Source organism: Streptomyces sp. DSM 42067 (genome assembly GCF_055792885.1).
In genome coordinates, this window is the sequence record NZ_CM147706.1 from 388,635 (window position 1) to 445,511 (window position 56,877).

General features: G+C 71.0%; 55 protein-coding genes (2 of these 55 running past the window's edge). 30 read left to right on the plus strand and 25 right to left on the minus strand.

Features of this window, described 5'->3' with window-relative positions; genetic code table 11:
* Positions 1-1,103 carry the 5' portion of a CoA transferase gene (locus tag ACSMXV_RS02090; protein ID WP_473175977.1) on the minus strand. Its footprint begins 145 nt before the window's first position, so the window shows 1,103 of its 1,248 coding nt (coding positions 1-1,103); its start codon is at positions 1,101-1,103; its stop codon lies off the left edge, out of view.
* A gap of 115 nt (positions 1,104-1,218) precedes the next feature.
* Between ACSMXV_RS02090 and ACSMXV_RS02095 the strand changes: the two genes are divergently transcribed.
* Entirely contained in the window at positions 1,219-2,283 is a 1,065-nt protein-coding gene (locus ACSMXV_RS02095; RefSeq protein ID WP_473175978.1) for an enoyl-CoA hydratase/isomerase family protein, read from the plus strand.
* A gap of 27 nt (positions 2,284-2,310) precedes the next feature.
* On the opposite strand, the gene mftG is transcribed toward ACSMXV_RS02095, so the two are convergent.
* Positions 2,311-3,867, minus strand: a complete 1,557-nt coding sequence (gene mftG / locus ACSMXV_RS02100; protein ID WP_473175979.1) for a mycofactocin dehydrogenase MftG — start codon at positions 3,865-3,867, stop codon at positions 2,311-2,313.
* 462 nt (positions 3,868-4,329) lie between these two features.
* Between mftG and mftA the strand changes: the two genes are divergently transcribed.
* The 6 genes from mftA to mftF all read left to right on the plus strand — a co-directional run bounded on the left by mftA (position 4,330) and on the right by mftF (position 9,664).
* Positions 4,330-4,458, plus strand: coding sequence for a mycofactocin precursor MftA (mftA, locus tag ACSMXV_RS02105; protein WP_181658838.1), 129 nt, complete (start codon positions 4,330-4,332; stop codon positions 4,456-4,458).
* A 9-nt stretch (positions 4,459-4,467) separates the two neighbouring features.
* Positions 4,468-4,749 (plus strand): mycofactocin biosynthesis chaperone MftB, encoded by a 282-nt coding sequence (gene mftB / locus ACSMXV_RS02110; protein ID WP_473175980.1) that lies wholly within the window; start codon positions 4,468-4,470, stop codon positions 4,747-4,749.
* Between the two features lie 47 nt (positions 4,750-4,796).
* Positions 4,797-5,996 carry a mycofactocin radical SAM maturase gene (gene mftC / locus ACSMXV_RS02115; RefSeq protein WP_473175981.1) on the plus strand — a complete coding sequence of 400 codons (1,200 nt, stop codon included), beginning with the start codon at positions 4,797-4,799 and terminating at the stop codon, positions 5,994-5,996.
* Between the two features lie 76 nt (positions 5,997-6,072).
* Positions 6,073-7,284: a pre-mycofactocin synthase MftD gene (gene mftD / locus ACSMXV_RS02120; RefSeq protein WP_473175982.1), complete on the plus strand. Its 1,212-nt coding sequence runs from the start codon at positions 6,073-6,075 to the stop codon at positions 7,282-7,284.
* Between the two features lie 2 nt (positions 7,285-7,286).
* Positions 7,287-8,108 carry a mycofactocin biosynthesis peptidyl-dipeptidase MftE gene (mftE, locus tag ACSMXV_RS02125; protein ID WP_473175983.1) on the plus strand — a complete coding sequence of 274 codons (822 nt, stop codon included), beginning with the start codon at positions 7,287-7,289 and terminating at the stop codon, positions 8,106-8,108.
* Positions 8,105-9,664: a mycofactocin biosynthesis glycosyltransferase MftF gene (gene mftF / locus ACSMXV_RS02130; RefSeq protein WP_473175984.1), complete on the plus strand. Its 1,560-nt coding sequence runs from the start codon at positions 8,105-8,107 to the stop codon at positions 9,662-9,664. Before mftE ends, mftF begins: the two co-directional genes overlap by 4 nt.
* Here the strand turns inward: mftF and mftR are convergent.
* Positions 9,639-10,256 carry a mycofactocin system transcriptional regulator gene (gene mftR / locus ACSMXV_RS02135; RefSeq protein ID WP_473175985.1) on the minus strand — a complete coding sequence of 206 codons (618 nt, stop codon included), beginning with the start codon at positions 10,254-10,256 and terminating at the stop codon, positions 9,639-9,641. The two genes, mftF and mftR, sit on opposite strands and share 26 nt — an antisense overlap.
* A 222-nt stretch (positions 10,257-10,478) precedes the next feature.
* Here mftR and ACSMXV_RS02140 point away from each other — a divergent pair, with 222 nt between their 5' ends.
* The 11 genes from ACSMXV_RS02140 to ACSMXV_RS02190 all read left to right on the plus strand — a co-directional run bounded on the left by ACSMXV_RS02140 (position 10,479) and on the right by ACSMXV_RS02190 (position 22,865).
* Entirely contained in the window at positions 10,479-11,654 is a 1,176-nt protein-coding gene (locus ACSMXV_RS02140; RefSeq protein WP_473175986.1) for an acyl-CoA dehydrogenase family protein, read from the plus strand.
* A 379-nt stretch (positions 11,655-12,033) separates the two neighbouring features.
* Positions 12,034-12,774: a FadR/GntR family transcriptional regulator gene (locus ACSMXV_RS02145; RefSeq protein ID WP_473175987.1), complete on the plus strand. Its 741-nt coding sequence runs from the start codon at positions 12,034-12,036 to the stop codon at positions 12,772-12,774.
* A gap of 159 nt (positions 12,775-12,933) precedes the next feature.
* A complete protein-coding gene (locus ACSMXV_RS02150) occupies positions 12,934-13,734 on the plus strand; it encodes an enoyl-CoA hydratase/isomerase family protein (protein WP_473175988.1) in 801 nt (266 codons plus the stop codon).
* A 3-nt stretch (positions 13,735-13,737) separates the two neighbouring features.
* The gene (locus ACSMXV_RS02155) at positions 13,738-14,724 is read left to right on the plus strand and encodes an acyl-CoA dehydrogenase family protein (RefSeq protein WP_473175989.1); all 987 of its coding nucleotides are present in this window, start codon (positions 13,738-13,740) and stop codon (positions 14,722-14,724) included.
* 76 nt (positions 14,725-14,800) lie between these two features.
* Positions 14,801-15,940 carry an acyl-CoA dehydrogenase family protein gene (locus ACSMXV_RS02160; protein ID WP_473175990.1) on the plus strand — a complete coding sequence of 380 codons (1,140 nt, stop codon included), beginning with the start codon at positions 14,801-14,803 and terminating at the stop codon, positions 15,938-15,940.
* 58 nt (positions 15,941-15,998) lie between these two features.
* A complete protein-coding gene (locus ACSMXV_RS02165; RefSeq protein WP_473175991.1) occupies positions 15,999-17,579 on the plus strand; it encodes a FadD3 family acyl-CoA ligase in 1,581 nt (526 codons plus the stop codon).
* Between the two features lie 120 nt (positions 17,580-17,699).
* A complete protein-coding gene (locus ACSMXV_RS02170; RefSeq protein WP_473179211.1) occupies positions 17,700-18,926 on the plus strand; it encodes a CaiB/BaiF CoA transferase family protein in 1,227 nt (408 codons plus the stop codon).
* Positions 18,923-19,753: an enoyl-CoA hydratase/isomerase family protein gene (locus tag ACSMXV_RS02175; RefSeq protein WP_473175992.1), complete on the plus strand. Its 831-nt coding sequence runs from the start codon at positions 18,923-18,925 to the stop codon at positions 19,751-19,753. Before ACSMXV_RS02170 ends, ACSMXV_RS02175 begins: the two co-directional genes overlap by 4 nt.
* Positions 19,746-20,891, plus strand: a complete 1,146-nt coding sequence (locus ACSMXV_RS02180; RefSeq protein ID WP_473175993.1) for a thiolase family protein — start codon at positions 19,746-19,748, stop codon at positions 20,889-20,891. The genes ACSMXV_RS02175 and ACSMXV_RS02180 overlap by 8 nt, the downstream gene beginning before the upstream one ends.
* Positions 20,892-20,919: 28 nt before the next feature.
* Complete coding sequence (locus ACSMXV_RS02185) at positions 20,920-22,068, plus strand: acyl-CoA dehydrogenase family protein (protein WP_473175994.1); 1,149 nt, start codon at positions 20,920-20,922, stop codon at positions 22,066-22,068.
* 11 nt (positions 22,069-22,079) lie between these two features.
* A complete protein-coding gene (locus ACSMXV_RS02190; RefSeq protein WP_473175995.1) occupies positions 22,080-22,865 on the plus strand; it encodes an SDR family NAD(P)-dependent oxidoreductase in 786 nt (261 codons plus the stop codon).
* A 239-nt stretch (positions 22,866-23,104) separates the two neighbouring features.
* On the opposite strand, the gene ACSMXV_RS02195 is transcribed toward ACSMXV_RS02190, so the two are convergent.
* The 14 genes from ACSMXV_RS02195 to ACSMXV_RS02260 form a co-directional block, all read right to left on the minus strand.
* On the minus strand, positions 23,105-24,313 hold the full coding sequence (locus tag ACSMXV_RS02195; RefSeq protein WP_473175996.1) for a CaiB/BaiF CoA transferase family protein: 1,209 nt from the start codon (positions 24,311-24,313) through the stop codon (positions 23,105-23,107).
* On the minus strand, positions 24,310-25,269 hold the full coding sequence (locus tag ACSMXV_RS02200; protein WP_473175997.1) for a TIGR03564 family F420-dependent LLM class oxidoreductase: 960 nt from the start codon (positions 25,267-25,269) through the stop codon (positions 24,310-24,312). Before ACSMXV_RS02200 ends, ACSMXV_RS02195 begins: the two co-directional genes overlap by 4 nt.
* Before the next feature lie 8 nt (positions 25,270-25,277).
* A complete protein-coding gene (locus ACSMXV_RS02205; protein ID WP_473175998.1) occupies positions 25,278-25,703 on the minus strand; it encodes a cobalamin B12-binding domain-containing protein in 426 nt (141 codons plus the stop codon).
* Positions 25,703-27,304, minus strand: coding sequence for a methylmalonyl-CoA mutase family protein (locus tag ACSMXV_RS02210; protein WP_473175999.1), 1,602 nt, complete (start codon positions 27,302-27,304; stop codon positions 25,703-25,705). The genes ACSMXV_RS02205 and ACSMXV_RS02210 overlap by 1 nt, the downstream gene beginning before the upstream one ends.
* Positions 27,305-27,336: 32 nt before the next feature.
* Positions 27,337-28,770, minus strand: coding sequence for a FadD3 family acyl-CoA ligase (locus ACSMXV_RS02215; protein WP_473176000.1), 1,434 nt, complete (start codon positions 28,768-28,770; stop codon positions 27,337-27,339).
* A 38-nt stretch (positions 28,771-28,808) separates the two neighbouring features.
* On the minus strand, positions 28,809-30,371 hold the full coding sequence (locus ACSMXV_RS02220; RefSeq protein ID WP_473176001.1) for an AMP-binding protein: 1,563 nt from the start codon (positions 30,369-30,371) through the stop codon (positions 28,809-28,811).
* A 76-nt stretch (positions 30,372-30,447) separates the two neighbouring features.
* Positions 30,448-31,656, minus strand: coding sequence for a CaiB/BaiF CoA transferase family protein (locus tag ACSMXV_RS02225; protein ID WP_473176002.1), 1,209 nt, complete (start codon positions 31,654-31,656; stop codon positions 30,448-30,450).
* A complete protein-coding gene (locus ACSMXV_RS02230; RefSeq protein WP_473176003.1) occupies positions 31,653-33,119 on the minus strand; it encodes an aldehyde dehydrogenase family protein in 1,467 nt (488 codons plus the stop codon). The genes ACSMXV_RS02225 and ACSMXV_RS02230 overlap by 4 nt, the downstream gene beginning before the upstream one ends.
* A gap of 78 nt (positions 33,120-33,197) precedes the next feature.
* A complete protein-coding gene (locus ACSMXV_RS02235; protein WP_473176004.1) occupies positions 33,198-33,995 on the minus strand; it encodes an SDR family NAD(P)-dependent oxidoreductase in 798 nt (265 codons plus the stop codon).
* Positions 33,996-34,059: 64 nt separating this feature from the next.
* A complete protein-coding gene (locus ACSMXV_RS02240; protein ID WP_473176005.1) occupies positions 34,060-35,043 on the minus strand; it encodes an NADPH:quinone oxidoreductase family protein in 984 nt (327 codons plus the stop codon).
* A 4-nt stretch (positions 35,044-35,047) separates the two neighbouring features.
* Positions 35,048-35,827: an enoyl-CoA hydratase-related protein gene (locus ACSMXV_RS02245; protein WP_473176006.1), complete on the minus strand. Its 780-nt coding sequence runs from the start codon at positions 35,825-35,827 to the stop codon at positions 35,048-35,050.
* Positions 35,828-35,847: 20 nt separating this feature from the next.
* Entirely contained in the window at positions 35,848-36,873 is a 1,026-nt protein-coding gene (locus ACSMXV_RS02250; protein WP_473176007.1) for a phosphotransferase family protein, read from the minus strand.
* Complete coding sequence (locus tag ACSMXV_RS02255; protein WP_473176008.1) at positions 36,870-38,171, minus strand: acyl-CoA dehydrogenase family protein; 1,302 nt, start codon at positions 38,169-38,171, stop codon at positions 36,870-36,872. Before ACSMXV_RS02255 ends, ACSMXV_RS02250 begins: the two co-directional genes overlap by 4 nt.
* Before the next feature lie 307 nt (positions 38,172-38,478).
* The gene (locus ACSMXV_RS02260) at positions 38,479-38,796 is read right to left on the minus strand and encodes a hypothetical protein (protein WP_473176009.1); all 318 of its coding nucleotides are present in this window, start codon (positions 38,794-38,796) and stop codon (positions 38,479-38,481) included.
* A 123-nt stretch (positions 38,797-38,919) separates the two neighbouring features.
* Here ACSMXV_RS02260 and ACSMXV_RS02265 point away from each other — a divergent pair, with 123 nt between their 5' ends.
* Positions 38,920-39,681 (plus strand): SDR family NAD(P)-dependent oxidoreductase, encoded by a 762-nt coding sequence (locus ACSMXV_RS02265; protein ID WP_473176010.1) that lies wholly within the window; start codon positions 38,920-38,922, stop codon positions 39,679-39,681.
* A 52-nt stretch (positions 39,682-39,733) separates the two neighbouring features.
* Here ACSMXV_RS02265 and ACSMXV_RS02270 read toward each other — a convergent pair whose 3' ends face one another.
* Complete coding sequence (locus tag ACSMXV_RS02270) at positions 39,734-40,618, minus strand: alpha/beta hydrolase (protein WP_473176011.1); 885 nt, start codon at positions 40,616-40,618, stop codon at positions 39,734-39,736.
* A gap of 158 nt (positions 40,619-40,776) precedes the next feature.
* Between ACSMXV_RS02270 and ACSMXV_RS02275 the strand changes: the two genes are divergently transcribed.
* A complete protein-coding gene (locus ACSMXV_RS02275) occupies positions 40,777-41,844 on the plus strand; it encodes a 2Fe-2S iron-sulfur cluster-binding protein (protein WP_473176012.1) in 1,068 nt (355 codons plus the stop codon).
* A gap of 120 nt (positions 41,845-41,964) precedes the next feature.
* On the opposite strand, the gene ACSMXV_RS02280 is transcribed toward ACSMXV_RS02275, so the two are convergent.
* A complete protein-coding gene (locus ACSMXV_RS02280; RefSeq protein WP_181865339.1) occupies positions 41,965-42,225 on the minus strand; it encodes a hypothetical protein in 261 nt (86 codons plus the stop codon).
* A 178-nt stretch (positions 42,226-42,403) separates the two neighbouring features.
* Here ACSMXV_RS02280 and ACSMXV_RS02285 point away from each other — a divergent pair, with 178 nt between their 5' ends.
* The 6 genes from ACSMXV_RS02285 to ACSMXV_RS02310 all read left to right on the plus strand — a co-directional run bounded on the left by ACSMXV_RS02285 (position 42,404) and on the right by ACSMXV_RS02310 (position 48,846).
* The gene (locus ACSMXV_RS02285; protein WP_473176013.1) at positions 42,404-43,123 is read left to right on the plus strand and encodes an enoyl-CoA hydratase/isomerase family protein; all 720 of its coding nucleotides are present in this window, start codon (positions 42,404-42,406) and stop codon (positions 43,121-43,123) included.
* A 425-nt stretch (positions 43,124-43,548) separates the two neighbouring features.
* A complete protein-coding gene (locus ACSMXV_RS02290; protein WP_473179212.1) occupies positions 43,549-44,931 on the plus strand; it encodes an ABC transporter substrate-binding protein in 1,383 nt (460 codons plus the stop codon).
* Positions 44,931-47,045 (plus strand): branched-chain amino acid ABC transporter permease, encoded by a 2,115-nt coding sequence (locus ACSMXV_RS02295; protein WP_473176014.1) that lies wholly within the window; start codon positions 44,931-44,933, stop codon positions 47,043-47,045. Before ACSMXV_RS02290 ends, ACSMXV_RS02295 begins: the two co-directional genes overlap by 1 nt.
* The gene (locus ACSMXV_RS02300; protein ID WP_473176015.1) at positions 47,026-47,736 is read left to right on the plus strand and encodes an ABC transporter ATP-binding protein; all 711 of its coding nucleotides are present in this window, start codon (positions 47,026-47,028) and stop codon (positions 47,734-47,736) included. The genes ACSMXV_RS02295 and ACSMXV_RS02300 overlap by 20 nt, the downstream gene beginning before the upstream one ends.
* Before the next feature lie 49 nt (positions 47,737-47,785).
* Positions 47,786-48,493 (plus strand): ABC transporter ATP-binding protein, encoded by a 708-nt coding sequence (locus ACSMXV_RS02305; RefSeq protein WP_473176016.1) that lies wholly within the window; start codon positions 47,786-47,788, stop codon positions 48,491-48,493.
* On the plus strand, positions 48,490-48,846 hold the full coding sequence (locus ACSMXV_RS02310) for a hypothetical protein (RefSeq protein ID WP_181658804.1): 357 nt from the start codon (positions 48,490-48,492) through the stop codon (positions 48,844-48,846). The genes ACSMXV_RS02305 and ACSMXV_RS02310 overlap by 4 nt, the downstream gene beginning before the upstream one ends.
* A gap of 59 nt (positions 48,847-48,905) precedes the next feature.
* On the opposite strand, the gene ACSMXV_RS02315 is transcribed toward ACSMXV_RS02310, so the two are convergent.
* The 6 genes from ACSMXV_RS02315 to ACSMXV_RS02340 form a co-directional block, all read right to left on the minus strand.
* Positions 48,906-49,211 (minus strand): DUF1330 domain-containing protein, encoded by a 306-nt coding sequence (locus ACSMXV_RS02315; RefSeq protein WP_473176017.1) that lies wholly within the window; start codon positions 49,209-49,211, stop codon positions 48,906-48,908.
* Positions 49,212-49,282: 71 nt separating this feature from the next.
* Positions 49,283-50,017 (minus strand): TetR/AcrR family transcriptional regulator, encoded by a 735-nt coding sequence (locus tag ACSMXV_RS02320; protein WP_473176018.1) that lies wholly within the window; start codon positions 50,015-50,017, stop codon positions 49,283-49,285.
* Positions 50,018-50,110: 93 nt separating this feature from the next.
* Positions 50,111-50,734: a carboxymuconolactone decarboxylase family protein gene (locus ACSMXV_RS02325; RefSeq protein WP_473176019.1), complete on the minus strand. Its 624-nt coding sequence runs from the start codon at positions 50,732-50,734 to the stop codon at positions 50,111-50,113.
* A 20-nt stretch (positions 50,735-50,754) separates the two neighbouring features.
* The gene (locus ACSMXV_RS02330; protein ID WP_473176020.1) at positions 50,755-51,615 is read right to left on the minus strand and encodes an NAD(P)-dependent oxidoreductase; all 861 of its coding nucleotides are present in this window, start codon (positions 51,613-51,615) and stop codon (positions 50,755-50,757) included.
* Positions 51,612-52,010, minus strand: coding sequence for a carboxymuconolactone decarboxylase family protein (locus ACSMXV_RS02335; RefSeq protein ID WP_473176021.1), 399 nt, complete (start codon positions 52,008-52,010; stop codon positions 51,612-51,614). The genes ACSMXV_RS02330 and ACSMXV_RS02335 overlap by 4 nt, the downstream gene beginning before the upstream one ends.
* A gap of 37 nt (positions 52,011-52,047) precedes the next feature.
* Positions 52,048-53,472, minus strand: coding sequence for an aldehyde dehydrogenase family protein (locus ACSMXV_RS02340; RefSeq protein ID WP_473176022.1), 1,425 nt, complete (start codon positions 53,470-53,472; stop codon positions 52,048-52,050).
* Positions 53,473-53,841: 369 nt separating this feature from the next.
* Here ACSMXV_RS02340 and ACSMXV_RS02345 point away from each other — a divergent pair, with 369 nt between their 5' ends.
* The 4 genes from ACSMXV_RS02345 to ACSMXV_RS02360 form a co-directional block, all read left to right on the plus strand.
* Positions 53,842-54,666: an NAD(P)-dependent oxidoreductase gene (locus tag ACSMXV_RS02345; protein ID WP_473176023.1), complete on the plus strand. Its 825-nt coding sequence runs from the start codon at positions 53,842-53,844 to the stop codon at positions 54,664-54,666.
* 124 nt (positions 54,667-54,790) lie between these two features.
* On the plus strand, positions 54,791-55,651 hold the full coding sequence (locus tag ACSMXV_RS02350) for a mycofactocin-coupled SDR family oxidoreductase (protein WP_473176024.1): 861 nt from the start codon (positions 54,791-54,793) through the stop codon (positions 55,649-55,651).
* A 56-nt stretch (positions 55,652-55,707) separates the two neighbouring features.
* Positions 55,708-55,908, plus strand: coding sequence for a ferredoxin (locus ACSMXV_RS02355; protein ID WP_181865246.1), 201 nt, complete (start codon positions 55,708-55,710; stop codon positions 55,906-55,908).
* 107 nt (positions 55,909-56,015) lie between these two features.
* Positions 56,016-56,877, plus strand: partial view of a cytochrome P450 gene (locus ACSMXV_RS02360; RefSeq protein ID WP_473176025.1) — the 5' portion only. 509 nt of this gene lie beyond the right edge of the window; 862 of the gene's 1,371 nt are visible here — the first part of the coding sequence; the start codon lies at positions 56,016-56,018; the stop codon falls past the right edge of the window.

Genomic DNA, 56,877 nt, shown 5'->3' on the forward strand with positions numbered 1-56,877 from the left:
GGGCGGGCCGCGGTGGCGGGCCCGGGTGGTTCGTCGTCCAGCGTGGCGGCGACGACGTCGGTCATCGCGACATCGTGCAGGACGCCGGAGCCGTCGGCAGGGGCGGTCAACGCCAGGGCGGCGGCGGTCAGGCCGGTCAGTGGGTCGGCTATCGCGTCGCCGCAGAACAGCGGGGTGCCGTCGGGTTCGCGGGCGACCAGGCCGGCAGCGGCTGCCACGTCGTCGCCGAAACCGACCTGGTCGCTGCCGCGCCCCGCGGCGGTGATGGAGATCCAGGTGGTGCCGGCGGCCACCGCGGCGTGCGCGTCGAGGCCGAAGCGGGCCAGTGCGCGGGGGCGGGAGGCCTCGATCACGATGTCGGCGGCGGCGACGAGCGCGGCCAGCGCACGACGGCCGGACGCGGTGCCGGGGTCGAGGACGACGGACTCGTGCCCGGCGTGCAACAAGCGGTAGAAGCCGGGGTGGCCTCGGCGGGCGCCGTCCGGGCGGGTCGGTGTTTCGACCTTGACCACGGGGGCTCCGGCGAGACCGAGCAGGTGGGCGCAGAGCGGACCGGCCCACAGCGCGCTGAAATCGACGACGAGCAGGCCGTCTACGGGCCGGGGCTCCATCGGCATCTGTGGCGGCCGGAGGCGGGTGGGAACACCTGTGCTGACCGGACCGGCGGCGAGGCCGAGGAGCGTGGCCCGCTCTGCCAGTTCGGCGCCGCTGTGCGCCCTCAGCCAAGCTGCGACAGCGGGCCAGGGGTCACCGGTGAGCTCGGTGCCGATGAGGGCGCCGAGCAGCGCAGGGTCATCGGGGCGGGCACACGACACCGCCGCCCAGCCGTCAGCGGTCTGCAGCAGTCGGCAGGCGCCGCCTGCCGAGGTCCGGCCCCGCCGGGAGTGGCCCGTGAACGCGGCTCGTTCTGCGAGCAGTTCGGCGCCGTCCAGCCGGACCGGCGCGGCGGTGCCGGCGGTCAGCGCGGCGATCCGGGCGGAGAGTTCGCGGGCCTGGGACGCCGCGCGCCCGGGCGGTACGAGCGGGGGGCCGTCGGGGCGTCCGGTGAGCGCGACGACCCCACTGGACGCCCAGTCAGTCATCGGGTCCGTGGCGACGGTCATGCCGCTGACCAGTCTGAACCCGACATGACAGTGAGCACGAGGCCGACGATACACTCACGATCGCCCGCCGGGACCTTCAAGGAGCGTGGCCTTTCACCAAGGAGCGTGGCCTTCCATGTCGTCCGTGCCCGTGATCAGCCCGACGCAACTGGCAGACGGCGCGGCGCACACCCCACTGCTCGATACGGCAGCGCGGCCGGTCGATCCCGTCCTGGCCGTCGACCTCGACGAGCCCGCTGCGCCCGCCGTACTTGGTGCTGCGATCCGCCACGCCCAGGCCTGCGACCGATTGCTCGTCGGCATCACCGGTGCCCGGGGGGCGATGGTGCCGACCGAGGTCACCACACTGGCGGCGGCACTCGACATGACCCTGGTCGATCAGCGGGCGGAGTCCAGCGGCCGCCCGTACATCCCGGTGCCCGATCCGGCCGCCGCACTGGCCGGGCTCGCAACTGCGGCGGCTGCGAACCCCCAGGCCGTACTCGTACTGGCCGGGCTTCTGCGCATGACCGAGACGCTCCCGGTACGCGACGCCCTGGATGCGGAGTCGCTGGCGTACTCCACACTGCTCGGCGGAGCGGAGTTCCAGCGTTGGCTCACCGCACGCGGACCGCGCCCGCTCCCCCCGCCGGTGCCGGACCCCGTGCTGGTCGCCCGGCACGGGGACCTTCTGGAAGTGACCCTCAACCGCCCGGCGCGGCGCAACGCGTACGACCGGCAGATGAGGGACGCGCTGGTCGAGGCCCTGCACCTCGCCGCCCTCGACGACACCATCTCGCGCGTGGTGCTCACCGGCGCCGGACCGGCGTTCTGCTCGGGCGGAGACCTCGACGAGTTCGGCACCACCCCCGACGCGGCCACCGCCCATCTCGTGCGGACCCGCGCCGGTGCGGGTCGGCTCATCCATGAACTGCGCGACCGGATGCAGGTGCGGGTACACGGAACCTGTGTGGGTTCCGGCATCGAGCTGCCCGCCTTCGCCGGGACCGTCCTCGCCGCCCCGGGCACCACCTTCAGGCTGCCCGAAGTCGGCATGGGCCTGATCCCCGGCGCCGGCGGTACCGTCAGCATTCCCCGCCGCATCGGTCGCTGGCGCACCCTCTACCTCGCGATCAGCGGCACCGGTCTGGACGCTACGACCGCTCTCTCCTGGGGACTCGTCGACGAAGTCCGCACATGACGACCAGTCAGGTCAGGTCAGGTCAGGTCAGGTCAGGTCGAGCCTGATCGCGTTGGCGATGATCTCGCCGATGAGGACAGCGGTCGCCGCAGGTCCGCGGTGAGGCGTGTCCGGGAGGATCGAGGTGTCCGCGACGCGCAGCCCACGTACGCCGTGGACGCGCCCGAACTGGTCGACGGCAGCATGCTCCGGATCATCGGCGGGTCCCATCGGGACGGTGCCGCAGGTGTGCTGGGCAGTGCCGAGGTGGTCGCCGATCCAGCGGTCGAGGGCGCGATCGTCGTCGAGGACGTCGGGGCCCGGATCGAGCAGCCCGTCGGCGATGTCGGCGAAGGGCGGCGTGTCGAGAAGGGCTGCGGTGACGCGCACGGCTTCGCGTAGGACGCGGTAGTCGTCGGGCGTGCTCAGGTAGCCGTAGTCGATGGTCAGTGGTGTGGCGGGGTCCGCGGATTCGACGCGCAGTCGGCCGGTGGGCCTGGGTGCTTGGGCAGATACGAGGAACGACAGGGGGGCACCCGGGACACGCACGACGCCGCCCACGAGCCCGGCCATGGGGACCAGGGACTGGAGTATTTCCAGATCGCCGGGGCTCTGGGGCGTACTGCCCGGGTAGGGAAGGTGCAGACAGCCGCCGAGCCAGGAGTCGGCCGGCTCGCCCAGGTCCCCCCGTGGGGCCCAGTCCAGGACGACTTGTGGGTGGTCGCTGAAGCGAGTGCCGACGGCCGGGACGTCCCGGACGACGGGAATGCCGAGCCGTTCAAGGTCGCCGCGCGGTCCGATTCCGGAGAGTTGGAGCAAGTGGGGGGTACTGAAGGCCCCGGCGCTGAGCACGACGGCGCCGGCGTGAACGGCGGCGACTTCGCCGTCCCTTCGGACGACGACGCCGGTGGCGCGGCCGTGCTCGATGACGACCCGGCGAGCCTGGCAGCCGCCGAGGACGGTGAGGTTGGGCCGGTCGAGCACCTCGGGGAGATAGCTGAGGCCGGTGTTGCGGCGCACTCCATCAACGGAGTTGGAGGGTACGGGCCCGAAGCCCGGCGCCGCCTGATCGTTCTTGTCGTGATCGGATGGGAAGCCGAGAACGCGGGTCGCGTCGCGGAAGGCCGCAGCGGCCGGGTGCTCCAGGCGGCTCCGCCGGATCCGCATCGGGCCCTGGCCGCCATGAAGTTCGCTCGGGCCGAAGTCGAGGTCGTTCTCCAGCCCGCGCAGGAACGGCAGGACCTGGTCGTAGGCCCAGGCGGGATTGCCCGCGGCGGCCCAGCGGTCGAAGTCCTCGCGCCGCGCACGTACGAAGTATCCGCCGTTGACGGTGGTCGAACCGCCGAGGATGCGCCCGCGCGGGACCGTCCAAGGCCGCTCCGGTGTGAGACGCACGTGGTACGCGGTCGTGGCGGGATGGTTCGGCTGCGCGCCCGGAACCAGTCGCGCGTCCAGCAGCGCAGGGCCGAATCCGGCCGTGCCGTACGGCATCGGCCCGGCGTCCAGCAGCAGCACGCTCCGGTCGGGATCCTCGGTCAGCCGTGCCGCGAGCACCGCACCGGCTGCTCCGGCGCCGACCACGACGACATCAGGCCGGCGGCTCACCGGACACGCACCGTACGGCGGTGGAAGGAGCGTGGGATCTGTCCCATGATCAGGGCATCCAAGTCGGCTCAGGCTGCGGAACGCAAGCCCCATGCTCGTGCCGGACGCAAGCCCATGCTCGTCGCGCGACCATTTCAGCGGTTTCCAAGGTGCTGATGTGCAGTGAACTTTGCGCAGTTCAAAGCGGGTTGAGAGCCTTCCGCGCACGAGGCTCCGATCGGCTCGAGAGAAATTGGCGCCGACCGACGCCTTCCTTTTGGCACCCCATGCCAAATACTCTCCCGGTGTCTGCACGGCACGGTCAGCGATGCTCGCGTTCCCGAGTGCGTAGCGCTGTCCTGCCTGCACTTCGTTCCACGCACCCTGGGGGTGTGCGCACCAGCCGTGCCCACCCGCGCTCCTGTTCGCGTGCACCCCAGCCGGCACACACCCGTGTAGGCCCGCACTCATGAGGGAGACCGCATGAACGAGACGAGCTCCACCCAGGCCGAGCAGAACCACGCCGACGAGATCACGTCACCCGATGGGCTCATCGAGGCCGAGGATCTGATCGAGGAGGTCTCGATCGACGGCATGTGCGGCGTCTACTAGGCCGCGCACATGGCCACGCTGAACCTGGACCGTGCCTGGGACCTGCACCCGCAGGTCTCGGTACGGCCGGAACCCTTCGGTGCCCTGCTGTACCACTTCGGTACCCGCAAACTGTCCTTCCTCAAGGACCGCAGGCTGCTCGCGGTCGTCCAGGCGCTCGCGACGGCGCCCACCGCGCGGGCGGCCTGCTCGGCCGCCGGCGTCGACGACGGGAACCTGCCCAGGTACGAGCACGCCCTTGCCGTACTCGCGCAGTCGGCGATGGTCGTCGAAAGGACCCCGAGCTCATGACCACAACTCCGGAAATATCGAGGCCTACACCGGGCGCCTCGCGCCTGGTGGACCTCTTCGAGTACGGCCTCGACGCCCCGATCTGCCTCACGTGGGAACTCACCTACGCCTGCAATCTGTCCTGCACGCACTGCCTCTCCAGCTCCGGCCGGCGCGACCCGCGCGAGCTGACCACGGCGGAGGCCAAGGCCGTCATCGACGAGCTGGAGGCCATGCAGGTCTTCTACGTCAACATCGGCGGCGGCGAGCCCACGGTCCGCCCCGACTTCTGGGAGCTGATCGACTACGCCACGGCGCACCACGTGGGCGTCAAGTTCTCCACGAACGGTGTGCGGATCACCCCCGAGGTCGCTCAGCGGTTGGCCCGCAACGACTACGTCGATGTACAGATCTCGCTCGACGGGGCGACCGCCGAGGTCAACGACGCGGTACGCGGCCCGGGTTCGTACGACACGGCGCTGCGCGCGATGCGGAACCTGGCCGACGCGGGGATGAAGAACTTCAAGCTCTCCGTCGTGTGCACCCGTCACAACATCCCGCAGATGGACGACTTCAAGGCCATCGCCGACCGCTACGGCGCGCAGTTGCGGCTGACCCGGCTGCGTCCGTCCGGCCGTGGCGCGGATGTGTGGGACGAACTGCACCCGCTGCCGGAGCAGCAGCGGGAGCTGTACGACTGGCTGGTGGCCCACGGCGAGCAGGTGCTCACCGGCGACTCCTTCTTCCATCTGTCCGCGTACGGACAGGCGCTGCCGGGCCTGAATCTGTGCGGGGCCGGCCGTGTGGTGTGCCTGATCGACCCGGTCGGGGACGTGTACGCGTGCCCCTTCGCGATCCATGACGAGTTCCTGGCCGGGAACGTCCGCCGGCCGGGCGGCTTCGCCCACGTGTGGCGGGAGTCGGAGCTGTTCCGGAGTCTGCGCGAGCCGCAGTCCGGTGGCGCGTGCGCGTCCTGCACGTTCTACGACACCTGCAAGGGCGGCTGCATGGCTGCCAAGTTCTTCACCGGGCTGCCGCTGGACGGCCCCGACCCCGAATGCGTACAGGGATACGGCGAGCAGTTGCTGGCCGACCGCCCGAAGGGCCAGGGCCACATCCCGAAGCCTTCCGGCGACCATTCCCACCGCACGACTCCCGCGCGGCGGTCGGGACCCGTGGACGTGGTCCTCACACGCCGACCGGACATGGACAGGCCGCCGGTCAGCGACTGTGCCGAGGACCCGCTGGCCGGGATGCGCCTGACTTGACGTGGCGCCCGCTTCACGGGCTTACGGACGACTCGCAAGAACGTCGCAGTGCAAACCCTCACAGAGAGAGCCGCACATGGGCCGCAGTCCCTGGTCGAATCCCTGGTTCGAGACCGTCGCGGAGGCTCAGCGCCGCGCCAAGAAGTACCTGCCGAGCACCGTCTACGGTGCACTCGTGGCTGGCTCGGAACGCGGCCGCACGATCGACGACAACACCGGCGCCTTCGCCGAACTCGGCTTCGCTCCGCGCGTGGTGGGCCATCACGCGGAGCGGGACCTCTCCACGACCGTGCTGGGCGTGCCGTCCGCGATGCCGGTCGTGATCTCGCCTACGGGCGTTCAGGCCGTCCACCCCGACGGCGAGGTCGCGGTGGCCCGTGCGGCGGCGAACCGAGGCGTGATCATGGGCCTGAGTTCCTTCGCCAGCAAGCCCCTGGAAGAGGTCACCGAGGCGAATCCGAACACCTTCTACCAGATGTACTGGATGGGCACCCGGGACTCCATGGTGCAGCGCATGGAGCGTGCGCGGGCCGCGGGGGCCAAGGCGCTGATCGCCACGCTGGACTGGTCCTTCTCCAACGGCCGCGACTGGGGAAGCCCGCCCATCCCGGAGAAGATCGACTTCCGGACGATGGTCAGGTTCGCGCCCGATGTCCTGCCTCATCCGCGCTGGCTGTGGACGTTCGCCAGGTCCCGGCGCATCCCCGACCTGACCACCCCCAACCTTCAGCCGCCCGGCGGCGAGGCCCCCACGTTCTTCGGCGCCTACGGCGAGTGGATACAGACCGCGCCGCCCACCTGGGAGGACGTCAAGTGGATACGTGAGGAGTGGGGCGGTCCGTTCCTGCTCAAGGGCGTGAGCCGGGTGGACGACGCCAAGCGGGCCGTCGACGCCGGTGTGTCCGGCATCTCGGTCTCCAACCACGGCGGCAACAACCTGGACACCACGCCCGCCACCATCCGGCTGCTGCCGTCGATCGTCGAGGCGGTCGGCGACGAGATCGAGGTCCTGCTCGACGGCGGCATCCGCCGTGGAGGCGATGTCGCAAAGGCCCTGGCCCTGGGCGCGCGGGCGGTCCTGATCGGCCGCGCCTACCTGTGGGGGCTGGCCGCCAACGGGCAGGCGGGCGTGGAGAACGTCCTGGACATCCTGCGCGGCGGACTCGACTCCGCCGTACTGGGCCTGGGGCACTCCTCGGTCCACGAGCTGTCGCCGGACGACCTGGTCATCCCGGACAGCTTCGCGCGCACCGCCGGAGCCTCGCGCACGGCCGGCCCGGTCGGCTAGCAGTGTCATCGCTCACCCAAGGGCAGGCGGAGGAGCTGGGTCGCTCGGTGTGGCCGGCCGTTCCGGCCGACGCGCTGGTGCTGGTCCCCGTCGGCTCGACCGAGCAACACGGGCCGCACCTGCCGTTGAACACGGACAGCGTCATTGCCCAGTCCGTAGCACAGTTGGCAGCCGAACAGCTGGGGTTCGCAAGGCCGGACCGTCCCGTGCTGCTGGCACCGACCATCGCCTACGGGGCCAGCGGCGAGCACGCGGGCTTCGCGGGGACGGTCTCCATCGGGCATGAGGCGCTGCGCGTCGTCCTTGTGGAGACCGTGCGGTCGCTGTCGCTGTGGGCCGGCCGTATCGTCTTCGTCAACGGCCACGGCGGCAATGTGCCCACGCTGGACGCGGCCGTCGGCCAACTCCGCAGCGAGGGCCACGATGTGTCGTGGCTCGGCTGCGAGACACCCGGCGGCGACGCGCACGCCGGCCGTGCGGAGACCTCGTTGATGCTGTACCTGGCACCCGGCGATGTCCGTCTGTCCGAGGCGGCCGTCGGCGACACCCGGCCTCTGGCTGTCGTCATGCCGGAGCTGATGGCCCGTGGCGTACGGGCCGTTTCGCCCTCCGGCGTGCTCGGCGACCCGACCGGTGCCTCGGCCGAGGAGGGACGTGCCGCGCTGGAGGCCATGGTTTCTGCCGCGGTACGCCGTATCGCGGCAGGTCGAACTGCGTCCCGAGGCCGCCTCGTCGGCACGGGCGATTCTTCCGCACCGCCGTGCCCATCGGCCCCGAGCATCCTCGTACCACCCGCTCCTCGGAAGAAGGCGGCGCACCCATGACGCTTCCCCACGGCTTCGTGGTCACCCTCGACCGGCACACCCGTGTCATCGACGACGGCCGGGCCGTCCTCGGCGGCAACCCGACCCGGCTGCTCCGGCTCAGCGCCCGTGCGCGACCGCTGTTGTCAGGGCGCACGGTGCGCGTGCGGGATGCGGCAAGCGCTGTGCTCGCCGACCGCCTGCTGGAGACCGGCCTGGCCAACCCGGTCGTCGAAGCCCTGCCAGCGCATCCCGCATCCGGCAACGGGGGCGCCCCGGACCCGGACTGTACGTACGTGATCCCGGTGCGCGACCGCCCCCAGGAACTCGCCCGACTCCTGGCCAGCATCCCCGCGGGCAGTCCGGTCATCGTGGTGGACGACGCCTCGCGCCGCCTCGACCTCGTCGCAGCCGTCGCCGCGGAGCACGGCGCGCGCCTGGTCCCCTTGACCGTCAACCTCGGACCGGCGGGTGCCCGCAACGCCGGGCTGCGCCTCGTCACCACGCCCTATGTGGCTTTCGTCGACTCGGACATCGTGCTGTCGCCGGACACGGTGCCCACTCTGCTGCGGCATTTCGCCGATCCCCGAGTCGCCATGGCGGTGCCCAGGATCACCGGCCTGGTCACCTCCGAGTCCTCCCGTTGGCTCGGCCGCTACGAAAGCACCCGGTCCTCCCTCGACCTGGGGGCGCACCCGGCCGCTGTCCGTCCCGGCACACCGGTCTCCTGGGCGCCCAGTGCATGCGCGGTCGCCCGCGTCGACGTACTGACCGATGGCGGGGGCTTCGACGAGCGGATGCGTGTGGGCGAGGACGTCGACCTGTGCTGGCGCCTGGTCCGGAAAGGCTGGCGCATTCGGTACGAACCATTCGTCGAGGCCGCCCACGAGCACCGGGTCGGCCTCGGCGACTGGTTCCAGCGCAAGGCCGTCTACGGCACGGGCGCGCACCCCCTCGCGGAGCGCCATCCCGAGAGCATCGCCCCGGCCGTGTTCGCCCCGTGGAGCACCGCGCTGGTCCTCACCCTGCTCGCCCAGCGCCGCTGGTCCCTCCCCGTGGCCGGATCCGTCTGGGCCGTCGCCACCGCCCGTATCGCAAGGAAGCTGACGAGCACCGAGCACCCGGTCCGACATGCGGCGCGGCTCTCTGCCGATGGCGCCGTGTCCGCCCTCGCCCAGGGGTCGGCGCTGCTGACCCGCCACTGGTGGCCGCTCACCGCCGTCGGATGCCTGGCCTCACGCCGCATCCGCCGCGCCACGGCCCTTGCAGCCATCACCGACATCGCCCTCGAATACCGCGGCGGCACCAACCGCCTGGACCCCATCCGGTACGGCATCGCCCGCCGTCTCGACGACCTCGCCTATGGTGCGGGCGTCTGGATCTCCGCCCTCAGAGGCCGCTCCACGGCTGCCCTGCGCCCCCGCATCGTCATGACCCGCAAGGGCGCACAACGGCAGCCCACCACGACAGCACTCCCCTCCATGGGAGACACAACCGTGACAGGGCAGCAGCCGCCGACGTCCGTGACAGGGCAGCAGCCGGCGCGTCGGGCTAAGCCGCGCCGAGTCCGTCGGTGACCTGCCGAATGGCCAGGTCGAGCAGATCGCCCAACTGGGCTTCCTCATCGGCCAGCCAGTGTTCGTAGGCGGCGATCGCCGCAGCAAGCAAGGTGTATCCGAAGAGCCGGGGCAACACCTCGGAGGTCGGCAGACCCATGCGCTTCGCCACGAACTCGGTGACGATCGCGCGCCACGAGGCATAGCGCAGGGTGGCGTCGGCCTGGAGGGTGGGCACGGTCAGGATGAGTTGCATGCGCTGCCGATGCCACGGCACATCGGTGGCGTCGTACCGGTTGAACTCGACGACGGCCTCCCGCAGGGCGTCCATGACCGGAGTGTTCGCGTCTGCCGCGTCCAGCAGGTCTCGCAGCCTGGCCAGCTGCTGCTCGAAGTCGCCCCACACCAGGTCGTTCTTCGACGCGAAGTAGCGGAAGAAGGTGCGTCGGCTGATGCCGGCGGCGCCGGCGATGTCGTCGACGGTGGTCTCGTCGAACCCTTGCCGCGCGAACAGCTCGAAGCCCAACCGCTCCAGGTCGGCCCGCGACGTGGCACGCGGGCGCCCGCTCCTGGCCGGAGTGCCGGCGATGAGGGTGCTCGAAGGCGGCTCCACACGCTCTCCCTTCCCCGGGCGACCGTCCCGTGATGCGGCGCGGCGCCAACAACATACGCCAGCGTGACGGCGGGAGTGCGCCGCTTGCCCGGTGCCACCGGCCTGGCGAACGACGAACGTAACTGCCACACCTCCTCTACTATTTCGGTCTGACCTTTGATATGTTTCACACACTCCCCCAGTGCCTTAAGGGCCTGGGAGGTGCCCCCAGGCTGCGGAGGCATGCGTACCGTGGACTTTCAACTCACCGAAGACCAGGAAACGATCCGCAAAGCCGTCGCCGGACTCGTCCGCGAATTCGACGACCACTACTGGATGCAGAAGGACCGGGACCACGAGTTCCCGGCCGAGTTCTACGCCGCCGTCGCGGGCGGCGGCTGGCTGGGTCTGACGATTCCCGAGGAGTACGGGGGCCACGGCCTCGGCATCACCGAGGCGACCCTGCTGCTCGAAGAGGTCGCGCGCTCGGGCGGTGGCATGAACGCCGCGAGCGCCATCCACCTGTCCATCTTCGGCATGCACCCCGTGGTGGTGCACGGCTCGGAGGAACTGAAGCGGCGTACGCTGCCCCGGATCGCAAACGGCGACCTGCACGTCTGCTTCGGCGTGACCGAACCGGGCGCGGGTCTTGACACGTCACGCATCACCACGTTCGCACGCCGCGAGGGCGACCACTACGTGGTGGACGGACGCAAGGTGTGGATCTCGAAGGCCATGGAGTCGGAGAAGATCCTGCTGCTGACGCGCACGTCGCGGATCGACGAGGTGGCACGGAAGACGGACGGCATGACGCTGTTCCTGACCGATCTGGACCGCAGCCACGTCGACATCCGTCCGATCCCCAAGATGGGCCGGAACGCGGTCACTTCGAACGAGGTGTTCATCGACGGCCTGAGGGTGCCCGTCGAGGACCGGGTCGGCGAGGAGGGCGAGGGCTTCCGCTATCTCCTCGACGGCCTCAACCCCGAGCGGATGCTGATCGCCGCCGAGGCGCTCGGGCTCGGCCGGGTCGCGCTCGACCGGGCGGTCAAGTACGGCGGGGAGCGCGTGGTGTTCGGCCGGCCGATCGGGATGAACCAGGGCATCCAGTTTCCGCTTGCGGACTCGCTGGCCCGGCTGGACGCCGCCGAGCTCGTGCTGCGGAAGGCCACCTGGCTCTACGACAACGGTCAGCCATGCGGGCGCGAGGCGAACACCGCCAAGTACCTGTGCGCGGACGCCGGTTTCGCCGCCGCCGACCGAGCGCTGCAGACCCATGGCGGCATGGGATACGCCGAGGAGTACGCCGTCGCGCGGTACTTCCGGGAGGCCCGCCTCCTCAAGATCGCACCGATCAGCCAGGAGATGGTCCTCAACTATCTGGGGTCGCACGTGCTGGGCATGCCGAGGAGCTACTGACGGGCGGACCACCCCGCCCTAGGCCCTGTCGTCAAACTCCCGCCTGCCCCGCGGCGTCTGGCACGCACGCTCGCCGCGTTGCCGAAAAGCCCTAGTAGCTCCGCTGCGAGGACTTTCCGGCGCCTTGCGATCGCACGCACCAGACGCCGCGGGGCCCGCCCTTCGGGCGGACGGCGGGAGTTTGACGACAGGGCCTAGACCGACAGTTGTTGAATGGTTCAGCCGGAGCCCGCACCCCGGGCCGGACCGTGGCCCGTGGGACCGCGGCCGCGACAAACCCGAAAGGCATGAACCCGTGCACAGCGCCGAGCCCCCCTCCCCGGCACCCGCAGGACGTGGCACGCCCGACCGCTCGAGAGCACGCTTCGATGCCCTGAGCGTGCCCAAGGCGTCGGACGTGCTGGCCGCCGAGGTACGCGAGCGGATCCTGTCCGGCGAGTTCCCCGAGGGGATGCCGCTCCCGCCGGAGCGGCAGCTCGTGGAGCAGACCGGACTGAGCCGCGCCACCGTCCGGGAGGCCCTGCGCATCCTGGAAGTGGAGCGGCTGCTGCGCATCAGACCGGGACGCGGTGGCGGGGCCTTCGTACACCGCCCCGACCACCAATCGCTGGCGAACACGGTGCAGTTGGTGATCCGGGGCCAGCAGATCCGGCTGGACGCCCTGCACGAGACCCGCGAGGCCATGGAGCCCGCGTGCGCCGCGCTGGCGGCCGGCAGGCGCACGGACCACGACCTCGCGGAGCTGGACGCGACGCACACGGAACTGGTCGAGGCGGGCGAGGACATCCCGCGCTTCCTGCGCGCCAACGTGCGCTGGCACACGGCGGTCGCGCGGGCCTCGGGGAACGAGCTGCTCATCGGGTTCATGAGCGCCCTGTCGCAGTCGATCTACGCCGCGACCGACATCCAGCAGTTCATGGACACGGAGATCCGCGCCATCACCGCGCGGGCCCACGCGAGCATCACGAAGGCGATCCGGGATGGCGACCCCGCCGCGGCCAGACGGCGCATGGAGCGCCACGTCTGCGGCTTCGCGCGGGCCGCCGCGCGGGTCGACTCCCGGGAGAGCCTCGACCTGGCAGGTACGGAGGGCGAGTTGGCCCCGCCAGAGGCCGACTGACCTTGCGCCGGCCGTTCACGCGACGAGGCAGGCACATATGCGAGAACCCCGTTTACACTAAGCGGTAAGAGCATTGACACCTATTCGGTCTGACCTTTAGCGTGAGCTGAGGTTGCGGTGGCTGCACGGCCGCCGGACGGCTTCCGGAGATGGGGTCCCATGGGCGACGAAAGCTCCGTCCTGACCGTGACCGCGGACGGCGACGTCCGTATCGTCACGCTCAATCGACCAGACCAGCTGAACGGCGTGTCCGAAGAGCTCCACCGCCGCCTTGCGGAGGTGTGGCGCGAGCTCGCGGCCGACGACGCGGCCCGCGCCGTGGTGCTGACCGGCGCCGGCCGCGCCTTCAGCGCCGGCGGCGACTTCGGCCACCTGCTGCGCCACCACAGCGACCCCGCGCTTCGGGACCGCTCCATCCGCCTTGACCGGGCGATCCAGACGGAGATGATCCGCTTCCCGCTGCCGGTCGTCGCGGCCGTGAACGGACCAGCGGTCGGCCTTGGTTGCAGCCTCGCACTCGGCTGCGACCTCGTCCTGATGGCGGACGACGCCTACCTCGCCGATCCGCATGTGTCGGTCGGACTGGTGGCGGGCGACGGCGGGGTCACCCTGTGGCCGCTGCTCACCAGTCTGCTGCGGGCAAAGGAGTACTTGTTCACCGGCGACCGCATACCGGCCGCGAAGGCCGTCGAGCTGGGTCTGGCCAACCGTGTGGTCCCCGCCGCCGAGCTGGAACGCGAGGCGCTGGCGCTGGCGCACCGGTTGGCCGCCCAGCCCGCCCAGGCGCTGCGCGCCACCAAGGCGGCGCTCGCCGTGGTGGTGGAGCAGGTGTCCCGCGGCGGCATGGAGGCGGCGCTGATGGCCGAGCAGTCCACCATGGCGAGCCCCGAATACCTGCAGATCGTCAGCAAGCTGGCGTCCGGCGCCAAGAGCCGCGCGTCCGAGACCCAGGAGGCGTAGAGCGTGGAGGCGGAGGAGTTCCGGCTGGTACGCGAGGCGCTGCGGGCCTTCGCCGAGCGGTACCGATGTGCTTCGGCAGAGGTGAAGCCCGCCGACCGGGCGGCCGCGCAGCAGGCGCTGGACGCGCTCGGCCTGGCCGAGCTGCGTGCGTCCACACCGCCGTCGGCCACCGCGCAGGAGTGCGCGCTGCTCGCCGAGGAACACGGCCGGTATCCGCTGGCCACGTCCTTCCTCGGGACCGTGCTGCTGGCCCCGGAGCTGCTGCGGCTGTTGGAGGCCGACGGCGGCCCAGTGGCGTACGAGGGTGTGCCGACCGTCGCGCTCGCACGCGACCTGCGGCTTCCGGGCCGTGGCACCACGGACGGTGCGGACCTGGTGGGCTGGGACTGCCAGGGCGCCGACGGGGCGCTGTGGGTCGCGGACGACGACACAGTGCGCTGGTCCGGCCTTGGCACCCCTACCCCGACCACCGACCCGCTGCGCACCGTCCGCGCCCTGCGCTCCGACGCCCCTCCCGCCGTCCTCGGGCGACTCGATGCCGAACGTCGGCAGTACTGGCAGGCGTGGGCGCTCGTGATGGTCACCAGTGAACTGGTGGGCGGCGCCCGCTCATTCCTCGCGCAGAGCACTGACTACGCCCGCGAACGCACCCAGTACGGGCGTCCTATCGGCTCTTTCCAGGCCGTGCAGCACCTGCTCGCCGACGCCACCGTCGCCGTGGAAGCCTGCACGAGCGCCGTCCGGTACGCGGCCTGGTGCCTCGACCACGCGCCGCCCGAAGCCGCCCTCGCCGCCGCACGCGTGGCGAAGGCCGAGGCGAACGAGTCTGCCGTCGAGGCGGTCTACACCGGGATGCAGGTGTTCGGCGGCATCGCACAGACCTGGGAGCACACAGCCCACCTGTATCTGCGCCGGGTCCTGCTCGGCGCCACCGGGCTGGCCCGTTCCGCGGACCTGCTGCCCGTACTCGCCGCGCCGGCGCAGGCATGACTCGCCCGGGCAGCAGTGACACCGGACGACACCAGACATGAACTCCCGAGCAAACACGACCTCCCGAGGAGGCGCCGTGACCGATGACCCGCTGGACTTCGGCGATCCGGCCGACCTCGAGCAGCTGCGCCGCGAGTTCCGCGCCTGGCTGGCCGCGAACCCGCTGCCCGAGCGGCTGCCGGACGAGCCGACGGCGGTGTTCCTGCACCGCTGGCACCGTCAGCTCCACGCGGGCGGCTGGGTCGGCCTGGACGTACCCGAGCTCTACGGCGGACGCGGCCTGACCGCGCTGCACCAGGTAGCAGTCAGCGACGAGCTGGGCGCCTGCCGCGCCCCCGGCGTCCCGCGCATCGGCTACCTCGCCCACGCCCTGCTGGAGTTCGGCTCCGAGGAGCAGCGGCTGCGGCTGCTGCCACGGATGCTGTCCGGTGACGACGTGTGGTGCCAGGGCTTCAGCGAACCCGGCGCCGGCTCGGACCTGGCCGGGATGAGCACGTACGCCGAACGGCACGACGGCCACTACACGGTCCGCGGCCAGAAACTGTGGACCAGCTACGCCCAGTACTCGGACTACTGCCTGCTGCTCGCCCGCACCGACCGGTCCGCGCCTGCGCACTCCTCCATCTCGGCCTTCGTCCTCCCGCTGGACCGCGAAGGCGTGACCGTACGGCCGCTGCGCGCCGCAAACGGTGACGACGAGTTCTGCGAACTGTTCCTCGACGACGTGCGGATCGAGGAGGACGAGCGCATCGGTTCCGAAGGCGACGGCTGGCCGCTCGCCATGACCACCGTCAACTACGAGCGCAACGCCCTCGACACCGGCCACCTCTCCAAGTACGGACTGCTCCTGGAACGCCTGCGGCAGGCGCTCCAGGACCGCCGGGACGACCCCCCGGACGGGATGGTCTCGGCGGTCGGCCGGTGCGTCGCCGACTACCAGGTGCTGGTAGCCCACGCCCGCCGCCGCACCGCCGAACGCCTGGCCGGGCAGGGCGCGGGCCCGGAGTCGTCCGTCGACAAGCTGCTGATGACCCGCACCGAGCAGCGGCTGTACGAGACGGCGCTCAAGGTGCTTCCCGAGGAGCTGTTCCGCGAGGGCGGCGAGGTGTTCGGCGAGTACCTCTACTCGCGGGCCGCCTCCGTGTACGGCGGCACCTCGCAGATCCAGCGGAACATCATCGCCAAGCGCCTGCTGCGCCTGCCGTCGGCGGGATAGGCCGCATTCCCTCGCGGGGTTCCGCAGCACCCCAGCGTTCAGCCGATCGGAGCCGACCATGCGATACGACCAGGAGTACCGCAGCATCCCGCACGTCATACGGCGCGCCGCCCAGCGCTTCGGCGACGCGCCGGCCCTCGTCGACGGTGACCTCCGCTGGAGCTTCCGAGAGCTGGAGCGGCAGATGGTGCGCTCCGTGCGGGCTGCGCTCGCGCTCGGCATCGGGCCGGGCGACCGGGTGGGCCTGTGCGCGCCCAACTCCGCGGAGTGGATCGTCGCCGCACTCGGCATCCAGGGCGCCGGGGGCATCGTGGTCCCTCTCAACACCCGCTTCAAGGCGGCCGAACTCTCGTACATCCTGCGCAAGTCGGAGGCGAAGGCGCTCTTCGCGTCGTCGTTCCTCGGTACCGACTACATCGACGACCTGCTCAAGGAGGACCCGGAGCTGCCCGCGCTGCGCACCACCGTGTCGATCCTCGGCCCGCGGGGGGCGGCGGACCTGGACTGGCCGGGCTTTCTCAACCGTGGCGAGAGCGTGTCCGACGCCGAGGCGAACGCCGCCGTCGACCGCCTGACCCCCGACGACATCTCCGACGTGATGTTCACGTCCGGGACCACCGGCCACCCCAAGGGCGTGATCCTCACCCACGGCCAGTCGCTGCGCGCCTACGGCTGGATGTCCGAGGAGTACACCTTCACGGAATCCGACACCTTCCTTGTGATCCCGCCGTTCTTCCACTGCTTCGGCTACAAGGCGGGCTGGCTTGCGTCGCTGATCCACGGCGTCACCGTGATCCCCATGCGGCTCTTCGACGCGGGCCAGGCACTGGAGCTGATCAGCAGGGAGAAGGTCAGCATCCTGCTCGGGCCGCCGACGATCTTCCAGGACCTGATCAACCATCCGCGCAGGCGCGCGCTCGACGTGTCCTCGCTGCGAGTATCGATGACGGGCGGCACTACCATCCCGGAGCAGCTCATCCACGCCATGAAGGACGACCTGTCCTTCGACATCGTGATGAGCGCCTACGGCCTCACCGAGGCGTCAGCCCTGGCGACGACCACCCGGATCGGGGACAACGCCCCGACTGTGGCGCGTACCACCGGACGCGCGATCCCGGACGTGGAGGTGCGGATCGCGGACGACCAGGGGCGCGCCCTGCCCGCCGGCGAGCCGGGCGAGATCCAGGTGCGCGGCTACACCGTGACCCGCGGCTACTGGGAGGACCCCGAGGCCACGGCGGCGGCGTTCGACCCGGACGGCTGGTTGCACACCGGCGACATCGGCGTGCTCGACGCGGACGGCAACCTGTCGATCGTCGACCGCAAGAAGGACATGTACATCGTCGGCGGCTTCAACGCCTACCCCGCCGAGATCGAGAAACTGTTGCTCGGCTGCGAACCGGTCCAGCAGGCCGCGGTGGTCGGCGTACCGGACGAGCGACTCGGCGAGGTCGGCTGCGCCTTCGTGGTCCTCAAGCCCGGCCACCAGACGACCGAGGCGGACGTCATCGCGTGGGCGCGCGCCCACATGGCCAACTTCAAGGTGCCGCGGCACGTCCGCATCGTCGGCGAACTGCCGCGCAACGCAAGCCAGAAGGTGCTCAAGGACCAGCTCCGGGCACGGTTCGCGAACGACTGAGCGCGCGGGCTCGCGCACCTGGGAGGGAGAAAGAGCGTGACGAGCACGCAGGACGGCGGTACGGAGGCCTCCTCGGCCAGGCCGCTGTCGGGCGGTACGGACGACTCCGCGGGCGGGCCGCTGTCGGACGGTGCGGACGAATCCGCGGGCGGGCCGCTGTCGGGAATCACCGTGATCTCACTGGAGCAGGCGGTCTCGGCCCCGATGTGCACCCGGACGCTGGGCGATCTCGGCGCGCGGGTCATCAAGATCGAGAGCCCGCACGGGGGCGACTTCACCCGGTACTACGACGACGCGGTGCACGGCCTGGCCGCGCACTTCGTGTGGGTGAACCGGGGCAAGGAGTCGGTGACCCTGGATCTGAAATCGTCCGCCGGCTCGGAGGTGCTCCACCGGCTGCTGGACCGCGCCCACGTGTTCGTCTCGAACCTCGCGCCCGGCGCGGCGGCGAAACTCGGCCTCTCCACCGCCGACCTGGCCGTACGTCACCCCGACCTGATCAGCGTGGACATCGACGGTTACGGGCCCGGCGGACCGCTCTCCCACAAACGGGCCTACGACCTGCTGGTCCAGGCCGAGTCCGGCGCCTGCGCGATCACCGGGCTGCCCGGCACACCGGCCAAGCCAGGGCCGCCCGCGGCGGACGTCTGCACCGGCCTGTACGCGGCACTGTCCGTCGTGGCACTGCTGCACGAGCGGGCGCAGGGGCGCAGCCGCTCCCCCGCCACGGCATCGGTAAGCATGTTCGACACCATGGCCGAGCTCATGGGGTACCCCCTGACGTACACCCGGCACACCGGCGTCGACCAGCAGCCGGTCGGCATGGGCTCCCCGGCGGTCGCACCGTACGGGGCGTACCAGACCGCAGACGGGCACACCGTGGTGCTGGGCACCACCAACGACCGCGAGTGGCAGCGCTTCGCCCGCGACCTACTGGAGCGCCCGGATCTTGCGGACGACGAGCGGCTGCGTACGACCGCAGACCGGGTCGCCCGGCGGGAGCTGCTGGACCGGGAGATCGGTGGCTGGTGCGCGGGACGGACGCTGGAACGCATCCAGTCCGCGGCGGACGCCGCCGGGATCGGCAACGCCAAGCTCAACACGCCGAGCGAGGTACTCGACCACCCGCAGCTGACCGCCCGCGACCGCTGGCGCGAGATCGCCACACCGGGCGGGCCGACGCCCGCGCTGCTGCCGCCGCCGGTACTGCCCGGTTACGAGCCACCGATGGGCGCGGTCCCGGAACTCGGCAGCCATACGGAGGCCGTGCTTGCCGAACTCGGCCTGGGAGAAGCGGAGATCGCCGAGCTGCGCGCCTCCGGAGCGCTCGGAGGGCAGCCGCGGTGACTGTGAGCGAGGAGCCGGTGCTGCTGACCCACGACAGCGACGGTGTACGCACCCTGACCCTGAACCGGCCGCACCGCCGGAACGCGATCGACGATGAGCTGTGGCGGTCGCTGCGCGACGCCTTGACCGCGGCGGGGAACGACCGCGACGTACGGGTCCTCATGATCACGGGGGCGGGTGGAGCGTTCTGCTCGGGCGCCGACATCTCGGGCGGGTTGCGCACCGAGCACCCCACGTACCGGATGCGGGCGCTGAGCGAGGTGGCCCTGCTGCTGCACGAACTGCCCGTGCCGACCGTGGCGAAGGTGACCGGCGTTGCGGTCGGCGCCGGGTGGAATCTGGCGCTCGGCTGCGACCTGGTGGTGGCCACGCCCGGCGCGCGGTTCTCGCAGATCTTCGCGCGGCGCGGGCTCTCCCTTGACCTGGGCGGCTCCTGGCTGCTGCCCAAACTGGTGGGGCTGCAGCAGGCCAAGCGGCTCGCACTGCTCGCCGAGACGCTCGACGCCGAACAGGCCCGCGCCCTGAACCTGGTGACCTGGGTGGTACCGGACGACGAGGTGGACACCTTCACGGACGGCGTGTGCGCCCGCCTGGCGAGCGGGGCGCCGGTGGCACTGGCGCAGAACAAGGCCCTGCTCAACGAGGGCGCCGACAGGACGCTACGGGACGCCCTGGCCGCCGAGGCGCGGGCCCAGGCCGTCAACTTCGCGACGTGTGACGTGGCGGAGGCGTACGCCGCCTACGCCGAACGGCGCGAACCGAAATTCACGGGAGCCTGGGCAGTGCCCGTCGGCGACCGTGCCCGACGAGGAGGCAGCGATGCGTGAAGCGGTTGTGGTGGAGGCGCTCCGCACCCCGGTGGGGAAGCGGAACGGCGGCCTGGCCGGGGTACACCCCGCGGACCTGTCGGCACTGGTGCTGAACGCGCTGGTGGCGCGGACCGGCATCGACCCGGCCGTCGTCGACGACGTGGTCTGGGGCTGCGTCTCGCAGGTCGGCGACCAGTCCAGCAACATCGGGCGGTACGCGGTGCTCGCCGCCGGCTGGCCCGACAGCGTGCCGGGCACGACCGTCAACCGGGCGTGCGGATCGAGCCAGCAGGCGCTGGACTTCGCCGCCCAAGCTGTGCTGTCCGGGCAGTACGAGGTGGTGGTGGCGGGCGGCGTCGAGGCGATGAGCAGGGTGCCGCTCGGCGCAGCAAGGGAGGGCGGGATGCCGTACGGGCCGCGCGTGCTGGCCCGCTATGACGGCTTCTCCTTCAACCAGGGCATCTCCGCCGAGAAGATCGCCCGCAAGTGGGGCTTCGACCGCACCCGCCTCGACGAGTTCGCGGCCCTCTCCCACGAACGTGCCGCCGCCGCCCAGGACGCAGGCGCGTTCGATGCGGAGATCGTCCCGGTCCCGGTCGACGGGGTGAAGGTGACGGCCGACGAAGGAGTGCGGCGCGGCACCAGCGCGGCAACCCTGGCCAAGCTGAAGCCGTCCTTCCAGGAGGACGGGGTGATCCACGCGGGCAACGCCTCGCAGATCTCCGACGGCGCCGCGGCACTCCTGGTCACCACCCCGGAGAAGGCGCGCGACCTGGGCCTCACCCCGCTGGTGCGCTACCGGGCGGGCGCGGTCGCCGGCGCCGACCCCGTGCTGATGCTCACCGGGCCGATTCCCGCGACCGAGAAGGTGCTACGCAAGGCGGGCGTCGGCCTGGACGAGGTCGGGGTGTTCGAGGTCAACGAGGCGTTCGCGCCCATCCCGCTGGCCTGGCTGGCGGAGACGGGCGCGGATCCGGCGCTGGTCAACCCGCTGGGCGGGGCGATCGCACTCGGGCACCCGCTCGGCGCCTCCGGCGCGGTCCTCATGACGCGGATGATCCACCACATGCGCGCGCACGGAATCCGCTACGGCCTGCAGACCATGTGCGAGGGCGGCGGCACGGCCAACGCCACGCTCGTCGAGCTGCCGTCCTGACGAAGCCACAGGTAGAGAGGGGGCACGGGTGCAGCGGGACATCTTCACCGCCGACCACGAGGCGTTCCGGGGACTCGTACGGGACTTCATCACCCGCGAGGTGGTACCGCACTACGAGGACTGGGAGAAGGCCGGGCGGCTGCCCCGCAAGATCTTCGAACAGCTCGGCCTCCTAGGCGTGATGGGCCTCGCCATCCCCGAGGAGTACGGCGGATCGGGGCTGGACGACTACCGCTACAACGTCGTCCTGCAGGAGGAGGCGGCGCGCCAGCTGGTCACCCTCGGCACCGTCCGCACCCAACTGGACGTGATCCTGCCGTACTTCCTCGCGTACGCGAACAAGGAGCAGCGCGAACGCTGGTTCCCCGGCCTGGCCGCCGGCACGCTGCTGACCGCCATCGCCATGACCGAGCCCGGCACCGGATCGGACCTCGCGGGCATCCGCACCACGGCAGTACGCGAGGGCGACCACTACGTCGTGAACGGGGCCAAGACGTTCATCACAGGCGGGCTCCTCGCGGACCTGGTGATCGTGGTGGCGCGGACGTCGTCCGACCCTGGCGACCGGCGCGCCGGACTGACCCTGCTGGTCGTCGAGGACGGGATGCCCGGCTTCAGCCGGGGCCGCGTCCTCGACAAGATCGGCATCAAGGTGCAGGACACCGTCGAGCTGGCCTTCGACGATGTGCGGGTGCCGGTGGCGAACCGGCTCGGCGAGGAGGGCGAGGCCTTCTCCTACCTCGGCCACAACCTCCCGCAGGAGCGGATGACTGTCGCGGTGGGGTCGGTGGCGCAGGCGCAGGCGGCATTGGACACGACGGTCGCATACGTCAAGGACCGCACGGTGTTCGGCAAGGAGCTGTCCTCGTTCCAGAACACGAAGTTCGAGCTGGCGGCGGTCGCCGCCGAGGTGGAGGCGGCGCAGACGATGCTGGACCGGGCCGTCCGCGAACTGGTGGAGGGCATGCTCTCGGGCGCCGACGCCGCCAAGGTGAAGCTGTTCTGCACGGAGATGCAGGCTCGCGCGGTGGACCGCTGCCTGCAGCTCTTCGGCGGCTACGGCTACATACGGGAGTACCCGATCGCCCGGCTGTACGCGGATGCGCGCATCACCCGCATCTACGCGGGGACGAGTGAGGTCATGAAGGTCATCATCGCCAAGTCACTTGGTCTATAGGGAGTTTGCCGGTGGAGGAGGAACGTGTGACGGGGGACTTCGCCGACCGCAAGGGCGTCGCACTGGTGGCGGGCGGTACCGGCGGCATCGGCGCGGCGATCGTACGCACCCTGGCGCGGCGCGGCTGCCACGTGGTGTTCACCTACCGCAGCAACGAGGCGGCCGCGCACGACCTGGCTGTCGAGACGGCAAGGGAAGGCACCGAAGCCGCATACGTGCAGGCCGACTTGAGCGAAGAGGAGGACGCTGCGGCGGCGATCCGCGAGGCCGGTGCCCGGGGCGGCCTGCACACACTGGTCTACGCGGCGGGCCCGCACGTGCCGATGGTGCATCTGAGCAAGGTGACGCCGGCCCAGTACCGCGCCCAGCTCGAGGCGGACGCAATGGCGTTCTTCAACCTGGTCCACCCCGCGCTGCCGTTGCTGCGGGAGAGCCGGGGCAACATCGTCGCCGTCACCACCGTGGCCACCCGCCGCTTCCCGGTCCGTGACGGGCTCTCGTCGGGCGCGAAGGGCGCGGTCGAGGCGGTCGCCCGGGGGCTGGCCGCCGAGGAGGGGAGGTTCGGCGTCCGCGTGAACTGCGTCGCACCGGGCATGCTGACCGACGGCATCGCGGGGCGCCTGATCGATTCCGGCGAACTCGACGAGGCGGCGCTGGCAGTCACCCGGCGCAACATCCCACTGCGCCGCTTCGGGGACGCCGTGGACATCGCGGAGGCGGTCGCGTTCCTCGCCTCGGACCGCGCCGGTTTCATCACCGGACAGGCCCTCGGTGTCGATGGCGGCTACAGCGTCTGAAGTCAGCCGGGACAGGACCCAGGAGCGGTTTGCCGACGGTTGACCGCCGCCGGATCCCGGTATTCTGACAAGGTGTCAGCCGATCGCACTGTGACTGTCCGTGCCGGTACTGCGGCAGACGTCGAGGAAGCGCTCACGGTCATGCTTGTGGCGGACGCCCGTCGGCGCGGCCATGCGCCCGACGCAGATCCCGGCGTTCAGGGCCGACAGAGACTGGCAAGCCGTGACGGTAGCGATCCCTACGCCGAGCCGTGCTCGCCGAGCTGGGGAGGCGCCCCGTACGACGGGTCGTAGCCCGCCACCCGAATCGGGCTGCCGACCAGGCGGAAGCCCCCCGCCTCCACGACCGCTTCGGGTGCGGCGGTGAGCGCCTCGGGCAGCGTGCGGACGGCCGCGGCCGGGACGCGCAGCGGGCGCAGGCGGGCCTCCCAGGCGGCCGCGGTGTCGGCCGCCAGCGCCCTCGTCACGGCGGTCACCACCTCTTCGCGCCGGGCCGCACGTTCCGCCATGGTCGCGAACCCTTCGCCCTCGATCCTCGCTTCGGCGGCGAACGTTTTCCAGAAGCCGTCGTGGGTGATGAACAGCGCCAAGTGGCCTTCGGCAGTGGGGAACAGCTGCGCCGGGACGTAGTACGAGTGGGCGCCGTGCGGGAGTCTGCGCGGCTCGGTTCCTTCATTGAGCCAGGCGGCGGCGCGGTAGTTGAGCTGGGACAGCATCACGTCGCGGAGGGAGACCTCTACTTGTCCGCCGCGCCCGGAGACGACCTGTGCCAGCAGGCCGAGGGCGGCGGTGAGACCCGCGGAGTTGTCGGCGGAGGAGTAGCCGGGGAGGAGCGGTGGGCCGCCGGGTTCGCCGGTCAGCGCGGCGATGCCGGTGGCGGCCTGCACGACGTAGTCGAAGGCGGGTTCGTCGCCCGCGTCCATGCCCCAGCCGGTGAGCGCCACGCACACCAGGCGCTCGTTGTACGGCCGCAGTGCCTCGTAGGTGAGGCCGAAGCGGCGGATGGCGGACGGCTTGAGATTCACCAGCAGCGCGTGGGCCTCGCGGACGAGTTCGTGCAGGCGGCCCTGGCCCTCCTCGGTCGTCAGGTCGAGGCGGACCGAGCGTTTGCCGCGGTTGAGGCTGGCGAAGTAGGAATCGGAGACCTGGCGGGACAGGTCACCGCCCGGCGGCTCCACCTTGGTGACCTCGGCGCCGAGGTCGGCGAGGAGCATGGTGGCGTACGGCCCGGCGAGGATGTGCCCGACCTCCAGGACGCGGAGGCCGGCCAGCGGGCCCGCGCCTGCCGACGGTTGTGCGTCGTGGCCCGCCCCCGGCCGTACCTCCTGGCCCGCAGCCAACCGTGCTTCCTGGCCCGCAGCGGACCGTATCTCCTGGCCGGCGGTCGACTCCACGTCCTCGTCCGCCGCCTGCCGTGCGCCCCGGCCCGCCGCCCCCACCCCGTTCACCGGAACTCCGCCGCGATCCCCGCGACCACCTCGCGCGTGCGCAGCTTCGAGGCGACCAACGCGTCCCGGCCCTCGCCGATAGGCAGCAACCGCACCGACAAGTCCGTCACGCCCGCGTCCGCGAACCGCTTGAAGCGGGCCGCGATCGCCGCCTCGTCCCCGGCCGCGCACAGGTCGCCCACGTCGCGGGCGTCGCCGTACTCCAGCAGCCGCTGGTAGTTGGGGGAGATCTCGGCTTCGCCGAGGATGCGGTTGGCGCGTTCGCGTGCCTCGTCGACCTGCGATGCTGCGCACAGGCAGACCGGGATGCCCGCCACAATGCGTGGCGCGGGGCGGCCCGCGGCCTCGGCGGCCTTGGTGATGCGCGGGACGACGTGCTCGGCCACCGCCCGCTCGTCGGCCATCCACAGGACGGTGCCGTCCGACCGCTCGCCCGCGATGCGCAGCATCACCGGGCCGAGCGCGGCGACGAGGACGGGCAGCGGTGCCACGGGGGCAAGGCCCAGCGGGTTGTGCACGGTGAAGGTCTCGTTCTCCACGTCCACCGAAGCCGTGCCGGTGGTCAGCGCGGAGTCGAGCACCTCCAGGTAGTCGCGGGTATACGCGGCGGGCTTCTCGTACGGCAGGCCCAGCATGTCGCGGACGATCCAGTGGTGCGAGGCCCCGACACCGAGCGCGAGCCGCCCGCCGATGGTCGCGTGCACGGAGAGCGCCTGCCGGGCAAGCGCGACGGGGTGCTGGGCGTGGACGGGGACGACCGCCGTGCCGATCTCGATCCGCGACGTCGCCGTGCCCATGAGTGCGATGGCGGTGAGGGCGTCGAAGTCGGTGGGCACCTGCGGCACCCACACGGTGTCGAACCCGGCCTGCTCCGCCCACGTCGCGTCATCGACCATGCGGGCGGCCTTGCGCGCGCTGTCGCCCCGCTCGGGGCCGCTCATCACTCCGATACGCATAAGAGTCCCTAGTCAGAAGCAGAAAAGGAAGAGGCAGAAGCAGAGGCGGTGAGCTTGCGGATGTCGGCGACGATCTCGTCCAGCGGGGTTCCGGTCGGATACACGGCGGCCGCCCCTGCCGCCTGCAGCCGCGGCACGTCGGCCGCCGGGATGGTGCCGCCCACGACGACGCCGATGTCCTCCGCACCGGCCGCGCGGAGCCCCTCGACGATGCGGCGGGCGAGCGCGACGTGCGCGCCCGACAGGATGCTGAGGCCGACCAGGGCGACGTCCTCCTGGACCGCGGTGGCGACGATGTCGTCGACGCGGCGGCGGATTCCGGTGAAGACGACCTCGAACCCGGCGTCCCGCAGCGCCCGCGCGACGATCTTGGCGCCCCTGTCATGGCCGTCCAGGCCCGGCTTGGCGACGAGTACGCGCACACGGGCCGGCATCAGAACACCACCGGCTGCTGGAACTCGCCCCACACCGCGCGCAGCGCGTCGGACATCTCCCCCACCGTGCAGTAGGCGAGGGCGCATTCGATCAGCGGCTCCATGAGGTTCGCGGAGCCTTCCGCGGCGCGCTTCAGGTCCGCGAGGCGGGCGCGTACGTCGGCCGCGCTGCGTTCCGCCTTGACCCGCGCCAGACGCTTGAGCTGCCGCTCCCTGCCCTCCGCGTCCAGTTCGTACGTCGCGAGGTCCGGTGGCGGGTCGTCGGAGGTGAAGCGGTTGACGCCGACGACGGGCCGTGCGCCGGACTCGGTGTCCCGGTGAGTGCGGTACGCCTCGTCAGCGATGAGGCCCTGCAGGTATCCGTCCTCGATGGCGCGCACCATGCCGCCGTGCCGCTCCAGGTCGTCCATGATCTGCACGATGCGCTCCTCGGTGGCGTCGGTGAGCGCCTCCACGAAGTACGAGCCGCCGAGCGGGTCGGCGACGCGGGTGACACCGGTCTCGTAGGCGAGGATCTGCTGGGTTCGCAGCGCCAGCGTGGCCGACTCCTCGCTGGGCAGCGCGAACGGCTCGTCCCAGGCCGCGGTGAACATCGACTGCACACCGCCGAGTACGGAGGCCAGCGCCTCGTAGGCCACGCGAACGGTGTTGTTGCGGGCCTGCGGCGCGTACAGGGACGCCCCGCCGGCCACGCAGCCGAAGCGGAACATGCACGCCTTGTCGGTCTTCGCGCCGAACCGCTCCTTGACCAGCGTCGCCCAACGCCGCCGCCCGGCACGGTACTTGGCGACCTCTTCGAAGAAATCGCCGTGCGTGTAGAAGAAGAAGGAGATCTGCGGGGCGAACTGGTCGATGGTCATACGCCCGCGCTCGAGCACGGTCTCGCAGTACGTGACGCCGTCGGCCAGCGTGAAGGCCATCTCCTGTACGGCGTTGGCGCCGGCGTCGCGGAAGTGGGCGCCGGCCACGGAGATCGCGTTGAAGCGGGGCACCTGGTCCGCGCAGAACTCGATGGTGTCGGCGATCAGCCGCAGCGACGGCTCGGGCGGCCAGATCCAGGTGCCGCGCGAGGCGTACTCCTTGAGGATGTCGTTCTGGATCGTGCCGGTGAGCTTGGCCCGCGGGATGCCGCGGCGCTCCGCGGCGGCCACGTAGAGCGCGAGCAGGATGGCCGCGGTGCCGTTGATGGTGAAGCTGGTGCTGATCTTGTCGAGCGGGATGGAGTCGAAGAGGATCTCGGCGTCGGCAAGGCTGTCGACGGCGACACCGACCCGGCCGACCTCATCGCCCACCTCCGGGTCGTCGGAGTCGTAACCGCACTGGGTGGGCAGGTCGAGCGCCACGGACAGGCCGGTGCCGCCCTGGTCGAGCAGGTAGCGGTAGCGGCGGTTGGACTCCTCGGCGGTGCCGAAGCCGGAGTACTGGCGCAGGGTCCACAGCCGGCCCCGGTAGCCGGAGGGGTAGTTTCCGCGGGTGAAGGGGAAGCCGCCCGGGTCGGGCGGCTCGGCAGGCCGGTCGGCCGCGGTGTACACCGGTTTCAGCGGGATGCCGGAGGAGGTGCGGACCTCGGAGTCGTCGGAGGCGTCTGAGGCGTGGCTCATGGCGTTGCGGTTCCTTGGTGGTAGGGACGCGGTCAGCGCAGCTGGTCCTTCAGCACCTTTCCGGTGGCGGTGAGCGGCAGTTCCGTGCGGAACTCCACGTACCGGGGGACCTTGAACCCGGCCATCCGCTTCCGGCTCCAAGCGGTCAGCTCCTCGGCGGTGACCTCGCCGCGCGGGACCACGAACGCCTTGCCGACCTGGCCCATCCGCTCGTCGGGTACGCCGACGACGGCGACCTGTGCGACGGCGGGGTGCTCGAGCAGGAAGCCCTCTATCTCGGCGGGGTAGGCGTTGAAGCCGCCGACGATGAACATGTCCTTCTTGCGGCCGACGATCCTCAGCCTGCCGTCGCCGTCCAGTTCCCCGAGGTCGCCGGTGTGCAGCCAGCCGTCCGCGTCGATGGCCTGGGCGGTGGCTTCGGGGTCGTCGAGGTAGCCGCGCATCACGCCGTAACCGCGCACCAGCACCTCGCCATCGTCGGCGACGCGGACCTCGAAGCCCTCACATGCGGTGCCGACGGTCGTCGCGATCGCCTCGAAGGGGTCCCCCGGCCGGGACGCGGTGACGGTGCCCGCCTCGGTCAGCCCATACCCGGTCATCAGGGTCTTGAAGGGCAGTTCGGTGACGACCCTGCGGACCAGTTCCACCGGGATGTCGGCGGAGCCGGTGACGGCGACGCGCAACGAGGAGAGGTCCCGTCCGGCGCCGGCTTCGAGCAGCGAGTGGTAGAGGGTGGGCGGTCCTGGCAGCACCGTCACGCGCTCCTCCTCCACCAGGTCGAGGACCCGTTCCACGTCGAAGACGGCGACGGGCAGGATGGTCGCGCCGCGGATCAGGGAGGCGACGCAGCCGGCCTTGTAGCCGAAGATGTGGAAGAACGGATTGACGATCAGATAGCGGTCGCCTTGCCGCAGCCCGGCCAGGTCGCACCACTCGGCGTACGCGCGCAGGGTCTGGTCGTGCGTCATCATGACGCCCTTGGGGCGGCCGGTGGTCCCCGAGGTGAAGACGATGTCGGACAGGTCGTCACCGTCGACCTCGCGCTCCAGGGGCGTGCCCGAGGCGAGGAAGTCCGACTTGATGTCGATCACGGGGACGCCGGGCGGGCCGGTGAACTCGCGGTCCAGGAAACCGTTCTGGACGAGCAGCGCCTTGGCGCCGCTGCGCCGCACGATGTCGTGCGCCTCCTCGTCCTGGAACCGGGTGTTGACCGGGACGAGCACCCCGCCGGCGGTGAGCAGGCCGAACGCGGCAATGATCCACTCGGCCGAGTTGGGAGCCCACACGGCGACCCGGTCGCCCTTGCTCACACCGGCCGCCGCGAAGGCCCCTGCGGCGCGGCGGACCCGGTCGGCGAGCTCGGTGAAGGTAAGGCGGAGCGGGCCGTCCACCACGGCTTCTGCGTCGCCGAAGCGGTCGGCCGCGCTCAGCACCAGCTCGGGGATGCTCCGCCAGCGCGATGCCATGAGACCCTCCTTAGCCGAATGAGAGAATCCTATTCTCATCACTGAGGTGCCGCAACGTGCTTGCGGAGAAGGAACTTTTTGACCTTGCCGCTGGGCGTCCGCGGGAAGTCGTCGACGGCGTGCAGCTCTTCCGGCCACTTCTGCCGGGCGATGCCGGCGCGCTGGAAGTGGGCGCGCATCTCCTCCATGGACGGAAGCGCGTGCCCGGGCCTCAACCGCACGAGGGCCGCGGCGTGTTCACCCAGACGCGGGTCCGGTGCGGCTACCACCGCGGCCTCCGCGACCGCCTCCATGGCGAGCAGCACCTCCTCGACCTCCACGGCGCTGATGTTCTCGCCGCCGCGGATGATGACGTCCGCCTTGCGGTCGGTGATGGTGAGGTAGCCGTCCTCGTCGAGCACGCCGATGTCCCCGGTGTGGTACCAGCCTTCGTCGTCGAAGGCCGCCTCTGTCAGCGCGGGGTCGGTGTAGCCGAGGCACAGGTCCGGGCCGCGGGTGAGGATCTCACCGTCCTCCGTGAGCCGGAGCTCCGCACCGGGCAGCAGGTTGCCGTCCGTGTACAGCCGCTTCGCCGGGGGGTCGTCGTACGGCGTGCAGGTCACCGAGGGGTGCTCGGTGCTGCCGTACGCGCGGAACGGCGCGATCCCCAGGCTCTCCAGCCGGGTGGTCACGGCGGACGGGACCGCCGCCCCGCCCATACCGGCGTACTTCATGTGCGCCAAGTGCCCCGGGGTGCAGTCCGGATGGTCCAGCAGACTCGTCATGTAGTACGGGGCTCCGCCGCCGACGACGAGCCCCTCACTCTCCAACAGGGCGAGCGCCTGGCCCGGGTTCCAGGTGTCGCCGAGGTTCACGGGCGTACCGTCGAGCACCGGGATGAGGAAGGCGTTGACCATGCCGATGAAGTGGCCGACCGGTGCGACGGTGAACTGCCGCCCGCGGTCCGGCGGATAGCTGGCCGCCAGCTGACGGGTCTCGAAGCCGAGGGTCTGGTGGCTGTGCACGACGCCCTTCGGGTCCCGGGTGGTGCCCGAGGTGAAGGCGATCAGCGCGGGCGAGGCGGGGTCGACGGGGAGAAGACCGGTCAGCGGCTCATCGGCGAGCAGCTCGTCGAAGCGTTCGATATGCGGCTGGCGCCGCGTGGCGCGGCCCACGACGCCCACCACGGGTACGTCCTCGCACAGCTCGTCCTGGAACTCCAGGCGCCCGAAACGCTCGGCGCCGACGAAGACGCGGGGCCGTGTGGCCTCCACGATGTAGCGGACTTCCTTGGGCCCGTAGAAGTGGACGACGGGGACGACGACCGCACCGAGGAACGCCGACGCCCAGAACACTGCAGCCGCCTCGACCCAGTTGGGCAACTGCAGCACCACGGCGTCTCCGGGGCCGACACCGCGCTCGCGCAGGCCCGCGGCCAGCCGGCGCGCCATCACCTCCACGTCGGCGAAAGTCCCCGCCCAGGGCCGCACCTCCGAGTGCACCCGGAACTCCGTGTCAGGCGCGGCGCGCAGACCCCGCGCCAGCAGATCGCCAATGGTCTCCCGGGTCCACCAGCCTTCCGCCTCGTAGCGTTTGACCAGCTCGGACGGGATCGTACGCATGACAAAACCCCTCTTCTCGCACGAGAACTAAGCCCATCGGGCCCATACGCCGTTGGCCGAGTGGAACCGCGTGTCGTCAGGTGACCGCGCCGGCCGCCTTCAGGGCGAGGATGCGGTCCCAGTCGAACCCCAGCTCCAGCAGGACCTCTTCGGTCTGGGCCGCGAACTCGGGCGCCGGTGTCGGGTCAGGCGACTCGGTCTCGAACTGCACGGGCCCGGTGGCGAGTTCGAGGTCTCCGACGCGCCGGAGGTAGCCGTTGGCCACCACCTGCGGGTCGTCGCCGACCTGGACGGAGTCCTGGACGGGGGCCCACGGGCCGGACAGGGTGGCGAGGCGCCGGGTCCACTCGGCGAGGGGGCGGCTGCCGAAGGCCTCCTGCAACGCGGCCACTGCCTCCTGGCTGTGCTCGGCGATGGCGTCGGCGGTGGCGAACCGGGGGTCGTCGACGAGGTGCTCGAGACCGACGTGCCGGCACACGTCCGCCCAGAACCGGGTGGGCTGCAGCATCACCAGCGAGATGTGCCGCCCGTCGGCCGTGCGGTACAGCATGGTGAGCGGGTTGGCGTATGCGTGTTGTTTGCCGGGCGGGGCCATCACCCACGGCTGCTTCTTCAGCCGGGCCAGCGCGATGCCGTGGCCCATCGCCCACACGCCGCTGCCGAGCAGGGAGACGTCCACGACGGACGGCTCCCCCGTGCGCTCCCGCTTCAGCAGCGCGGCCGCGACGCCGCCGGCCAGGTTGGTGCCCGAGATCGTGTCGCCGTAGGCGGGCACCGGGGCGGAGAGGACCCCGTCGGTGCCCTCCGGGGTGATGCAGGCCGCGGTGGAGGCGCGGGCCCAGAAGGCGGTCATGTCGTATCCGCCCTTCTCGGCCTCCGGACCGCGCGGCCCGAGGGCGCTGCCGCGTGCGTACACGATCTTCGGGTTCACGGCCCGGATGTCGTCGACGTCGATCCGGAACCGGCGCCGGGCGGACGGCAGGAAGCTGGTGAGGAACACGTCGGCGTCCCTGACCAGTTCGTGCAGCACCTCCAGGCCCTCCGGGTTGGAGATGTCGAGGCCGATGCTGCGTTTGCCGCGGTTGGCGTGCTCGATGTTGGGGTTGGGTTCGCCGTCCTCGATGACGAAGGTGCCAGTGCGGCGCAGCCCGCGCTGCGGGTCCCCGGTGACGGCATGCTCGATCTTGACGACGTCGGCGCCCCACTCGGCCAGCACCGCGCCCGCCGAGGGCACGAATCCGTACATGGCCGCCTCGACGACGCGGATTCCCTCCAGAGGCCTCACTCCGCCACCACCCCGAACGTCTTGGTCTCCAGGAACTCCTCAAGCCCGGCCGTGCCGTACTCCCGACCGATGCCGGACTGCTTGTAGCCGCCGAACGGGCTGTCCGGCGCGAAGTAACTGCCGCCGTTGATGCTGAACGTGCCGCTGCGGATCCGCCGCGCCACGGCGACCGCGCGCTCCTGCGAAGCGCTGAACACGGCTCCCGACAGGCCGTACGCCGAGTTGTTTGCGATCCGCACCGCGTCGTCCTCGTCCTCGTACGGGATGAGGCTGAGGACCGGCCCGAAGACCTCCTCCTGCGCGATCTCACTGTCCGGGTCGACGCCCGCCAGCAGCGTCGGCTTGTAGAAGAAGCCCGGGCCGACGCGCTCGCCGCCGCACACCAGCTTGGCGCCGTCGGCGACGGCGCGGTGCACCATGGCGTCCACCTTGTCGCGCTGCCGTTCGCTGATGAGCGGCCCCATGTACGTGTCCGGGTCGGCGGGGTCGCCGTACGGGATGTGGGCGAGGACGCCCGCAACGCGCTCGGCGGTCTCGTCGTGCCGTTCGCGGGGGACGAGGAGGCGGGTGGTGATGGCGCAGCCCTGCCCGGCGTGGCTGCACGCCATGAACCCGGCGGCCATGGAAGCGGCCGCGAAGTCGGCGTCGTCGAGGAGCACCATGGCGGACTTGCCCCCGAGTTCCAGAAACACCTTCTTCACGGTCTCCGCGGCGGCGGCCATCACGCGGCGGCCGGTGGCGGTGGAGCCGGTGAAGGTGACCATGTCGACGTCCGGGTGGGTGGTCATGACCTCGCTGGCCGACGCTCCGGAGGACGACAGGATGTTGACGACGCCGGGCGGGATGTCGGTGTGTTCCGCGATGAGTTCGCCGAGGGCGAGGGTGATCAGCGGTGTGTCCGGGGCGCCTTTGAGGACGACGGTGCAGCCGGCGGCGAGGGCGGGGGCGAGCTTCGCAAGGGCGATCTGGTTCGGGTAGTTGTACGGGATGATCGCCGAGACGACGCCCGCGGGCTCCTTCTCGATCCAGCGGCGGTGCCGCGCGCCCCGGGATTCGACGGTGCCGAGGTCCTGGGTGAGCGGGTACTCCGGGAGCAGGTCCGCGTACCAGCGGACCGTGGCGATGGGCTCCTCCAACTGCGCGCCGAGAGTGAGCCGGTGGGGCGCGCCGACCTCGGCGATGGTCAGCGCCCGCAGCTCCTCCTTGTGGTCGACGAGGGCCCGGTGGAGCTGGTCGAGGCATCGTGCCCTGAGGTCCCGGTCGGTGGCCCATGGTGTGGTGTCGAAGGCGCGGCGGGCGGCGGCGACGGCCGCCTCCGCCTCGGCGGGGCCCGCGTCCGGGGCGTGCCCGACGATGTCGCCGGTGGCCGGGTTGACGGAGGCGAACGTCGTCGGCGCCCCCACCAGTCGGCCGGCTATCAACAGCCGCCTGTCCGGCGTGGTCTCGTTCGTATCGGTCGTCACGGGCACTCCGCTCCTGCGTCGTTGCCGGAAATCGGATTCTCTTCGGTACTGGGACTGCCGTCTCGGGGTCTTGCGGGGTCAGACCTTGCGCGTGACGCCGCCGTCCACGCGGATGATCGCGCCGGTGGTGAAGCTGGAGGCATCGGAGGCGAGATGCACCGCCAGCGGAGCGACCTCCTCGGGGCGGCCCATGCGGCCCAGCGGCACGAACGGAGCGTCGTCCGGGTCCTCGGGCGCCCAGCCGCGGGAGATGTCGGTGAGGAACGGGCCCGGCAGGATCGCGTTGACGCGAACCTTCGGGGCGTACGCCTCCGCGAGTCCCACGGTGAGGGCGTTGAGCCCCGCTTTGGCGCACGCGTAGGGCAGTTCGTGGACGCTCGCCACGAGGGAGCCCGCGGTGCCGACGTTGATGACCGATCCGCCGCCGTGCTCCGCCATGTGGGTCGCGGCCAGCACGGCGAGCCGGAAGGGCCCCTTGAGGTTCACGGCGAGGGTCTTGTCGTAGAGCTCCTCGGTGATCGTATCGAGGCTCTTGTACGGCGGTGACATGCCGGCGTTGTTGACGAACACGTCGAGCCGCCCGAACGTGTCGAGCGTCTCCGCGATCAGCCGGTCGCAGTCGTCCCAACGGCCCACATGGCAGGGGACGGCGACCGCTCGCCGGCCTGTGGCCTGGTGGATCTCGTCGGCCGCCGTCTCGCACGCCTCCCGTTTGCGCGAGGCGATCACGACGTCGGCACCGGCCTCGGCGAGGGCCTGTGCGATGGCCCGCCCGATCCCCCGGGAGCCACCGGTCACGACGGCGGTCCGCCCGGACAGGTCATGCAGTGCGGCGAAGGTGTCCACGGCCTGATGCTCCCACTTGAAAAGTCGCATTCACAAGAATGGAGAACTGGATTTTCTTCACGTGTTGATGACGCTTCGTCAGGGCGCCCCCGTCTCAGGTGGAACCGGCCACGTCCACGACGATCTTTCCGACGGCCCGGCCATCGGCCACGGCGCGCAGCGCGGCCGCCGCCTCGGCGAGCGGGTACACGGCGCCGATGTGCGGGCGGACGGTGCCCTCGGCGAACGCCTCCTTGAGCCGAGCCTCACTGGCCTGGAACCGCTCCGGCAGGTGGGCCGCCACGTCGCGAAGCTGGAAGCCCGTCACCTGTGCGCCCTTCAGCAGGACGAGGTTGAGCGGCAGCCGCGGAATCCCGGCCGTGAACCCGATGGTGACGAACTGTCCGCCCCACCGGACCGACCGCAGCGCCGGCTCAGCGAGGCCGCCGCCGACGGGATCCAGCACCACGTCGGCTCCCGAAGGCAGCGCCTGCTTCAGCGCCGTCCGCAGATCGCCGCACGACCGGTGGTCGATCAGCACGCTCGCGCCGTTGGCCTTGGCGGCCTCCAGCTTCGCCGCCGACGACGCCACCGCCGTCACCCGCGCCCCGGCCAGTGCGCCCAGCTGCACCGCGGCCAGGCCCACGCCGCCGCCCGCGCCCAGGACCAGCAGTTCCTGCCCCCCGCGGAGCTCCGCCACGGTGTGCAGGGCGTGGTACGCCGTCCGGTGCGCCACGCCGAACGCGGCGGCCGCCGGGTATTCCACGGCGTCAGGGATCGGCGTCACCGCGTGCGCGCCGGAGACCGCCTGCTCGGCGAACGCGCCGACAAGGCCGGTACCGGCGACCCGGTCGCCGACGCGGATGCCGGGCACGTCCCCGACGATCTCTTCCACGACGCCGGCGAACTCGCTGCCCGGCACGAACGGCGGCTCCGCCCGCACCTGGTAGTCACCGGCCACCAGCAGTACGTCCGAGAAGTTGGCCGCTGCCGCGTGCACCCGTACCCGTATCTGCCCGGCGGTGGGCACCGGCGCGGGCACGTCGGCGAGGCGCACCACTTCCGGTGGCCCGAACTCCGGGCAGAGTGCGGCCCTCACCGGCTCACCGCCCCTGCCACACGGGCGCACGCTTCTCCACGAACGCGACAGCGCCCTCCTTCGCGTCCTCGCTGGTGAAGACGCGCTGCTGCCATTCCTTGCCACGGACGGCGGCCTGCTCCGGGTCGGTCACCGTCAGCCGCAGCAGCTCCTTGGCGGCGAGCAGTCCGAGCGGCGCGTTGGCGGCGATCCGCCCGGCAAGTTCCAGAGCCGCCGGAAGCACCTGGTCGGGTGGGACGACGGAGTTGACGAGACCGATTTCCCGGGCCCGGGCCGCGTCCACCGGATCGCCGGTCAGCACCAGCTCCATCGCCGCCGCGAAGGGGATCCGCGTCCCGATCGCCAGACCTCCGCCGGCCGGGAACAGGCCCCGCTTCACCTCGGGGAACCCGAACTTCGCCGCCGCAGACGCGACGACGACGTCGCAGGCCAGCAGCAGCTCCATGCCGCCGCCCAGCGCGGTGCCGTTCGCCGCGCCGACCACGGGCACCTGAGCTCCGCCCTCCAGCAGCCGCTGGTAGGCCTGGCGCGGCTCGTCGGCTCCCCCGTTCATCTCGGCGCCGTCGGCGAAGGCCCGCAGGTCCATGCCCGGGCAGAAGATCCGGTCGCCGCTTGCGGTGAGTATCAGGGCCCGGATCTCCGGGTCCGATTCGGCGTCCAGCAGCGCCGCGCCGATCGCGGTCATCAGCTCGGCGGTGAGCGCGTTGCGCGCCGCGGGCCGGTTCAGGCGGGCTACCAGGACGTTCCCGGCACGCTCGCGTACGAGAATCTCTTCCTCGGTCATGCCCGGTGCTCCGTGGTCGGTCATCCTCGGTACTCCGTTGTCTCGGCGAGTTCGGCGGCGTCGCGCATCAGCCGCAGGATGAGGGGCCCGTACGCCTGGAGCTTCGGGTCGTCGCCGGCGCGCTGGAAGCCCTGTTCCAGGACGATCGCCAGCTTCCACTTGGCCAGGACGAAGTAGTAGTCGGCGTCGTCGACCTGACGGCCCGATGTCTGCGCGTACAGCGCGAGCAGTTCGTCGCGGGACGGCATTCCGGTGAGGTCGACGTAGCCGGCGGTCGCGGCCTCGGGCGTGGAGGTGTCCTCGGGCCAGCTGTGCAGCATCCACCCGAGGTCCAGCTTCGGGTCGCCGACGGTGCCCATCTCCCAGTCGACGATCGCGGCGAGCCGAGCGGGGGCGCCGTGGCGGAACATGACGTTGGCGAACTGGTAGTCGCCGTGCATGAGGCCGGGCACGTAGTCGAGCGGCTTGTGGGCACGCAGCCAGGCCGACGCCTCCTCCAGGCCTGGTATCTCGCGGCCCTTGATGCGGTCGAGGAAGGCGGTCCAGCGGTCCACCTGCCGCTCGTGGAAGCCGTCGGGGCGGCCGATGTCGGTGAGGCCGCGGGCGCGCCAGTCCACCTTCGACAGCAGTGCGATGCCCTCGGTCAGCTGCCGGGCGAGCCCCGCGCGGGCGCCCGGGTCGGAGGCGAAGGGCTCGGGCCACCTCTTGTCCTTCAGGTTCATCGGCGACCAGCCGTCGACGAAGCCCATCAGGTAGAAGGTGCGGCCGAGGACCGACGGGTCGGTGCACACCGCGACCGCCGGGGTGTGCGGTACGTCCGTGCCGTCCAGCGCCTCGATGATCCGCCACTCGCGGTGGATGCCCTTGTCGCGGTCGGCGGGCGCGGTGGGCGGCGGGATGCGCAGGGCGCAGTGCAGGTCGCCGCGGCGGATCTCGTAGATCTCGTTCTGGGTGCCGCCGGAGAGGTAGCGGTGCTCCACGGGCTCGCCCTTGCCGGGCAGGTTCTGCCCGTCGAGCCACGACGCGAGCCGTTCGATGTCGATCACAGGTTTCCCACTTCCCGTTCGAGGTGTGCGGCGTACTTGGCGCGGGCGGCCTCCGTGCGGGACGGCAGATGTCCGGTGGGCCACAGGCCGTCGGTGGGCTGGTAGCCGCGCAGGACCTGGCGCGCGACAGTGACCTTGTGGACCTCGGTGGGCCCGTCGGCCATGCCCATCACGCCCGCGCCGAGGAGCATCCGCTGGAAGGGCATTTCGTTGCTCATGCCGAGGGCGCCGTGGACCTGCGCCGCGCGCTGTGCGATGTCGTGCAGCACCTGCGGCATGACGATCTTGACGGCGGCGATGTCCTTGCGGACCTTGCGGTAGTCGTTGTGCTTGTCGATGGACCACGCCACGTACAGCACGAACAGCCGGAACTGGGTGAGCTGGGCGTAGGAGTCGGCGATGTAGCCCTGTACGAACTGCTTGTCGGCCAGCACCCCGTCGCGGGTGCGGCGGCTCAGGGCCCGCTCGCACATCATGTCCAGCGCCTTGCGGGCCAGGCCGATGGTCCGCATGGCGTGGTGGACGCGCCCGCCGCCGAGCCGGGTCTGGGCGATCGCGAACGCCTGCCCCGGACCCCCGAGCACGGCGTCCGGGCCGACCCGCACGTTGTCGTAGTGGATCAGGGCGTGGGCCCCGTCCCCGGCCGGCTCGTCGCCGAGGCCGACGTTCCGCTCGATGCGGATGCCGGGGGTGTCCGCAGGTACGAGGAACATCGACATGCCCTCGTACGGCCCGGCGTCCGGGTCGGTCACCGCCATCACGATGAAGAAGGAGGCGGTGCGGGCGTTGGAGGAGAAGAACTTCCAGCCGTTGATCACCCAGCCCTCGCCGTCGGGTTCCGCGCGGGTCTCGAACAGGGCCGGGTCTGCGCCCGCCTGAGGCTCCGTCATCGAGTAGCAGGAGAAGATCTCCCCGTCGAGCAGGGGACGGAGGTAGCGCTCCTTCTGCTCGTCGGTGCCGTAGTGCGCGATGATCTCCGCGTTGCCGGTGTCGGGGGCCTGGCAGCCGAAGATGATCGGCGCCCATTCGGAACGGCCCAGGATCTCGTTGAGCAGGGCGAGCTTGAGCTGCCCGTAGCCCTCGCCGCCGAGTTCCGGGCCGAGGTGTGCGGCCCACAGGCGCCGCCGGCGAACCTCGTCCTTGAGCGGGTCGATGATCTTGCGCTTCTCGGCGTCGGGCGGTGTGAACTGCAGCCCGTGCCAGAGCAGGTCGAGCGGTTCCACCTCCTCCCGCACGAACGTGTCGGCCCAGTCCAGCTTCGCCTGGAACTCTGGCTCCGTCTCGAAGTCCCATGCCATGTGCGTCACTCCTCCTTCTCGGGTCCCCACGGGGCGCCCGGGTCTGGCGCGGTCCGGGCGGCGCTCCGGGCGCGGCGCACAGAGGCAGGGACGCGCGGCGTCCGCGACGGATGGACGGCTCTCGCGGAAGTCACGCACCCCTGTGTGGGCCGTCGCAACCGCGACGAATACCACGCTCTCCAAATCTGGAAAGTATCTTCTCCAAGTCGGGGTGGCAATACGTCTGCCGCTGCGTCAAGAATCCGGAAACGACGTGGGGCGCCGCCCGCCTTCGATTGCGGACAGCGCCCCGGCCCGGCCCTGAGGACTACGGGCGGTACTCCGTGACGACCTCCATGATCCGCATCTTCGGAACCGGGTCCATCCGCATGGTGTCGGACATATTGAGCTTGCCGGCGGCCGCTGCGGCGGTGACGCTCTTGACGGCCTCCTCCGGGTCGCCCTCGATCTCGTACTGCGTCACGTAGGGGCCGAAGCCCTCCTTCGGGGCATACCGGCGGGCCGCGACGAAACCGTCCAGCGCCACGACCTCGGGCAGGTGGACCTCGTCGTACCAGCGATTGAACTCCTCCATGGCCTCCGGACTCGCCGGCCAGGACTCGACGTGCAGGATGTGCTTCGCCATGCGCTCCTCCGTCGCTCGATGAGACGGTTGGCTCACCACCAGGAAGATAGCTATGTTTTCGATCGAGGAGAACGATATTCTCAACACCGGCTCATACTTTGCTCTCGGCGAAGGAGGAGAGGAATGGCGCACACAGCATCCGGGAAGACGGCCATCGTCACAGGGGCCGCTTCCGGCATCGGGCTCGCCATCGCCCAGCGGCTGGCCCGCGACGGCGCCAAGGTCGCCGTCTTCGATCTGAACGCGGACGGCGCCGAGGCGGCCGCCGCGAAGATCCGCGCCGACGGCGGCACCGCAACCGGCCTCGCCGTCGACGTCGGCGACCGCGCGCAGGTGGACCGCGGGGTCGAGGAGGTCCGGGCACGGTTCGGCCCGGTCGGGATCCTCGTCAACAACGCAGGGCGGGAAGGGTTCGAGCCGTTCCTGTCGATCAGCGAGGAGTCCTGGGAGGGCATCCTCTCGGTCAACCTCACCGGCACCTTCCGCTGCTGCCAGGCCGTCCTGCCCGACATGGTGCAGGCCAGGTGGGGCCGCATCGTCAACATCTCCTCATCGAGCGCACACAGCGGGCAGCCACTCATGACCCACTACGTCGCCTCCAAGGCCGGCGTCATCGGCTTCACCAAGGCGCTCGCCCTGGAGTTCGGCCCGCAGGGCATCACCGTCAACACCATCCCGCCCGGCTTCATCGACACGCCCATGACCCGGCGGAACGAGGCGAAGGGCCTGCTCGGCCCCGGCGTCGACCACCACGCCTCGCGCACCCCGGTACGGCGGCCGGGACTCCCGGAGGACATCGCCGCGGCGTGCGCCTTCCTGGTGAGCGAGGAGGCCGACTACATCACGGGACAGGTCTTCGGCGTCAACGGAGGGCGGAACACATGACGCGAATGCCGCACACCGCCTTCCCTGACTCACCGTCAGGCCGGTTTGCCCACTATCGCGTCCCGCCCTCCGTGCGCTCCCGCCCGGCGGCCAGGGCGCACTCCTCGACGAAGGAGAGGACCTTCAAGTGGTACGCCGTGGCGGTCCGGCCGATGCTCGTGTTGTGCCCGGCCCCGGCCTGCTCCTCCACCACCACGCGCGGCGAGGCGGTGAACAGCGATCCGATGTCGGCCAGTGCAGTGGGGCCGCTTCGCCACACCTGCTCGTGCGCGCCGAGGGTGAACCGCAAGGGGACGCGGACGCGGGCGGCGAGCCGGGGGAAGTCCTCCGTCCAGGTGCGCACCACGTCACCTTCGTAGGCGGGCGCCGGTGAGCCGATGCGGGCGCCCCCGTAGACATCCGGGGGGTAGGCGTCCGCCGGATGCCAGATGAGGTCGCGCATGCGGCGACCAGTCGGGCGGCGGGCGGCGTTGCGCCGCCACTCCTCCATGAGGCGGAGCGCCGGCGGATTGTGCTGCGTGCCGGTGCCCGCCAGTTCCACGCCCAGCAGGTCCGCGCCGCGCTTGTCGGCGGCCATGCGCACGGCCAGTTCACAGCCGATCGAATGGGCGACGAGGAACACTCCGGCTCCGCGCGACCGCCCGGCGAGCAGTGCCTCCACCGCCGCGTAGGCGACCTCCACCCGGCGCTCCGGCCGCTCCATCCCCTGTGTGTGGCCGGCCGAACTGCCGTATCCGGGGCGGTCGAGGGCGAGCACGGTGAAGCCGAGGGCGGTGCCTGTGCGCAGCAGGGAGAGGCGTGGGTGCCCGGGGTGGTCGTAGTACGCCGAGGTGGCGGCCCCGCCGTGCAGGGCGACGACGACGGCGCGCGGCCGGGGGACGGTGGCGGCCAGCGCGGACACCGGGACGCCGGCGGCCTGCACGACGCACGCGTCCACGTCACCGAGAGGTGGTGCGGCGGCGGGTGAGGGTTTCGGTCGTGGTCACGAGCCTCCTCGGGAGGGGTAACTCCGTCGCTCTGCTGAGAGGGTCCCATCTCGCCTCCGAGAACGATATTCTCGTATGGCTAGAACTTTCATACCAGAAGGAGGCCGCCATGCCGAGCCCCCCGCTGTTCCGGCGCGCGACCGTCACGCGGATCATCCAGGAGACCGCCGACGCCCGTACGTTCGTGCTCGCCCCGCACGGAGGGCCGCTCTCGTATCGCGCCGGGCAGTTCTGCATCTTCCGGGTCCGCGTGGACGGAGGACGGGACCTGCTGCGGTCCTACTCCATGTCGAGCGCCCCGGAGGCCGACGACGAGCTGATGACGACCGTCAAGCGGGTCCCGGGCGGCAAGGTCTCGAACTGGCTGCACGACCACGTGTCCGAGGGTGACGAACTCGAACTTACCGAACCGCGGGGCAAGTTCTGCCTGCGCCCGGCCTCCACCGCCGCACCGCTCCTGGGCTTCTGCGGCGGCAGCGGCATCACCCCGGTCCTCTCCCTCGCCAAGAGCGCACTCGCGGGCACCGACCGCCGGGTGCGGCTGCTGTGCGCCGACCGCGACAGGCCCTCGGCGATCTTCTACGAGCGCCTGGCCGAACTGGCGAAGCGCCATCCGGGCCGTCTGACGGTCGTACGCCATCTCGACGACGAGCGCGGGCTCCTCGACGCGGCGGACATCAAGGAGTTCGTCGGCGCCGACATGGACGCGGACTCGTACGTGTGCGGGCCCGAACCCTTCATGGAACTCGTGGAGTCGGCGCTGCAGGGGTCGGGAAGGGTCTTCAGCGAGCGATTCGGCGGCGCGCAGGTCCCGCCGCCGCCTCCGCCGCGTCCGTCCCCGGCCCAGACTCTGGCCCGGACTCCGGCACCGCCTCCGGCCCAGACTCCGACTCCGGCCGCGTCAGAGGGGACGATCACGATCCTCCTCGGCAACAAGCGGGTGTCGGTCCCGCGCCACCCGAACGAGACGCTGCTGCAGAGCGCCCGTCGCGCCGGGCTCGCGCCGCCCTTCTCCTGCGAGGCGGGCAACTGCGCGACCTGCATGGCGAAGTTGAGGGAGGGCAGTGCGACCATGCGCGTCAACGACGCCCTGACCGAGGAAGAGGTGGCCGAGGGGTACGTGCTCACCTGTCAGGGGGTACCGGACACGCCGTCCGTGACGGTCGAGTACGAGTAACCGTGCCTGCAGACGAGATCCAACGAAAGCCGGCGGGCCGCCGCCTCGCAGGAACGAGGCGGCGGCCCATTGGTGAGTGTGTCCGCCCTTGACGGGCCCGGCGTCACTCGGCGTGCACGCTCATGGCCGCTGACCCGGATGGCACAGCACCAGGACGGCGCGGGCGACGAGTTCACCGCCGCCGCCGAGGTGCTCGCGGTACCGGCCGGTGATGGCCCGCACGGCCTCCGCGAAACCGGGGTCGGTGGCGCGAGGTCCGGACGGGGCGGGCAGTTCCCGCGCCATCTCCCGGCGCCGCAGCAGAAGTTCGATGATCTCGTGGTCCAGCTGCTCGATGCGCGACAGCGACCTGTGCGTCGCCTGTTCGGTAAGCGCGTCCATTGACACCGTGCATCTCCGTTTCTGCTCGCGCGAGGATGCGAGATCCATCTTCACTCCATAAGAGAATGCTATTCTCGCTTGGCTCGGGCCGCAATGTCCTTGCGCACAAGGAGCTCTGCGACCGCGCCGCCGGATGGATCCGTAGCTTCGCGAATGCCGAGATCTGGAGGGTTCCCCCATGGTCGATCTGGAGATGGACTCGGGACTGGCGGTCATCACTATCAACCGCCCGCACGCGCGCAACGCGATCGCGCTGGACACCATGGGCGAGTTGGAACAGGCCCTGGACGCAGCAGCGGGTGCGAGGGCGCTGGTCATCACGGGAGCCGGCGATCGCGCCTTCATCTCCGGCGGAGACCTCAAGGAGCTTGCCGCCCTGCGTACCACCGGGGAGGCGGCGGCCATGGCCTGGCGGATGCGGCGGATCTGCGACCGCATCGCGGCGTTCCCCGCACCGGTGATCGCCGCGCTCAACGGCCATGCCCTGGGCGGCGGGGCCGAGGTGGCTCTCGCCGCCGACATCAGGGTGGCCGCCGACGACATCCGGATCGGCTTCACCCAGGTCAATCTGGAGATCATGCCGGCATGGGGCGGCGCCGAGCGGCTCGCGGCCCTGATCGGCAGGGGGCGGGCGCTGCTGCTCGCGGGGTCCGGCCGGGTTCTGGACGCGGCCGGAGCCGAGCGGATCGGCCTGGTGGACGAGGTGCTGCCGCGCACCTCTTTCGAGGAGGGCTGGCGGACCCTGGCCCGTTCGCTGGCGAACCGCCCGGCTCAGGAGATCAAGCGGATCACACGGGACGGCGTGTCCGCCCACGAGGCGGTGGACGCCTTCGCCGGCCTCTGGGTCGGGGACGCGCACTGGGCGGCGGTGGACCGGGCGATGAGCCGGGGCCGGTGAGGCACTGCGCGCCGCGGCAGAAGAACTTCAGGGCGCGTCGAACCCATTGCCTCTCCTCTGAGGAGAAGCTACCTTCCAGATTCCGAGAGCAAGCTATTCGGACCAATTCGGCAGTTGGGACACCGGTTCGACCAGCTGCACCACACACCGTCGGCGCCCCGCACCGCGCTGCCCAGGCTCCCTGCCCCCACCAGGCTCGCCGTCGGCGGCTGCGACGTGGCACGCCATGAGGCGGGAGCGGTGGGCCGCCCACCCGACGCCGGGCTGCCGTACCAACGGCACGTCTGTGCGCACGGAGTGCGCTGTCACCTGCGTTTCCCGCGTGTGCCCCGGTCCGCGTCGCCGCGCGGCCGGAGCGAGCCCTGATCGCGCCCATCGAGCCATCAGCACGTCGGGAAACATGAGGAGGACACCCCGTGAAAGCGATGAATTCCCTCGCGGCCACCTTGGTCGTGGCCGCCCTGCTCGCCGCGGGATGCGGCCGCAGCGGGTCGGGAGAGACCGAGGAGTCGCGCGGTGACGGCAATCCCACGAAGGCCGCCGAGGCCGCGCCGGGCGGCGACTTCGGTGATCTGAAGGGTGTCTGCGGCCCTGGCGACGCCAAGAGCGCGTCCGCCCAAGGCGTCACAGCCGACACCATCAAGGTCGGCGTCTTCTCCGATGTCGGCTTCACCAAGAAATCCGAATACGGAGACACCGCGAAGGTGTTCACGTCCTGGTGCAATGCCGCGGGCGGCATCAACGGACGCAAGCTCGTCGCCACCGTGCGGGACGCGAAGCTGCTGGAAGTCCGCCAGCGGATGATCGAGTCCTGCAAGGAGGACTTCGCGATCGCCGGCGGCGGCTCCGCCATGGACGGCCTCGGCACCAAAGAACGCCTGTCCTGCCTGCTGCCCGAGTTCCCCGCCCAGACCAGCATGGTGCAGAACAACGGCTCGGACCTGCAGGTCAGCCAGACCGGCGGCAGCGAGTACAACCGCTACGCCGGCTATTACAACTGGCTGCTGAAGGAGGCGTACCCGAAGTCAGCGGACGCCATCGGCATCATCTCGGGCGATTCCCCGGTCACCAAGGTCCTCGGCGCACAGGCCGAGGAAGGTCTGAAGGCAGCCGGCGGGACCATCGCCTACAGCGACCTGTACCCGGCCTCCGGCGTCTCGGACTGGACGCCGTACGCGCAGGCCATCAAGAGCAAGAAGGTCAAGGCACTGCTTTTCTACGGGGACTTCACCAGCCTCGCCAAGCTGGAGCAGATCCTCACCGGTATGAAGTACAAGCTCGACTGGATCGACGCGAACAGCAACGCCTACGGGCCCGCCTTCCTCAAGCTCGGCGGCACGTCCCTCGATTACCAGAACAATCTTGCCGACCTGAACGGGGTCTACCCCCTGGAGAGCGCGTCCGGGAACCCGGCGACGCAGCAACTCGTGGACCTGTTCGAGAAGTACGCGCCAGACGCTGAGGTCACGCTGCCTGGCGTGCGGGGCTTCGGGGCCTGGCTGCTGTTCGCCAAGGCGGCCAAGAGCTGCGGTGACGACCTCACCCGCACGTGCGTGTACGAGGCGGCCCGCAAGGAGAGCGCCTGGACGGCGGGCGGCCTGCTCGCGCCGGTCGACCTGACCGACGCCGGCATCCCGGTGGACTGCTTCAACGTCGAGAAGGCCACATCGAAGGGCTGGGAGCCGGCCGACTTCAAGCCGGACAAGGGCGCATACCGCTGCGACGTCGAGCAGTACAAGTACACCGGCGACTACGGCAAGCCGCTCACGCTCGCCGACGTCGGCAAGTCCATGGACGACGTGAAGTGATGGAGCAGCTCCTCACCTTCGGGATCGTCGGCCTGAGCACGGCGGCGATCTACGCGGTCATCGGCAGCGGCCTGGTGCTCACCTATGTCACCACCGGCGTGTTCAACTTCGCGCACGGGGCGGCGGGCATGCTGGCGGCGTTCTGCTACTGGCAGCTCACCGTGGGGTGGGGCTGGCCGGTGCCGGTGGGTCTCGCCGTGGTGCTGCTCGTGCTCGCGCCGGGCTTCGGCCTGGCGGTCGAACGGGTGCTGATGCGCCCGGTGCAGCACCTCGGCGAGGCGGAACGGCTGGTGATGACGGTGGCCCTGCTCAGCGGGGCCATCGCCGTCGCCCGCTGGATGTGGGACCCCAACGTCGCCCGTCCCCTGACGGTGTTCTTCGCCGACCGGGAGCCCTTCCACATCGGACCGGTCACCGTCACCTGGCACCAGGCGCTGACCATGGCCGTCGCGGTGGCGGTCGCGGCGGGCCTGTGGTTCCTGCTGAACCGCACGCGCACCGGCGCGGAGATGCGGGCGACGGTCGACGACCGGGGCCTGGTGCAGCTCACCGGTGCCGACCCGCTGCGCGCGGGCCGCGTCGCCTGGATGCTCAGTACCCAGCTGGCGGCGCTCGGCGGCATCCTCATCGCACCGACCGTCGCCCTGGACGCCTCCCAGCTGTCGCTCCTGATCGTCAGCGCCTACACGGCGGCCGTCTTCGGCTGGCTGCGCAGCCTGCCGCTGACGTTCATCGGCGCGGTCGTCGTCGGCTGTCTGGAGAGCTATCTGACGGGATATCTGCCGCAGAACGAGTACCTGCCGGGGCTGCGGCTCGCCGCGCCGGCACTGCTGCTGTTCATCGCGTTGCTGGTGTTTCCGCACCGGCGGCTGCGCGGCAGGGAGCGGCGCCTGGTCCGGGTGCCGGTGCCGTCCCTGCGCGGCACGGCCGTGTTCGCCGCGTCGACCGTCGCGTTCGGGCTGGTGCTGGCCACGGTCCTCAGCGACGCCGACCTGGTCACCTACGGGCCGCTGTTCTCGCTCGGCATCATCGCGCTGTCGTACGTGCCACTGGCCGGGTACGCGGGCCAGATCTCGCTGTGCCAGCTGAGCATCGCGGGGATCGGCGCGGTCGTGTGGGGGCATCTGGGCGCGCAGGGGCAGCTGTGGGCGCTCGGCGCGGCGATCCTGGTGTCGGCGGCGGTCGGGGCGCTGATCGCGGTGCCCGCGCTGCGGTTCTCCGGGGTGTATCTGGCGCTCGGGACGGCGGCGTTCGCGGTCGTACTCGACCGGTGGATCTTCACGCTGCCGTCGTTCGAGGTGTTCGGGGTGCGCATCGCGCTGTTCGACCAAGGGTCGGTGGAGGTGAGCGGGCCGAACCTGTTCGGTCTGCGTCTCGACGGCACGGCGGAACTGCTGGTGTTCGCCTCGGTGTGGCTGGCACTCGCGTCGCTCGGCGTGGCGGTGCTGCGCCGCGGCCGGTTCGGGCGGCGGCTGATCGCGCTGCGCGACAGCGAGGCCGCCTACGCGACGCTCGGCGGCAACCTGCTGGTGGCCAAGGTCGCGGTGTTCGCGCTGTCCGCGGGGATCGCGGGGCTCGGCGGGGCGCTGTACGGGATGCAGCACCGGACGGTCACGGCCGAGCAGTTCAACCTGGTGGCGGGGCTGCCGATCTTCCTGGTCGCGGTGATCGGCGGCCTCGGTGCGGTGGGCAACGGGCTGTTCGCCGGTACGGCCTTCGCGGGGCCGAACGTCCTGACGGGCCTGGTGTCCTGGGGGCACAACCTCGTCTCGGTGATGCCCGCGCTGGCCGGAATGGGGCTGGCGCACAGTCCCGAGGGCATCGTGTCCCGGTTCCGGCGCGAGTGGGAGCCACTCGGCCGGGACCGCATCGCCCTGCCCGCACTGCTGGTGGGGCTCGCGCTCGGGTGGGGACTGCGGCTGGGTGACGTCATCAACGGCTGGACGTTCCTCGTCTGGGCTTACGTCCTGGGCGAGGGCCTGCGCCGGTATGCGGCGGCGCGGCAGACCGCCGACCCGGCCGAACCGGAGATCCCCGTCGAGTGGTGGGGCCTCAGGCGCCCCTGGCGGGCGGACGACAAGGAGGTGCTGGCCCGTGGCATTGCTGGAGGTTAGCGGCGTCACCGTCGCGTTCGGCGGCAACCGGGCGCTGGACGACGTCGGCATGAGCGCCGAGCAGGGCCGGATCACCGGCCTCATCGGGCCCAACGGGGCAGGAAAGAGCACCCTGTTCGACGTCGTGTCCGGGCTGCGCAGGCCGTCGTCGGGACGCGTACGGCTCGGCGGGCGCGAGGTCACCCGGCTCGGTCCTGCGCGCCGCTCCCGGCACGGACTCGCCCGGACGTTCCAGCGCCTGGAACTGTTCGGCCGCCTCAGCGTGCGCGACAACCTGCTGGTCGCCGCGGAACTCGGGCCGGAGCGGCGGCAGGCGGAACACTGCGTCGCCCGCGTCATCGACCAGCTCGGTCTCGCGGAGGTCGCCGACAGCCCCGCCGACACCCTCCCCACCGGGGTCGGCCGCCTCGTCGAGGTGGGCCGGGCGCTCGCCGTCCGCCCCACGCTGCTGCTCCTGGACGAGCCTGCCGCGGGCCAGGACGGCGAGGAGACGGAGCGGTTCGCCACCCTGCTGCGCTCACTCGCCGACGACGGCATGGCGGTCGTCCTCGTCGAACACGACATGGGCCTCGTCATGAGCGTGTGCGACGAGGTGCATGTACTCGACCTCGGGAAGGTCATCGCCGTCGGCCCGCCCGAGGTGATCCGGAACGACGAGACGGTCCTCGCCGCCTACCTGGGGGACGCGTGAACAGCCTGGAGTGCGGCCCTGAGGGGCACCTGACCTGTCTGGGGGATACGTGAGTGCGCTTCTCCAACTGAGCGGTATCCGCGCCGCCCACGAAGGAATCACGGTCCTGCACGGGGTGGACCTGAGCGTCGCAGCCGGGCAGGTGGTGGCGCTGCTCGGCCCGAACGGCGCCGGCAAGACGACCACCCTGCGCGTCGCGGCGGGCGTCCACCCGGCCGCGTCCGGCCGGCTTCTGATGGGCGGCCGGGATGTGACCGGCGTCGGCCCTCAGGACCTCGCCCGGGCGGGGGTGTGCCTGATCCCCGAGGGGCGCGGGATCTTCCCGAACCTGTCGGTCCGCGACAACCTCCTGATGATGACCTTCACAGGCCGCAGCCGCGAGGAGATCGAGGAGGTCGCGTTCGCCAGGTTCCCGATCCTCGCCGAGCGCGCCTCGCAGGCCGCGGGCACCCTGTCCGGCGGCGAGCAGCAGATGCTCGCCCTCGCCCGCGGCCTGGCCACCGACCCCGCCGTGCTGCTGCTGGACGAACTGTCCATGGGACTGGCCCCGTTGGTCGTCGCCAACCTCTACGAGCAGGTCGCCGAGATCGCCCGGCACGGTGTGGCGGTTCTGGTCGTAGAGCAGTTCGCGGCGGCCGTCCTCGGCATCGCCGACCATGCGGCCGTCCTGGTGCGCGGCCGCATCGAGCGGCAGGGCCGGCCCGACAGCGGATTCCGCACCGCCTTGTCCGCCCTCTACCTGGGGAGCCCCACATGACCACGACCGAGCCCCGCGCGGACCGCTTCGTCCGTGAACTGGCGGAGCTGAAGATCCCCGACCCGGCCGCCGGACGGGCCGCCCTGTGGCTGCGCCTGGGCGGCACGCTGATGGTGCTCGCCCTCGTCCTGTGCGTGTCGGCGTACCTGCTCGCCCACAGCACCACCGATCCGCTCGAGCAGCGCGACGCGATCACGCTGGGACTGTGCGGGGTCGGCGCCGGAGTCGTCGGTGGCGCGCTGTTCCTGCGCTATTCGCTGACGGGCTTCCTGCGCTTCTGGCTGGCCCGCCAGTCGTACGACCTCGATGCGCTCGCGGAGCGACTGATCGACGCGCAGAAGGGGCGCGGCTGAGCATGGCGTGACCGTGGTGGGTGCAGTGGGCACACACCACGGTCACGGTCAGCTTGCTGTCAGGCCTGGCGCGGTGCGAAGCCGGACACGATGACGGCGTTGGTGTCGGCCGCGGCGTGCCGCAGCGGCTTCGCCTTCTCGTACGCGGCGGACTCGTACCAGGCGCGGGCCGCCTCCACCGACTCGAACTCGAGGACGACGGTCTGGTGGCCGTGCCATTCGCCTTCGAGGACTTCCGGCTGCGAGTCGACGGCGATCACGCGGCCGCCGCTCTCGGCCAGCGACTCCGTGGCGACCCGGCCGTAGGCGGCCATACCGGCCGGGTCCTTGATGGCCTCGGTGAAGACGACGTAGCCCTTGGGCATCGGTGCTCTCCTTCGTCAGCTTGCCGTGATGGTGCCGTGGACCGCCTCGAACCGCGTCGCCCGCGGGCGTGTCAGCGCGCGGAACGCTTCCGCTTCGGCGTGCCGGCCGCCAGGCCGTGCAGGACCAGATCCCACAGCGCCTCGGCGTCGCTGCCGTCCGAGCGCACCGGTGAACCGCTGATGGTCACGGCGAACGAGTTGAAACTGATGGCCTGGAGCATGGTGCCCGCGATCGCCCGGTGGTCGAGACCGCTACGGATGGCGCCCTGGGCAGCCGCCTCGTCGAGGAGGCGGTGCAGGAGGGTGAACATGGGGGCGAAGGCCCGCGCCGCCTCCTTCGGGTGCTCGGTGAGGAGCTGCTGGGCGAACTCGGCCATGCCGAGGATGGCCGTCTTGCGCTCGGAGCTGTCGTCGGGCAGGGGCCGGCACAGCAGGTAGTACTCGACCGTGAAGTGCCGCAGGCGCTCAAGGGCGTCGTCCTCATCGGCGATCGCCTCCTGGAGACGCCGTGCCGTGCTGTGCACCGACTCCTCGAAGAGCGCGAGCAGCAGCTCGTGCTTTCCGGTGAAGTACTGGTAGAAGCTGCGCAGCGACTGGCCGGACTTCTTGACGACCTCCTGGACGGTGAAGTCCTTGCCGGAATCGCCGCTCATCAACTCGAGCGCGGCATCGAGGAATCGCTGCACTCGCTTCTCGGCCCGCACCCGGGCGGGATCGACCGACCGGGCCACAGCCAGTTCGCGCCAGCTGGTGGTGGTGGGGGCCTGAGTCGCTTCGGACTCGACTGATGAATGTTCCGCTGCCACCTGGCAAGCCTACCTCACAAAGCCGAGAGCGGCGATCTCTGGATGACCATCACACGCGGCCGCTTCTGCGAAAATAAGATTCTCCAGGCGTGGTCACACGAGGTCGTCGTCCAACTCGATCTCGAAGGACCGGAAGACCATCGCCAGCACGTCGTACGCGCCCACCGTGAAGATCAGGTCCATCAGCTGCTGTTCGTCGAGCGCGCCGGCCAGTTCCTGCCAGGTGGCGTCCCCGAGCTTCGCGTCGGCGAGCAGTTCGTCGACGGCGCGGACCATGGCCCGTTCCAGTGGCGTCCAGCCGGACGCGTCCGGTCCCTTCGCGACCCGCTCGATCTCCTCGTCGGCGATGCCCGCGTCCCGAGCGAGCACGACGTGCTGCGCCCACTCGTACGTGGCCTCACGCACCGCCGCGACGCGGAGGACCAGCAGCTCACGCTGGCGGACGGTGAGGGTGGACGCGAACAGCACGTGTCCGTTGAAGGTGTGGAACGCCTGCGTGAGCGCGGGATGGTGGGCGAGGGTGCCGAGGATGTTGAGGCCCTTCGGGCGGTCGGGACGGCGCCCGAGTATCGGGTGGCGGGGGTGCGGCGGCCGCAGTGCGGCAAGGGCCTGGCGCATCTCGGCGGGCCACTGCTTGGGGGCGAGCGGCCGGATACGTGGCCCGTCGGATGTTCCGGGAGCTCCGGAGGTGTCTGTTCCTGTGGTGGGTGTCGCCATGCGAAGGCCTCTCTTTGCGGTCATGTGCCTTGCACGAAGGGGTGGATGCGGGTGAAGTCCGCGCCGGGCTCCGCCTCCGCGAACCGCTCCCACAGCGCGGCGACCAGCGCCCCGATCTCCGCCGGTCCACCCTCCTCCCCCACCGCCTGCAGATAAAGGCCCACGTCCTTCGACATCAGCGAATTGGCGAAGCCCGACGCGTAGCGGCCGGTCAGGACGTGGTGGGGGAACTTGTCCTCGGTGGCGGCGCTGCGGCCGCTCGACGCGTTCAGCACCTCCAGCATCGTGCCCATGTCGAGGCCTACCGAACAGCCGAAGGCGATCGCCTCGCTGGTCGCGGCGAGCGCGGTCGCGGACAGGAAGTTGTTGGCGAGCTTCAGCGCCTGGGCGAGCCCGGGCCGGTCGCCGACCCTGCGGCGCCGGTCGCTCAGGCCCGCGAGGACCGGCTCCATGCGGGCGCAGGCCTCGTCGGAGCCCGCGTACATGACGGTGAGGGTACGCGCGCGGGCGCCCGCGACGCCGCCGGACACCGGCGCGTCCACGTAACCGATCCCCTCCTTGGCGAGGAGCTCGGCCACCCTCTGCGCGGCGGCGACGCCGATCGTCGAGGTGTCGACGACGTGTGCGGCACGACGCCCGGCAGCGGTGGCGATCTCGTACGCGACCTGCTCGGAGGCCGCTCCGTCCGGAAGGCTGAGTACTACTGTGTCCGCCCTGCGCGCCACCTCGGCCACGTCACGGGCGGGTGCCGCTCCTCCGGGAATGACGGCCGCGCCCGCGGCGTCGTAGGCGGCGAGTCCGAATCCGCGCTGGACAAGGTTCGTCGCGAGGGCGCTGCCCATGTTGCCGAGCCCGACGAAGCCGATCGTGCCCATGCTCATGCCCCTTCCTTCGCGTCCTGCCGTGCCGCCGCCCGTACGTCCTTCAGGGCCCGCCGGGCTGACACGCCCGCCGGTGCTCCGCAGTAGGCGGCGACCTGGAAGAGCAGTTCGTCGAGTTCCTCGTCGGTGACGCCGGTCTGCGGTGTGGCGCCGGCGTGGAGGCGGAACTCGTCCATCCGCCCCAGGGCGGCCGTCATCGCCAGCACCAGCAGGCTGCGGTCGCGGGGACTGAGGGCGCCGCCTCGGGCCCACACCCCCCAGGCCATCGAGGTGACGTAGTCCTGGAATTCGGCGGCGACGGTCTCCGGGTCTGCGGTGACGCTGTCGACGTAGGCGTCGCCGAGCATGGCCCGGCGCATGGCGCGGGCCGCGTCCAGCTCTTCGGTGTCTGCCACGGACTCTCCTTGAGTCGGGTCGGTATCGGTACGCGGTTCAGGAGCGCAGCGAGATGCTGACGGTCTTGGTCTGGGCGTACTCGTGGAGTGCCTCAAGGCCCTTCTCCCTGCCGTAGCCGCTCTGCTTGAACCCGCCGAACGGCGTCTCGATGGTGAGCGGGCCGCCGTTCACGGCCACCTGCCCTGCGTCGATGCGCTCGGCGAGGCGCAGCCCGCGGGCGGCGTCGCCGCTCCAGACGGCGGCCACGAGGCCGTACTCGGTGTCGTTGGCGAGCGCGAGCGCCTCGGCCTCGTCGGCGAACGGCATCGTGACCAGCACCGGGCCGAAGATCTCCTCGCGGGTGATCCGCAGGTCGGGGCTGACTCCGGCGTAGACGGTCGGGCGTACGTAGAGGCCGCGTGCGGCGGGTCCGCTGTCGTACGGGGCGCCTCCGCACACGGGTACGGCGCCCGCGGCATGCGCCTGAGCGAAATGGTCGAGGACCTTCTGGAACTGCGCCTCGGTGATAATCGGCCCGAAGTCGACGCCGGGCCTGAGGCGTTCGGCGGCCTCGGCCACGCGGGAGACCACCTCGTCGTGGACGGACGCCTCGACGAGCAGGCGGGTGGTGGCCGAGCACACCTGTCCGGTGTTGGCGGCGACGGTGGAGACGGCCGCGGCGACGGCCCGGTCGAGGTCGGCGTCGGCGAACACCACGAGCGGTGACTTGCCGCCGAGTTCCAGGGTCATGGGGATGAGCCGGTCGGCGGCGACGGTCGCCAGGTGGCGTCCCACGGGCACGGACCCGGTGAACACGACGCGCCGCACGGCCGGATGGATCGCCAGGGGCGTGCCGGCGTCGCGGCCCGTGCCGGAGACGGCGTTCAGCACACCGTCGGGCAGGCCGGCCTCGGTGGCGAGGCGGGCGAGGCGCAGCGTGGAGGCAGGTGTCAGTTCCGACGGTTTGGCGACGACCGTGTTGCCGACGGCGAGGGCGGGGGCGAGCGCCCGGCACGCCTGGTTCAACGGCAGGTTCCAGGGCGTGATGGCGGCGACGACACCGTACGGCTCGAGCCGCGTGTACGTGAGCGTTCCGGCGCCCTGGTCGATGGTGCGGCCGTGATGCGCGCGGAGCACTCCGGCGTAGTAGCGGAAGTAGGAGGCCGACATGTCGGCCTCCAGGCGGAGTTGCGCGGGGACCTTTCCGGTGCAGGCGCGCTCCAGGTCCATCAGCTCTTCGGCGTGCGTCTCGATGGCGTCGGCGACGTGGTGGAGCAGTTCCGACCGCTCGGCGGCGGGGCGCCGCGCCCAGTCGGGCTGCGCGGCCGCCGCGGCGGCGACGGCGCGGTCCACGTCGGGGGCGGAGCCTGCGGCAGCCTCGTCGCCCGGCTGCCTGGTCGTGGGGTCGAGGGTGGGCAGGTAGGCGCCGTTTGCGGGCTCCACCGCCTTGCCGCCGATCCAGTGGTCGTGGCGGGTCGTCATGTCAGATGGTCCACTTCTCCGTTGACGCCGATGACTGTCCGTCGTTCAGTTGACGCTGGCGGCCTGTGCCGCGACACGATCCGTCGACATTGGCGATACCGCCTAACGAGAATACGGTTCTCCAACATCGTGGGCAATGAGCTGCCCGCCAAGGTGTGAGGCAGAGGCGCAGGCGACGCAGCCCCCGGCCGCGCCCGCGAGAAAGTGCTCGCACGGGGCTTCCGCGCTCGCAAAATACGAGATTACGATTCTCGTCGCCGGGAGGGAGATTCTTGTGATCCGGACGAAAGCGCTGAGCCCACACCTGGGCGTCGAGGTCACCGCGGGCGGCGCCGGGATCGGCCCGGCCATCGCGGATCGCCTGCTCACATGAAACGGCTGGGGTTCGTCGGGGCCGGACGCATGGGACTGCCCATGGTGCGCCGGCTCGTCGCGGGCGGGCACGAGGTCCGCGTACTGGGCCGGTCGCCCGAGCGGCGGCGGGCACTCGCGGCCGAGAGTGCCCTGGTGGGCGGCTGTGTCGAGGACGTCGCCGACGGGGCCGATGCGGTGCTGGTCTGCGTGTACACCGACGAGCAGGTGCGCGAGGTATGCCTCGGCAGTGCCCTGCTCGACGTACTGCCGGAGGGCGCCGCCGTCGTCGTGCACACCACCGGCAGCCCGCGGACCGTCGAGGCGGTCGCCGCCCGCGCCGCGGCACGCCGCATCCAGGTGGTCGACGCGCCGGTCAGCGGCGGCCCTCACGACATCGCGGCCGGACGGGTCACCGTTTTCGTCGGCGGTGACGAGGACGCCGTGGCACGCCTGCGGCCCGTCCTCGGCCGGTACGCCGACCCGGTGCTGCACGTCGGCCCACTGGGCGCCGGCCAGCGCGTGAAGCTCGTGAACAACGCACTGTTCGCGGCCCACATCGGCCTGCTCACCGACGCGATCCGGCTCGGGCGGCGGCTGGGCGTCGACGAAGCGGTCCTGCTGGACGCGCTGCCTCACGGGAGCGCCACCAGCCGCGCCCTCACGGGTGTCGCGGCAAGGGGCTCGGTGGCACGGTTCGCCGAGGCGGTACGTGAGTTCGTCGACAAGGACGTCGAAGTCGTCCGGCAGGTCGCTGCCGAACTCGGCACCGATCTGGGCGCCTTGGCCCCGGTGATCGGACCCCACAGCGTGGGCGACAGCGGTCCCTCGGGCGCGGGCTGATCGCCGTCCGTATCCACTCGGTGAGCGGATGGCACCCCATGACCCAGCAGGACAGGAACGACAAGCAAGACAGCACCGACCAGCCGAAGACGACGAAGACTTCGAGGACAAGGGGACGCCAGCGATGGGACGTGTTGAGGGCAAGGTCGCGTTCGTCACGGGCGCGGCGCGCGGTCAGGGCCGCAGCCACGCCGTACGGCTTGCCGAGGAGGGCGCCGACATCATCGCGGTCGACCTGTGCCGCGACTACGAGACGGTGAACTACCCGATGGCAGGGCCGGACGATCTCAAGGAGACGGTCCGCCTGGTCGAGGAGCAGGGCCGGCGCATCGTCGCACTGCAGGCCGATGTCCGCCGTATCGACGAGATGCGCGACGCGGTGGAGCGCGGCGTCGCCGAGCTGGGCGGTCTGGACATCGTGGTGGCGCAGGCCGGTATCGCCCCGCTGCACGGAGAGCCGCGGCTCCAGGCGTGGTGTGACGCGATCGATGTCGACCTGATCGGCACGATCAACGCGATCCAGGCCTCCCTGCCGCACCTGCGCGAAGGTGCCTCCGTCATCGCGACCGGCTCGACGGCGGCGCTGATGGACCACGGGATCGTCGAGACGCCGGGCGCGAACCCCGGCGGCGCCGGCTACGCCTTCGCCAAGCGCGCCCTGTCGGAGTACGTCCACGAACTCGCCCGGAACCTCGCCCCGTTGAAGCAGCGGGCCAACGTCGTACACCCGACGAACTGCAACACGCAGATGCTGCAAAGCCCGCCGATGTACAAGTCGTTCCGCCCCGACCTCGAGAACCCGACGCGGGAGGACGCCGAGCCCGGGTTCGCGGTGCAGCAGGCGATGCCCATTCCGTACGTCGAACCGATCGACATCAGCAACGCCGTTCTGTTTCTCGCGTCGGACGAGGCCCGCTACGTGACCGGCGTGCAGCTGCGCGTGGACGCCGGCGGCTATCTCAAGTGGTACGACTGGCGCCGCTGATCCGGACACCGACGCACATCCGACGGACATCCGAGCCCGGCAGGGAGGCAGTACAGATGAAGGTCCACGTCGACCCCGAGCGGTGTCAGGGGCACACCCTCTGCGCCATGATCGCCCCAAAGGTCTTCCAGCTCGACGACGTCGACGGGCACTCGAGCCCCATCAGCGAGGACGTCCCGGCAGACCAGGAGGAACTGGTCGCCGAAGCGGTCCGCTCCTGTCCCGAGCGGGCCATCTCCCTCATCGACGAGCACTGACCGGCGAGCACTCAGGCGAGCACTGATCAGCACGCACTGATCAGCGAGCACTGACCGGCGGGGCGTCAGCCCGCTCTCCGCCACCCCGACACAGGGAGGACCAGACCGTGAGCGCACAGGGCGCCCCGCAAGGCGAGGAGCGCAAGAGCAACCGGTACGACTTCGATCGCCATGCCCCCGGTTACCGGGAGCGGTTCGTGGAGATCACCGAGGAGATGCAGGGCCGCTGTCCGGTGGCGTGGTCGGAGACGCACGGCGGCCACTGGGTCGTCAGCGGCAACCGCGAGCTGTTCGAGATCGCACGGTCCGCGGAGTACCTCTCCAACGACCACGACGTGAAGGGCGAACGCCGCGGCTACCAGGGCATCAACATCCCCTATGCGAAACGTGGGAAGGGCATGCGGGGCGGGTTCCTCGAGATGGACCCGCCCGAGCAGCGGCACTACCGGCAGGCCCTCAACCCCTACCTCTCCCCCGCCGCCATCCAGCGCTGGATCCCGTTCCTCGACGAGGTGGCACGGGCCTGTATCGACGAGAAGTTCGAGCAGGGCAGCATCGACTTCATCGACGACCTCGCGAACGTCGTGCCCGCCGTCTTCACCCTGGCCATGATGGGCATCCCGCTCAGGAACTGGACGATCTACAACGAGCCCGCGCACGCGGGCGTCTACACCCGGCCCGACTCACCGGAGATGCCCCGGGTCATCGAGATGCACATCGCGATGATGCGCGACCTGGCCGGCCAGTTGGCGGACGTCCGCAAGAACCCCCGGCCCGGCCTGGTGGACGCCCTGGTGCACGCCGAGATCAACGGCCAGACACCACCGGACGACGAACTCCTCGGCGTCCTGGCACTGCTCATCGGCGGCGGCTTCGACACCACGACGGCGCTCACCGCGCACGCCCTGGAGTGGCTGTCGGAGAACCCCGGCGAGCGGGACCGCCTCAGCCGCGAGCGGGACACGCTGC

Bases quoted from the DNA above. Each gene is read 5' to 3' on its own strand.
- mftF (WP_473175984.1), top strand. From the start codon at position 8,105: ATGACGCTTCCCCACGGCTTCGTGGTCACCCTCGACCGGCACACCCGT.
- ACSMXV_RS02200 (WP_473175997.1), bottom strand. From the start codon at position 25,269: ATGCGTATCGGAGTGATGAGCGGCCCCGAGCGGGGCGACAGCGCGCGC.
- ACSMXV_RS02140 (WP_473175986.1), top strand. From the start codon at position 10,479: ATGCGTACCGTGGACTTTCAACTCACCGAAGACCAGGAAACGATCCGC.
- ACSMXV_RS02295 (WP_473176014.1), top strand. From the start codon at position 44,931: ATGGAGCAGCTCCTCACCTTCGGGATCGTCGGCCTGAGCACGGCGGCG.
- ACSMXV_RS02350 (WP_473176024.1), top strand. From the start codon at position 54,791: ATGGGACGTGTTGAGGGCAAGGTCGCGTTCGTCACGGGCGCGGCGCGC.
- ACSMXV_RS02180 (WP_473175993.1), top strand. From the start codon at position 19,746: ATGCGTGAAGCGGTTGTGGTGGAGGCGCTCCGCACCCCGGTGGGGAAG.
- ACSMXV_RS02275 (WP_473176012.1), top strand. From the start codon at position 40,777: ATGCCGAGCCCCCCGCTGTTCCGGCGCGCGACCGTCACGCGGATCATC.
- mftA (WP_181658838.1), top strand. From the start codon at position 4,330: ATGAACGAGACGAGCTCCACCCAGGCCGAGCAGAACCACGCCGACGAG.
- ACSMXV_RS02285 (WP_473176013.1), top strand. From the start codon at position 42,404: ATGGTCGATCTGGAGATGGACTCGGGACTGGCGGTCATCACTATCAAC.
- ACSMXV_RS02095 (WP_473175978.1), top strand. From the start codon at position 1,219: ATGTCGTCCGTGCCCGTGATCAGCCCGACGCAACTGGCAGACGGCGCG.
- ACSMXV_RS02325 (WP_473176019.1), bottom strand. From the start codon at position 50,734: ATGGCGACACCCACCACAGGAACAGACACCTCCGGAGCTCCCGGAACA.
- ACSMXV_RS02210 (WP_473175999.1), bottom strand. From the start codon at position 27,304: ATGAGCCACGCCTCAGACGCCTCCGACGACTCCGAGGTCCGCACCTCC.
- ACSMXV_RS02315 (WP_473176017.1), bottom strand. From the start codon at position 49,211: ATGCCCAAGGGCTACGTCGTCTTCACCGAGGCCATCAAGGACCCGGCC.
- ACSMXV_RS02245 (WP_473176006.1), bottom strand. From the start codon at position 35,827: ATGACCGAGGAAGAGATTCTCGTACGCGAGCGTGCCGGGAACGTCCTG.
- ACSMXV_RS02330 (WP_473176020.1), bottom strand. From the start codon at position 51,615: ATGAGCATGGGCACGATCGGCTTCGTCGGGCTCGGCAACATGGGCAGC.
- ACSMXV_RS02340 (WP_473176022.1), bottom strand. From the start codon at position 53,472: ATGACGACCCGCCACGACCACTGGATCGGCGGCAAGGCGGTGGAGCCC.
- ACSMXV_RS02215 (WP_473176000.1), bottom strand. From the start codon at position 28,770: ATGGCATCGCGCTGGCGGAGCATCCCCGAGCTGGTGCTGAGCGCGGCC.
- ACSMXV_RS02205 (WP_473175998.1), bottom strand. From the start codon at position 25,703: ATGCCGGCCCGTGTGCGCGTACTCGTCGCCAAGCCGGGCCTGGACGGC.
- mftB (WP_473175980.1), top strand. From the start codon at position 4,468: ATGGCCACGCTGAACCTGGACCGTGCCTGGGACCTGCACCCGCAGGTC.
- ACSMXV_RS02290 (WP_473179212.1), top strand. From the start codon at position 43,549: ATGAATTCCCTCGCGGCCACCTTGGTCGTGGCCGCCCTGCTCGCCGCG.
- ACSMXV_RS02165 (WP_473175991.1), top strand. From the start codon at position 15,999: ATGCGATACGACCAGGAGTACCGCAGCATCCCGCACGTCATACGGCGC.
- ACSMXV_RS02280 (WP_181865339.1), bottom strand. From the start codon at position 42,225: ATGGACGCGCTTACCGAACAGGCGACGCACAGGTCGCTGTCGCGCATC.
- ACSMXV_RS02255 (WP_473176008.1), bottom strand. From the start codon at position 38,171: ATGGCATGGGACTTCGAGACGGAGCCAGAGTTCCAGGCGAAGCTGGAC.
- ACSMXV_RS02260 (WP_473176009.1), bottom strand. From the start codon at position 38,796: ATGGCGAAGCACATCCTGCACGTCGAGTCCTGGCCGGCGAGTCCGGAG.
- ACSMXV_RS02220 (WP_473176001.1), bottom strand. From the start codon at position 30,371: ATGCGTACGATCCCGTCCGAGCTGGTCAAACGCTACGAGGCGGAAGGC.
- ACSMXV_RS02345 (WP_473176023.1), top strand. From the start codon at position 53,842: ATGAAACGGCTGGGGTTCGTCGGGGCCGGACGCATGGGACTGCCCATG.
- ACSMXV_RS02265 (WP_473176010.1), top strand. From the start codon at position 38,920: ATGGCGCACACAGCATCCGGGAAGACGGCCATCGTCACAGGGGCCGCT.
- mftD (WP_473175982.1), top strand. From the start codon at position 6,073: ATGGGCCGCAGTCCCTGGTCGAATCCCTGGTTCGAGACCGTCGCGGAG.
- ACSMXV_RS02310 (WP_181658804.1), top strand. From the start codon at position 48,490: ATGACCACGACCGAGCCCCGCGCGGACCGCTTCGTCCGTGAACTGGCG.
- ACSMXV_RS02235 (WP_473176004.1), bottom strand. From the start codon at position 33,995: ATGCGACTTTTCAAGTGGGAGCATCAGGCCGTGGACACCTTCGCCGCA.
- ACSMXV_RS02150 (WP_473175988.1), top strand. From the start codon at position 12,934: ATGGGCGACGAAAGCTCCGTCCTGACCGTGACCGCGGACGGCGACGTC.
- ACSMXV_RS02355 (WP_181865246.1), top strand. From the start codon at position 55,708: ATGAAGGTCCACGTCGACCCCGAGCGGTGTCAGGGGCACACCCTCTGC.